Here is a 55,393-nt window from a genome sequence, read left to right as displayed (position 1 = left end):
GCCCGCCCGCTGTCCAGGTCGACCTTCACCAGGAGCGAGCCCCCGAGCAGGGAGAACTCGGGCTGCACGGCAGCCATCGCGCGGTGCCGGCCGTTGGTGGTGGCGATGTCGAAGCCGTTGGTCCTGCCGATGTCGATGCCGAGCTTGCCGACGGTGAACAGCTGTCCGGTGTTCGGGGACACGACCGGCGTCACGCCGGCGACGGTGCCCTGGGTGACGAGCGTGTCCGTGCGGCTGTCGACGTCGTAGAGCGTGGTCGACGTCGCCCCGGCGACGCTGTTCGTGTAGCCGGCGCCCGAGACCTGAGGTGTGCGGCCCGCGGCGCGATCTCCTGGGGCGTAGGCGAGCGGGGTGTCGACGGCCGCCACGGCGCCGGTGTCGGGCACCAGGCGCAGGTTCTGGCCGGTCGTGGTGACCAGGCGGATCCGGTCGACCGCCGGGTTGAAGTCGATCCCCGCCGCGGTCCCCTCGATCGCGGCGGGCGTCCCCACGGCCGTGGCGCGACCGGTGCGCGGGTCGAGGACGTAGAGCTGGCCGGACGCGGCGATCGCGTACAGCGCGCCGGTGGCGGGCCGCACGTCCATGCCGATGAGCCGGTCGCGGGCCTTGAGACCGGTGACGCGGACGCGGTGCTGGGACTGCGACGGCGACGACCAGCTCCTGGTGCTCAGCACTCCGTCCGAGGTGAGCAGGTGGACTCGCGGCTGGTCGGTCGTCGCCGAGGCCGGCGTGGCGGCCAGTGCGGTCATGAGCAGTGCCGCCGCGCCTACGAGTGCGGTCGTGCGAGCGATACGCATGTTCTCTCCCGATGTCTGGTCGTGGAACACAGGTGTGTACGACCGAACCGACCGCCGCGTTGAAATCAGGACGAAACTGGCCCATCCGCTACCCGACCGGTCTCGAATCCCGTGCAGGACCGGCGACGGGGAGCTCATGGCGCACATCGGCACACGACGGAGATCCGGCCTGGGTGGCGACGCGGGCTTCGAGGAGCTCTACTCCCTGCACGCACCAGAGCTGCATCGCTTCGCGCTGCGGCAGCTCGGCGACGACTGCGCGGCGGAAGAGGTCGTGCAGGAGGTGTTCCTGCGGGCGTGGAGGTCGGCGGACGGCTTCAGGCCCGAGCTGGCCACCGTGCGCGTCTGGCTCTTCGCGATCGCCCGCAACGTCGTCATCGACGAGGTCCGGTCACGGCTGCGCGACGACAAGCGGATGGCCGCCGCACGGGCGGCCGCCGCCGAAGCCGGCGAGGTGAGCAAGGACTTCGTCCGCACCACGATCGACGGACGACTGGTGCGGATGGGACTGTCGCGGATCAACGCGGACCAGCGCGCCGCCGTCGTGGAGACCCACCTGCGCGGCCGGTCGTACCGCGATGTGGCAGCGGAACTCGAGGTGCCCCAGGCGACTTTGCGCAGCCGGGTCCACTTCGGACTCAAGGCGTTGCGATCGGTCATGGCCGACATGGGTGTACGAACCGCGGCCTGAGGCAATCCGCTCACCGAACGGCTTCGAAGTAGACGTGTGAAACCGGGAATGACGCGTGCGATCAACCCGCACCTGCTGACCGGTGCCCACGCACTCGGCGCGGTGCCCGACGCCGAGCGAGCCGAGTTCGAAGCGCACCTGGGCAGGTGTCGGAGCTGCGCGGACGAACTGGCCGGACTGAGGCAGACCGCGGCCTGGCTCGGCAACGCCGTCGACCACGTTCATCCGATCGCCCTGCGGTCACGGGTGCTGGACGCGGTCCGGCACGTGCGGCAGGTGCCACCGATCTCGGAGAGCGTGGCGGTTTTCTCCCGGCGTCAAGGTTTCCGGCGCGCCGCGGCGCTCATCTCGGCTGCCTGCGTGGCCGCCGCGGCGGTTGCCGGTGCGCACGGCGCGCTGAGCACCTCGAGGATCGTCCCCGCGGCCGCTTCTCCGCAGACTCACATCGGTGATCTGCTGGCGGCACCGGATCTGCGACTCGTCACCGCGGCAGGTCCGGCGGGTGCTGCGGCGATCTCCCGCAGCCGCGCCGAGATGCTCTTCCTCGCAGACGGTCTGCCCGCGTTGCCGCGTGACCGCGTCTACCAGCTGTGGCTGGTGGACGACCACGGCCCGCGATCGGCGGGAACCGTCCGTCCGGCGGGCGGCGTGACGTCGCTGCTGGTGAGCGAGATCCAGGGGGTGGGCGAAGTCGTGCTGACCGTCGAGCCCTCGCGTGGATCACCGGGCCCGACCGGGGCTCCGGTCCTCACCATCGCCCTTCGCTGAACCGGACGCGATCCGGTTCGGCGGCAGACGTGAAAACTCCGGAAACCGCACGCACAGCGCGGTTCCCGGAGTCGCGGTACTGCTGCCCTGGAGATGTCAGGCGGGCATCAGGACCGAGTCGATGAGGTAGACGGTGGCGTTGGCGGTCTTCACGCCGCCGCAGATCACGTTGGCGTCGTTGACCTTGATCGCGTTGCCCGAACCGGAGACCTTGACGGTGCCGGTCTGGACGGACTTCTGGTCGCCGGCGATCTTGTCCGGGGAGATCTGGCCGGGAACGACGTGGTACGTCAGGATCTTGGTCAGCAGCGCGTCGTCGGTCTTGAGCTTCTCGATCGTCGCGGCGTCGATCTTCGCGAACGCGGAGTCGACCGGCGCGAACACGGTGAACTCAGCGCCGTTGAGCGTCGAGACCAAGTTGACCTTCGGGTTCAGCTTGCCCGACACCGCGCTGACGAGCGTGGTGAGCAACGGGTTGTTGCTGGCGGCGACGGCGACCGGGTCAGCGGCCATGCCCGACACCGAGCCGGAACCGGACGGAACCTGCTTGGCGTAGTCGGCACAGCCCGGACCGACGAGGTCCTTGGCCGGGTCGGCCATCGCGGCCGAGGACTGGGTGGTCGTGGTGGGCGCGGCGGTAGATGTGTTGCCGCTGCTGGCCATGTCACCCGAGCCGCACGCCGCGCCGAACAGGGCGAGCGAGGCGGCGCCGATGGCCAGGACGGTGTTGCGGACGGTCTTGTTCATGGCGGACATCTCCAAGGAGTGAACGGGGAGGTTGCTACTCGTGATTCGCCGCCCCTCGGAGCACGGATGGGTCCGGTTGTCGATTCGTTACCGACGAGGCCGCGGCTCGTGCGTGACCAGGACAGATCGCGCACCGGCAGCCCCCAGTCCACAGGCGACGATCAACTTGGCGCACTCCCCCACACACCAGGCACTTCTGCCGAATGAGCAATCCGAGATGCGATCAGCCGCGAACCACAGGCATCACGCACTTCCGCCAATCCGAGTAGGGCTGCCTCATGTTGACCCTCGCACTGATCGGTCTGATCGGCGGCCTGGTCACCGGCATCTCGCCGTGCATCCTGCCCGTCCTTCCCGTCATCTTCTTCTCCGGCGGCACGCAGAGCGCCCGTGCGGCGTCCGGGTCGGGAGCAGTGGCGCTGGCGACCAAGCCGGCGTCCCGCACCCGGCCCTACCTCGTCATCGCGGGCCTCGTCGTCAGCTTCAGCCTGGTCACGCTGTTCGGGTCGCTGCTGCTCACCATCCTCGACCTGCCGCAGGACGTACTGCGCTGGGCCGGCATCGTCGTGCTCGTCCTGATCGGCATCGGCCTGATCGTGCCGCGCTTCGAGCAGCTGCTGGAAAAGCCGTTCACCTGGATCCCCCAGCGCAACCCGGACGCGAACCGCGGCGGGTTCACACTCGGCCTGGCCCTCGGCGCGGTCTACGTGCCGTGCGCCGGTCCCGTGCTGGCGGCCATCACCGTCGCCGGCTCGACCGGCAGGATCGGCACCGAGACGGTCGTTCTCACACTCACGTTCGCCGTCGGCGCCGCCATTCCGCTGCTGATCTTCGCGCTCGCGGGCCGCCGGGTCGCCGAACGCGTGCGGTCCTTCCGCAAACGTCAGCGCGGCATCCGCATCACCGCGGGCCTCGTGATGATCGCACTCGCGTTCGGCCTGGTGTTCAACCTGCCGCAGCTGCTGCAGCGCGTGGTCCCGGACTACACGAGCTCGTTGCAGGACAAGGTGAACAACTCCGAGCAGGTGCGCAGGGCGCTCAACCTCGGCGGGCTGGTCAACGACCAGAACAGGGATCTCGACAAGTGCTCCGACGGCGCACCCGAGCTGGAGAGCTGCGGCACCGCACCGGACATCACCGGGATCAAGCAGTGGCTCAACACCCCCGACGGCCAGTCGCTGGACCTGAAGTCGTTGCGCGGCAAAGTCGTCATGCTGGACTTCTGGGCGTATTCCTGCATCAACTGCCAGCGCTCGATCCCGCACATCACCGCGTGGGACAAGGCCTACCGCGACGCCGGACTCCAGGTCATCGGCATCCACTCACCCGAGTACGCCTTCGAGAAGGAAGCGGACAACGTCGCGTCCGCCGCGAAGAACTTCGACATCACGTACCCGGTCGCCCTGGACAACAACCTGGACACCTGGACCAACTACCGCAACCGCTACTGGCCCGCCCACTACCTGATCGACGCCCAGGGCACGGTGCGGCACATCAAGTTCGGTGAAGGCGACTACAAGGTCACCGAGAAGCTGATCCGTCAACTTCTCGACGACGCCAAGCCCGGTGTGCGACTGCCTGCCGCCACCGAGCTGACCGACGGCACCCCGGTCGTAGGCGACATCACCCGCGAGACCTACCTGGGCTCGACCAAGCGCGTGAACTTCGCCGGTACGGAGACCTACACCAGCGGCGAGAAGCCGTTCCAGTTCCCCGACAACCAGGGCACCGACAGCTTCGCACTCGCGGGCGCCTGGAAGCTGGACACCCAATCCATCACTCCTGCTGGCGAGTCCGGGCAGATCAAGCTCAACTACCGCGCCAAGGAAGTCCGGATGGTCCTGTCCGGCAAGAAAACCGTCACGATCCAGGACAACGGGCAGACCAGGACCGTCGAGGTCGACGGCACTCCGAACTCCTACCAGCTCGTCGCCACGCCGACGATCCAGGGCGGCTCGCTCACCGCAACCGTCGGACCCGGCGTCCAGGCCTTCTCCTTCACCTTCGGATGATCAGGAACTGCTGCCATGCAACTCACCGACGTGACCACCGACTCCTTCGACGACACCGTTCTCGGCTCCGGCAAGCCCGTGCTGGTCGACTTCTGGGCGCCCTGGTGCGGCCCCTGCAAGCAACTGAGCCCGGTCGTCACCAGCATCGCCGAGGAGCACCACGACACGATCTCGGTGGTGAAGGCCGACATCGACGCCCACCCCGGCATCGCCGTCCGCTATCAGGTGCTCAGCATTCCCACGCTGATCCTGTTCTCCGGCGGACGGCCCGTCGCCACCCTCACCGCACCACGCAAGCGCGCCGACGTCCTCAAGGCGCTCTCCGCCTGGCTGTGACCACATCGGTCCGATCCGGAACAGCCACTGGTTGACCTTCCAGTGGCTGCAAGGTCGACGATTGGTCCATGGACGAAAGCACGGACCTGCTCACCATCGGCCAGCTCGCACGCCGTACGGGCATCTCGGCACGCACCTTGCGCTTCTGGTCGAACGAGGGCGTCATCACGCCGGCCGGCCGCACGGCAAGCGACTACCGGCTCTACGACGCCGCGTGCGTAGCCCGCGTCGAGCTCATCCGGACCCTGCGGGAGCTGGGTCTCGGACTCGACGACGTGCGCCGGGTGCTCGAACGCAAGGCGACGGTCGCCGAGGTCGCCGCGGCGCACGTGGCCGCGATCGACACGCAGATCCGCGCCCTGAAGGTGAGCCGCGCCGTGTTGTCCACCGTGTCGAAACGTCGATCCACCCCCGAGGAGACAGCACTGATGAACCGGTTGGCACGGCTTTCAGCCACCGAACGCGCGCAGATCATCGACGACTTCAAGGCCGACGTGTTCGGTCGCCTCGACATCGCACCGGAACTGCGTGAGCGGGTGCGCGAACTCAGCATCGACCTGCCGGAGGATCCCACGCCCGACCAGGTCGACGCCTGGATCGAGCTGGCAGAACTCGTGCAGGACCCGGACTTCCGCGCCCGGCTGGGACGATTCCTGGAACTGAACACCCCCGCCCCCGGGCAGAAGGCACCACCCGGCGCGAACATCTGGTGGGCCCGGCAGGTGGTGAACGAAGTCGCGCGCGCCAGGGAAGAAGGCATCGCCCCCGACGATCCCGCCGCGGCGGAGCTGATCTCGGCCATGTTCGGCGACGCCGATCCGCGCGCGGTGCTGGTGTCGCTGGAAGCGGGGATCGAGGCGGGCGCGGAACGATATCGCGGGCTTGTCGGCCGGGTGCGGGGGCAGCGAACCGCGCCGGACGCCACTGAAGAACTGCGTTGGCTGGCAACAGCTCTGCGGATGGTCTCGGAAGGACGAACTGCGCGGCGATGAGATTTGGCCCCTTGGGCCGTCACCCCGCACAGCACGACACTGCTGACATGGATGACAAGCGAAGATCAGTGGTGTCCGCTGTTCTCGTCACAGCGGGTCTGGTGCTCTGTCCGACCGGGATCGCGACGGCTCAGCCACCGCAGACGTGCAACGGACAGACAGCGACGCAGATCGGCACGAACGGCAACGACGTGCTGTTCGGCACGAACGGTGCGGACGTGTTCATCACCCACGGCGGCGACGACGTCGTGTTCGGTCTCAACGGGAACGACATCGCCTGCCTGGGAGCGGGCGCCGACGAGTTCTTCGGCGGCAACGGAAACGACTGGGCCGCTGGAGAAGCGGGCGCTGACTCCCTCAACGGCGAAGCGGGCGCCGACACGCTCCTCGGCGGCGAGGGTCCCGGCCGTCTCGACGGCGGCGCCGGAAACGACACGCTCAACGGCGGCGCGGCGGCGGACAACGTCGAAGCCGGCGCGGGCGACGACACCGTCAACGCGGGAGCGGGCGCGGACTCCGTCAGCGGTGGCGACGGTGCCGACACGCTCAACGGGCAGAACGGCGCGGACCGGATGGACGGCGGCAACGGCAACGACCGCCTCAACGGTGGTGCGGGCGTCGACGACCTCGACGGTGGCGCGGGAAACGACATCGTCAACGGCGACGCGGGCAACGACACGCTCACCGATCCGGCCGGTCTGGACGTCGGCGACGGCGGCGCCGGTCCGGCCGACCGCTGCGACTCGCGCTTCGAGTCACTGTCCAACTGCGAGATCATCTTCTGACAGGCGCGCACGAAGCCGAGGGTGCGCCGCGACGGAACGCACCCCCGGCACGGAGCCGCCAGGAAGATCGCGGTCAGTGGCCGAGGCGGTCGAGGCGGTCGAAGTCCTCATCGGACAGATCGACGTCCACCGCGCCGGCGTTGATCGACCACGCCCGTGCTCCGTCGCGCCGACATCATGCCCGTGCTTCGTGGCGGTCAGGGCGGCGACGCGCTCACTGCTGCTCCCGGGCAGGCCGCTCAGGTTGCCCGGTGGGCAGTCCGTCCGGGGGCTCGACGCTCAACGCCTTCGCCACGGGCACGTCCGTCGACGAGTGCAGGACGATCGACAACGCGATGGTGATCGCGACCAGGTCGAACACGTGCTCGCCGGCGGGTATCCCGGCTTGCAGCACGAGGAGCCCGTAGACCACGGACGCGAAACCCTTGGGACCGAACCACGCGGCGACGGACCGTTCCCGTGCGGGCAGCGGTGTGCGCAGCAGCGACAGCATCATCGCCGCCGGGCGCACGAGCAGGATCGCGATGATCGCGACGGCCCAGTCCCCCACGCTCAGGTGCGAGATGCGCTCGGGCGTGATCAGCGCGCCGAAGACGAGCAGAGCGGCGAACTTGGTGATCTCGGAGAGCAGGTCGCCGAAGTGCTCGAAGTGTTCCGCCGCAACGCGGTCCAGCGTCGCGATGGTCGATCCCGCGGCGAACGCGGCGAGGTAGGGGTTGGCGTGCGTGAGGTGGCAGGTCGCGTACAGCATCACCGCGATCGCCAACGGGCCGAGCGCCTGCAGCCGGGGTTCGGCGGTGAAGATCCGCAGCCGCCAGGCCAGCACCACGACCGCGGGGATCACGACGCCCAGAGCGAGCCCGGCGGCCAATTCGATGCCGATGGTGAGGAAGTCGGTGTCCCTGTTCGCCGCGGTGGCCAGGAAGATCAGCACGAACGGCAGGGCCAGACCGTCGTTGAGCCCGGACTCGACGTTGAGCAGGCGCCGCAACCGCATCGGCACGTCGGCGCGGCCGACGATGGCGGAGGCGAACACCGGGTCGGTCGGCGAGAGGATCGCGCCGACCAGGAACGACGTCGTCCAGTCCAGGCCGGTCAGGAAGTGCGTCGGAACGGCGATGCCGACCATGGTCAGCGGCATGGCCAGGCCCAGCGCCCTGCCCGAGAGCCGCCATCCCTGTTTCAGGTCGGCCAGGCCCGCGCGCTGACCGTCGGTGAAGAGGACCGTGAACAGCGCGAGATCAGCCAGAACGGTGACGAACCCGCTGTTGGACGGAATGTCGACGAGCCCGAGACCGCCCTGCCCGATCAGGGCTCCGGCGACCAGGAACATCAACGCCGTCGACAGGATCGTGCGAGCGGCGAGACCGGACAGCGAGACGCTGACCAGCAGGACCAGACCGAATGCGAGCACCAGCGCCATCGACGAACCCCGTCCACGTCAGCCGAGCCCACCACTGTTCGCGATGGGCGTTGCCGACCAGACTTCCCGGCGCTCCGCGGGCAAAGATGCCGCAAAGACCGACTCGAAGCAAACCGACGGGCTCGACAGGAACTGAACATCTGTTCAATACTCTGTACATGCGTTCAGTCTCCGATCTGACGGCGCGGGCCCGAATCCGCGATGCGGCGCTCGCCCGGTTCGGCACCGACGGCATCGCCGGGACCTCGGTCCGTGCGGTGGCCGCGGATGCCGGGGTCTCACCTGCCCTGGTCGTGCACCACTTCGGTTCCAAGGAAGGACTGCGGCAGGCGTGCGACGACTACGTCCTCGACTCCATCCGCAGCGGCGGCGAAGCCGCGACCGAGGCCTTGGGCGAGGTTCTGCACGCGGCGACGCCGGTTCGGCGTTACCTGGCGCGGGCGTTGCTCGATGACACGCCCGCGGCCCGCGCTTTGTTCACCGAGATCGTCGAACGCACCGAGGCGTGGCTCGCGGCAGGCGAGGAGGAAGGCTGGGTGCGCGCTTCAGCGGACGCCAAGGCACGGGCGGTCACCTACGTGTCGTGGTTGCTGGCGCCGCTGGTCCTGGGTGACCAGGTGGGCCGCTTGCTGGGCGGTGACCCCGCCGAGACAGCGACGGCGGTGCGCGGAGCCCGTGCGGGCCTGGAGATGCTGACCCACGGCCTGTTCACCGACGACCGCTGGCTGACGGCGTTCACCGGCGTCGAGGAGAGGACGAGGCCGTGAAGGCACTGCTGGTCGCCCACGGCACACGCGGAGACGTGCAACCGTTGCTGGCGTTGGCGGTGGCGCTCGGGAAAGCGGGTCATGAGGCGTTGCTGGCCGCACCGGAGTCGTTCGCTTCCAGCGTGCTGCAGCAGGACGTCGCATTCGCGCCCCTGGACAACGGCCCCAACAGGTTGCTCGAAGATCCGCTGACGGCGGAGGCGATCGAGGGCGGTTACCGCGGTGTCCGCGGCAAGATCACCGCACTGTCGACCATCAGGCGCATCAAGCCGTTGATGGCCGACGTGCTGCGCGATGTCGGCGCGGTCGCGCGCTCCAGCGGCGCGGACGTCGTGGTGCACACGCCGAGCGTGCCCGCACAGCACGCGGCGGAGATGCTCGGCGTGCCCGCGGTGCTCGCCGCGCTGCAACCCGGCTGGGTGCCGACCTCGGCGTTCCCGTGTCCGATGGTGCCTCTCCCCCGGCTGCCCCGGTTCCTCAACCGGGCGACCTACCTGACCGTGTCGGCGACCCTGCGCGCCTACGCCGGCATCGTCAACACCTGGCGCACCGACGAGCTCGGCCTCTCGCGTGGTCAAGGCCCTCGTCAGGCGCACGTTCTGCAGGCCTTCAGCTCCCTCGTCACGCCGGTCGATCCCGCGTGGCCGGACTCGGTGCGCACCACCGGTTTCTGGTACCTGCCCCGTCCAGCGAACTGGTCACCGGACCCGAACCTGCCGGCGTTCCTGGACGCTGGACCGGCACCGGTCTACCTCGGTTTCGGCAGCATGGCGGGGCGCGATGCCCAGCGCACCGGTGACATCGTCGCCGAAGCGGCGCGGGCAGCCGGAGTGCGCGCGATCGTCGCGACCGGGTGGGGCGGGCTCGCCGCGCGCTCGTCGGACGATCTCCTGGTGATCGACCAGGTGCCGCACGACTGGTTGTTCGGCCGGGTGCGGGCGGTGGTGCACCACGGCGGCGGAGGCACGACCGCGGCAGCACTCGCCGCGGGTGTACCGCAGGTCGTGTGCCCGTTCGTCGCGGACCAGCCGCATTGGGCTCTGCGGATGCATGCCGTCGGTGTCGCACCAGAACCCGTGCCGTACAGGAAACTCGCCGTCGCCACGCTGGCCGAAGCGATCACTCGTGCCGCAGGTGACCCGGCGCTGCGGCAGCGCGCCGGAGAGGTCGGCGAGCAGGTACGAGCCGAGAACGGCGTCGACGCCGCCGTGCACGAGCTGGAGAGGATCCACAACGGACGCGGCTGACCGCGTCAGCAAGCCGTTCCGCACCACCGGCGAGGCGCGGCAGTGCGGACGGATCACTGGTCTGCGACCTTGACACACCGCACGGTGCGCTCGATCTCCGACACGGGCGACGAACGGCCTGACGGCACGACGTAGCGCTCGGTGAACTCAGGTGGGCCCAGCTGTTCGACCTCGGCCCACCCGTAGGACGCGAGGAACCCGGCGACTTCCCCGGGAAGGAGCCCGAACTTCCACATCGGGCGCTTCACGACGAACTCGCGGTAGGCGGCTTCGCCTCCGAACAGCGCGGTGCCGTCGAGGAAGTCCTTGCGCACGAACGTGAACACCAGCTCGCTGCCCGCCGGCGCGTGGGCGAGGAACCCGAACGTCGCCCGCACCGCCTCCTCGGTGAGGTACTGGGTGACCGCTTCCCAGATGAAGAGCGTCCGCACGCCGGCGTGGTAGCCGTGCTCGGTGAGCACCTCGCCGAGGTGCTCACCTTCGAAGTCGATCGGAACGAGGCTGAGGTTCGGCGGCACCTCACCGAAGATCGCGCGCAACCGGGAGCGCTTGCTCTCGACGTTGGCGGGCAGGTCGACCTCGAACACCCGCTTGGCGCGGAGCCGGCAGCCGCGTGTGTCGAACCCGGCGCCGAGGACGACCACCGCCTCGGCATCGGTGGCGGCGAGACGGTCGTCGACGTACCGCTTGCGGCACAACATGCCGGCCCACAGACCCGGGATCTTCTTGTCCGTCGCCGCGACCAGTGCGCTTCGCACCGGCCGCCAGCGAGCCGCGGCCGCGACCAGACGCCCGGAGGCGGGAAGCATGCGTGCCGCCAGGTCGTCCCGAACGATCGGATGAGCGTCGTACTGGTCCGCCGCGGCGATGACCATCGGGCCGATCGCCGTGCTTGCGACTGCCGTGTCCATGGAGGCTCCTGCGTCTGGACGTCGTTGAACGACGCCGACCAGGCTTCCCGGCACACCTGTGAGCACTGTACAGCCAGGCCACCACCGGAATCGGCACACCGCGGCAGCAGGTCTCAGCCGGCCGCTGTTGGCTCAAGCGCGAGACATCTCCCGGCCCTGGCCAAGCCGGTCGAGGCGGTCGAAGTCCTCGTCGGGCAGGTCGACGTCCACTGCGGCGGCGTTCTCCTCCAGGTGACGCAGGGAGGACGTGCCCGGGATGGGCACCATGACCGTCGACCTGCGCAGCAGCCACGCCAGCGCGACCTGCGCCGGAGTGGCCCCGAGCCGGCGGGCCACCTCCGTCACCGGCGAGTCCGGCCGGACGCTCGGCGCGATCGGCAGCCAGGGCAGGAACGCGATGCCGTGCCGTTCGCAGTGCTCCAGCACGTTCTCCGAGCGCCGGTCGCCGAGGTTGTACCGGTTCTGCACGCTCACGATCGGCGTGATCCGCCCCGCTTCGACGATCTGTTCCGCGGAGACCTCGGACAGCCCGACGTGCCGCACCTTTCCCTCGTCCTGCAACTGCCGCAAGGCGCCGATCTGGTCCGCCAGCGCGACCGTCGGGTCGATCCGGTGCAGCTGGAACAGGTCGATGCGCTCGACCCGCAGCCGGCGCAGGCTCAGTTCGGCCTGCTGGCGCAGGTACTCCGGACGACCGAGCGGGATCCACTCGTCGCCGGGGTGGCACTGGCCTGCCTTGGTGGCCAGCACGACGCCGTCGGGGTACGGGTGCAGTGCCTCGGCCAGCAGCTCCTCGTTGCGGCCGAGGTCGTAGGAGTCGGCGGTGTCGATGAAGGTGACGCCGAGTTCGACCGCGCGGCGAGCCAGGGCGTGCGCGGCAGCCGGGTCGTCCGCGGGCAGCCGCATGGCGCCGAAACCCAGCCGGTGGACCGGAAGGTCGCCGCCGAGGACGAGGTGATGACGATCGGGGTGCACGGAGTCTCCTTGCGAATGTCGGTTCCTGCGGCACCGACATTGCCGCCACACCGTTGCTAAGGCAATCGAAACATTCTTGGGACAACCGCGTAGCATCGCTTATGTGTTGAACCTGGAACGCCTGCGGACACTCCACGCGGTGTCCACCACGGGGTCGGTTCGCGGGGCCGCCGAGGCGCTGCACGTGACCACCTCGGCGGTGTCGCAGCAACTGTCCAGGTTGGAGCGCGAGGTCGGCCAGCGCCTGCTCGAGAAGCACGGGCGGGGCATCCGGCTCACCGACGCCGGCGACCTGCTCGCCGCACACGCGGGCAGGCTGCTGCAGCAGGTCGAACAAGTCGAGACCGACCTCGCCGGCCACCGCGGCGCGGTGGCCGGATCACTCACGGTGGCCGCGTTCGCCACGGCCGCCCGCGGTCTGCTGCCGGCGGTGCTGCACACGTTGCGGCAGCGGCACGCGGACCTGTCGGCGCGGCTCGCGGAACTGGAGCCCACCGAGTCGATCGCCCAGCTCCGTCACGGCGACATCGACATCGCGGTGGTGCAGGACTGGCCGGAGGAACCGCTCGCGGTGCCCGACGGGGTCTCGTGCGCCCCGCTGCTGGAAGACGTTCTCGACGTGGCGCTGCCCGCCCACCATCCGTCGGCCGACCGGGCCACCGTCACCCTGGAAGAGCTGCACGACGAGGACTGGGTGGGCTGGCCCAGCGACGAGATCTGCCACGGCTGGCTCGAGAACACCCTGCGCCGCAACGGAATCGAGCGCCGGATCAGGCACACCGCCTCGGAGCACTCCACCCAGCTGGCGGTGGTGGCGGCGGGGCTCGGCGCCGCGATCATTCCCCGGCTCGGGCGCGGCCCGACACCGGCCGGCGTCCGGTTCGTGCCGCTGCTACCGGCACCCCGGCGACGGGTGTTCGCGTTGTGGCGCGACAGCACCACGAACCGCCCCGCATGCCGGGCGGCGCTGCGCGCCCTGCAGGACGCCGCTCAGCAGTGCGACATCGGCGGTGCGGCGGAGCCGGCTAGTTCTGGCAGCCGCAACCCGACGCGGTCTTCGCCTCCACGACGGTGACGCCGGGGTCGGCGGACTGCTCGTCCGAGGTGCAGCAGGCGCTGACACCGCAGCACGACCCTTCGGCCTGAACCGGAGCCGTCGCGCCGGCGGCGAGGGGCTTCACCGCGCGAACGATGGTCCCGTGCATGCCGTCGGCCGCCTCGAACGCCGGCGTGATCTCGATGCCGGTGAACCCGGCGGCTTCGAGGCCCTCGCGGTACTCGGTGAAGGTGAGGGCTCCGGCGATGCAGCTGACGTAGGAGCCGCGTTCGGCCCGCTCGGCGGGCGTGAGGTGGTCGTCGGCCACCACGTCGGAGATGCCGATCCGGCCGCCGGGACGCAGAACGCGGAACGTCTCGGCGAACACGGCGGGCTTGTCGACGGAGAGGTTGATGACGCAGTTGGAGATCACGACGTCGATCGTGTTGCCGGGCAACGGGATGGCCTCGATGTCGCCCTTCAGGAACTCGACGTTGGTGGCGCCCGCCTTCTCGGCGTTGGACATCGCCAACGCGAGCATCTCGTCGGTCATGTCCAGGCCGTAGGCCTTGCCGGTCGCCCCGACTCGGCGCGCGGAGAGCAGGACGTCGATGCCGCCGCCCGAGCCCAGGTCCAGCACCCGCTCGCCCTCGCGGAGCTCGGCGACGGCGATCGGGTTGCCGCAGCCGAGTGAGGCGGCCACGGCCTCCGCGGGCAGTTCGTCCCGCTGGGCCGCGGGGTACAGCGTGGCGCCGAACGTCTCGTCGACCTCCACAGCTCCTGGGCCGCAGCACCCGCCTCCGCCCTGGGTGACGGCGGTCGCGGCGGCCGCGTAGCGGGCACGGACGGTCTCTCGCAGCTCGGTCTGCTCGCTCATGAGACGCGCTCCTCCAGGTTGTATCGAAGTTTTTCGATGCCATGTTTGCACTGGACGCGGAGACGCGTCAATATTGAAGTATGTCGAATCAAGGTGGGGGCTGCTGCGAGCCGCTGTCGGAGGAACCGCTCGCCGAGGAGCAGGCCGCGGAACTGGCGACGGTCTTCAAGGCGCTGGGCGATCCGGTGCGCCTGCGGCTGCTGTCGCTGATCGCGTCACGCCCCAGCGGCGAGGTCTGCGTCTGCGAGCTCACGCCCGCGTTCGACCTCTCGCAGCCGACGATCTCCCATCACCTCAAGCTGTTGCGGCAGGCCGGCCTGGTCGACTCGGAGCGCCGGGGCACGTGGGTCTACTACCGGGTGCGGCCGGAGACCACCGACAGGATGGCCGCCCTGCTGTCCAGCGTCAGCGGAGACCGCGCCGCGGTGTAGGCGAAACCCGCCCGATCGCTCGCTGCCCGTGGTCACGGTCCGCAGGAACGATCGGCTCAGGCGACTGTCAGATCTGACCAGCCCCGCGAGAGCGTGAGACGACCGGCTCGGAGCGCATCGCGCTGCTGAGTCACCCACTGCTCGACCTGATCCGCGGATTCCGCGACGAGCCGGTCCGTGGTGTCGAGCAGGTGGGTGCGCCATCGCTGGTCGTCGGCGGTCCACCCGGTCCAGCGGTGCCAGGCCATGGGAGGCCAGCTGTCGTCGACGACGACGTCAGGCCGGTGCCGGGGATCCCTGGCGTGCTCGCGGTGCCAGGCGGCCCAGCCGAGGAAGGCGTCCACCGCCGGCGCGTCCCACCGGCCGGCGTCGCGCGTGGTGAGCCTGCTGCGCCGGACCTCGTCGGACACGTCGACCAGGCACACCGCGATCCCGTCCATCAACGGGGCACTGGGAGCGGCCAGGACCTCTCCCAGCGGGGATTGGCCGGTCAGCAGGAGGTCGACTCCGCGGTCCTGGTACTTCAGAGCCCGGCGCACCCACATCTCGGTCATGCGCTGACGCCACCGGCGGTCGGCGCCTTCGGGTACGCCGACCTCGTCGAAGTCGTGCACGGCGAGCCGCTCCAGCCGGTCGCTCACGGAGAAGGCGAGCGTGGTCTTGCCTGAACAGCTGGAGCCGGTCAGTGCGAGCAGCATCACGCCAGGGTGGCAGCTCGGAGTGGTGTCCTCGACAGGTTTTCCAGGACGGTCATCGGCCGAGTGAGGCGGCGATCTTCGCCGCGGTGACCTTCGCGGTGGGCCCGACGCCGATCAGGGTCGCGGACGCGGCTCCCGTCCAGCCGCCGTACCCGAGCAGGTGCAGGCGCGGCTCCCCCACCGCCCTCGTGCCGTCCACCGCGACGCGGCCGCGTTCGTCGCGCAGGTGCAGCGGCGCGAGGTGCCCGAGCGCGGGCCGGAATCCGGTGGACCAGATCACGACGCCGGCTTCGGCCAGCAAGCCGGTGTCCATCGGCGTGGCCACGAGCAGCCCGCTGTCCCGAGCCTCCCGGACCGGCGGCACGGCCACGATGTCACCCAGCTCCCCCACCCCACCCGCCCGGCGGCCGGCGATGTCGAAGAGCGCCTTGCCGTCGATCTCGTCGGGCAGGTACCGCGGCGGGCGACGGGTCATCCACGTCAGCGACGTGTGCGAAGCCAGGTCGGCCGCGATCTGCGCGCCGGAGTTCCCTCCGCCGACCACGACGACCTTCCGCCCCGCGAACTCGAGCGGGTCCCGGTAGTCGACGGTGTGCAGCTGGCGGCCCGGCAGCTCCACCAGCGGACGGAACGGCCGCCACCACGTACCGGTAGCGCTGATCACGTGCCGCGCGGTCCAGGTGCCGGCATCGGTGTGCACCAGCAGTCCGTCATCGGCGCGGCCCACCGACGACACCCGGACGGACCGGTGCACGGGAACGTCGTAGCGCTTCTCGTAGGCCGTCAGGTAGTCGACCACGTGCTGCGCGGTCGGACAACCGTCCGAAAAGGACGGCATCGGCCAGCCCGGCAGGGAGCTGTGGCGTGCGACGGAGAACAGGCGCAGCGAGTTCCACCCGTGCGGCCAGGCGCCGCCCGGTGAGACCTGCGCGTCGAGCACCACGTGGTCGATGCCCGCGCGGCGCAGGTAGTAGGCGGCGGCCAGACCCGCCTGGCCGCCGCCGATCACCACGACATCAGACCTCAGCGCGAGCCGCCCAGCGACGACGCAGCCACAGGCTCACGTAGACCAGCCCCACGAGCACGGGCACCTCGATCAGCGGGCCGACCACACCGGCCAGCGCCTGCCCGGAGGTCACGCCGAACACGCCGATCGCGACGGCGATGGCGAGCTCGAAGTTGTTGCCCGCCGCGGTGAACGCCAGCGTCGTCGTGCGCTCGTAGGAGAGCCCGGACGCCTTGCCCAGCGCGTACGAACCAGCCCACATGATCGCGAAGTAGACGAGCAGCGGCAGCGCGATCCGGGCGACGTCCAGCGGGCGGTCGGTGATGGTCTCGCCCTGCAGCGCGAACAGGATGACGATGGTGAACAGCAAGCCGTACAGGGCGATCGGGCCGACGCGAGGAAGATACTTCGACTCGTACCACTCCCGGCCCTTCGACCGCTCCCCCAGCCTGCGGCTGAGGTAGCCGGCGAGCAACGGGATGCCGAGGAAGATCAGCACGGACTTGGCGATCTCCCACGCCGAGAAGTCCACCGACGCGGTGCCCAGGCCCAGCCAGCCCGGCAGCAGGTCGAGGTAGAACCAACCGAGCACACCGAACATGACCACCTGGAACACCGAGTTCAACGCCACCAGCACCGCGGCCGCCTCGCGGTCACCGCACGCGAGGTCGTTCCAGATGATGACCATGGCGATGCACCGGGCGAGCCCGACGATGATCAGGCCGGTGCGGTACTCCGGCAGGTCGGCCAGGAAGATCCACGCCAGCGCGAACATCAGCGCCGGGCCGAGCACCCAGTTCAGCACCAGCGAGAGCACCATCGTCCGCTTGTCGCGGGTGACGGTGTCGAGCTTGTCGTAGCGGACCTTGGCCAGCACCGGGTACATCATCAGCAGCAGGCCGAGGGCGATCGGCAGCGACACCCCGTCGATCTTCACCGCCTCGAGCACGCCCTGCAGGCCGGGCACGAACCGGCCGAGCCCGATGCCCGCCACCATGGCGAGGCCGATCCACGCCGGCAGCCACCGGTCCAGAAAGGACAGCCGGTGCAGGACGTCCTGCTCCGCCGTCGGGGTGGTGGTGCTCAACAGGGCCTCCTGGCATCGGAGTCGGCCCGGTCGGCCAGCTCGTTCAGACTGTCGGCGATCCGACGCAGCGCGTCGGGCCGCAGGCGGTAGTACGTGAAGCGCCCGCACGGCTCGGTGTCGACGAACCCGGCCTCGCGCAGCACCTTCAGGTGGTTCGACACGTTGGCCTGCTTCGCACCGGTCTCCTCGACGAGGTGACACGTGCACAGGGCCTCACCGGCCAGCAGCTCCAGGATCTGGGCGCGCAGCGGGTCGGCGAGAACCTTCACCACATCAGCATCGAGTGACATCAGCCGGGAATGTTACATCAGCCTAGCCTGATGAGACACCGATCGTGCATCATCCAACCAACGAACGCCCGCCACGAGGAGATCGCCGTGACCAAGACCCCCGAAGTGCTGTTCGTCTGCGTGCACAACGCCGGCCGCTCCCAGATGGCCGCGGCGCTGCTGCAGCACTACGGCATGGGCAGGATCGCGGTCCGCTCCGCAGGGTCGGCACCGGCCGAGAAGGTCAACCCGGCCGCCGCCGAGGCGCTCGCCGAGTGGGGCCTGGACATCACCGCCGAGGTGCCGTCGAAGCTCACGACCGAGGACGTCGAGGCGTCCGACGTGGTGATCACGATGGGCTGTGGTGACACGTGCCCGGTGTTCCCGGGCAAGCGCTACCTCGACTGGGAGCTCGAGGACCCGGCGGGCCAGGGCGTCGACTCCGTCCGCCCGATCCGCGACGACATCGACCGCCGGGTGCGCGGCCTGGTCGCCGAACTGCTCGACCAGCGAGCCTGAGACCCTCCGAAGCGACGGTGTGCCGCCTGCCGTGGCGAGGCGGGCGGCACACCGAGGTGGATGGTCAGACGCTGGACGGCTCGCGCTGGGTGTCCGGGGCGGCTGCACGGCTGCCGCGCAACGTCCCGGCCGCGACCAGCGCTCCCACGATCGCGATGCCCGCGGCACCCGTGAACGCGGCGGACACACCGCTGGTCAGAGCGTCCACGTCACCGAGCCGGCCGGCATCGTACGAGGCGGCCAGCGCGGTCATCGCGGCCAGGCCGAGTGCGGACCCGATCTGGTAGCTGGTGTTCACGATGCCCGACGCGAGGCCGCCTTCCTCCGGGCGAGCGCTGGAGATGGCGGTGCCGAGCGAGGGGATGAACGCCAGGGCCATGCCGGTGGCGGCCACGAGCGACGCGGGCAGCACGTCGACCCAGTAGTCGCCGTCCGGTCGCACCAGTGCGAGCCATCCCAGACCGGCGGCGAGCACGACGAGACCGGTGACCACCATGGGCTTGACGCCGAACCGCGCCGTGAGACGAGGTGCGACGACCACCATCAGCACCATGATCGCGGTGGTCATCGGCAGCAGCGCCGAGCCACTGGCGAACGCACCCAGACCGAGCACCTGCTGCAGGTAGAGGTTGAGGAAGAACCACATCGGGATCCACGCGCCGCCGAGCAGCAACTGGGCGATGTTCGCCGCCCCGAGCTGGGGCGTGCGGAAGATGCCGAGCCGCACGAGCGGCGTCTTCCGCTTGGCCTGGACGAGCAGGAACGCACCCAGCAGCACGACGGCCACGATCAAGCCGACGATCGTCTCGGCCGAGGCCCACCCCGCTTCCGGAGCGCGTACGACAGCGTAGACCGCCACCGCCAGGCCGGCCGTCACGGTGATCGCGCCGAGCACGTCGGTGGAGCCGCGTTGAGCGGTGCCCGCGGGCATCAGGGCCGGAACGGCGATCAGGGCGATCACCGCGATCGGCACGTTCACGTAGAAGACCCACGGCCAGCTCAGGTACTCGGTGATCACACCGCCGAGGAAGACACCGGCGGTGCCACCGGCCGGAGCCGCGGCGCCGTAGACGGCGAGCGCCTTGCCGAGCTGCGCCGGTTCGCTGCCGAACAGCATCATCAGCAACGTGAGCGCCGACGGGGCGATCAGGGCGGCACCGGCGCCCTGCACCGCGCGGCCGGCCAGCTCGACCCAGATCTCCCCCGCCGCACCGGCGACCACGGAGCCCGCGAGGAGCACCAGCCAGCCGGCGGCGAACATGCGACGGGCACCGAGCAGATCGGACAGTCTGCCGCCGAGCAGCAGCAGCCCGCCGAACGCGACGACGTAGGCGTTGAAGACCCAGGAGAGGTTCTCCGGGGAGAAGCCGAGATCCGCCTGGATCCTCGGCAGGGCCACCCCGATGATCGAGGTGTCCATGATGACCACGAACTGAGCGGCGGCGATGAGGGCGAGTGCCCACCACCTGCGCCGGTTCACCTGCTCCACACTGGACATTCTGGTACTCCATACCGGTAGGGGGTATCGGCAGGACACACTTGTGCCCCGCCCGCGCGATGCGCTCACCCCGGCACAACGGAAGATCTGGAAGGTGCGTGGCCGCGAGGTCCTCGCGGCCACGGTTCACTCAGTGCTGGTGATGACCGTCGTGGCCACCGTGGTACTGGTGCACCACCGCGTGCCCCTTGCCGCGGGAGATCAGCCAGCGGTTGACCGGGACCGTCACGACGAACGCCACGGCCAGCGCGAAGGCAAGGCTGACCCAGAACAGCCAGCTCGCCAGGCCCGCCTCCATCGCACCGGGCACGAGCAGCATCACGGCGTTGTCGACGATCTCCATGACGGCGATCGACACGGTGTCGGCGGCGAAGGCCACACCGATCGCGGCGCGCAGCGGCAGGCCCGACCTCAGCACCGGGCGGATGGTGAGCGCGTAGCCGAACACGAAGGCCAGCGCGACCGCGAGCGCGATGGTCGACAGGGCGGACCAGCCCAGCGCGGTGCCGATCACCATGCCGAGCACCTCGCCGATCGCACAGCCGGTGAGGCAGTGCAGCGTCGCCGATACGGCCAGTTTGGTCAGACTTTGCTGCGGGCTGCCGTGCTCCATGACTTTCCCCTTCAAGTTCTTATACCCCTAGGGGGTATCCTGGGAAGGAAGTTACTCCCATACCCCCCAGGGGTGTCAACCCCAGATCTAGATGAACCGGGCACCACGGAGACCCGTAAGCGTCGGTGATGGAAGCTACTAGGTACGGTAGTGGCATGACCGGCAGCGCGCAGCGAACCATGGCCCAGTGGGCCCTGCTTTGCCTGCTCGTTCTCGGTGTCATCGGGATGCACCACGTCAACGCGAGCGCAACAGGCACGCACATCGGCATCGCCGCCACCGCAGGCACCCATGGCGACCACCACGAACCGGAGCCCGCACCGGCACACGACATGTCGCACATGTGCATGGCGATCCTGTGCGCCGCGGTGTCACTGCTCCTGCTCGGCTGGCTGCTCCTGCGCCTGAGCCGCCCGTCGGGCGACCCGGCGACTTCCGCTCCCGCCTGGCCCCGTGCGCCCGCAAGGCCTCCCCCACTCGGCGGCCGAGGGGTGCTGACCTCCTTGTGCGTGTTGAGGTTGTGATCGACACCGGTTCCTCGGACGGTCACATTCCCAGCAGAGAAAGTTGCACATGATGAGGAAGTCCCTGATCGGTTTCGGTGTCGCCGGCGTGACCGCGGTCGCGTTCCTGGCGGGCTGCGGAAGCGGCGGTGACATGGCGGGTATGCAGCACAGCTCGACCACCACCGCGCCGTCCGCCGCGGGCCAGCAGGACGGCCACAACGAGCAGGACGTCAAGTTCGCGCAGGACATGATCGGTCACCACCAGCAGGCGCTGGACATGGCGGCCATGGTGCCGTCCAAGAGCACGAATCCGCAGGTCATCGACCTCGGCAAGCGCATCGCCGCGGCGCAGGAACCCGAGATCAAGAAGATGACCGAGTGGCTCACGAAGTGGGGTGCCGCTCCGGCCTCGACGTCGATGCCGGGCATGGATCACGGCTCCGGCCACGGCTCGATGCCGGGCATGATGACGGCCGAGGAGATGGCGAAGCTCAACGGCGCCACCGGTGCGGAGTTCGACCGCATGTGGCTCGACATGATGATCAAGCATCACCAGGGTGCCGTCGAGATGGCCGAGGCGGAGCAGGAGAAGGGTTCCAGCGCCGACGCCAAGAAGCTCGCGCAGCACATCATCGCCGCCCAGCGGGCGGAGATCGCCGAGATGCAGGCACTCCTGAAGTAACGCCGACGCGGTGAACGCCGGGCGGAACGCACACAGCGGTCCGTCCGGCGTTCTTGCTCGCCGAGGCCGGGCACATCCCGCCGAGCACTGAGCGCCACCTCACAGCAGATACCCCTACCCCGTACCGCCGGAGTCCTTGCACACCCATACCCCCCATAGGTATAAAGGTGGCAAGCGCCCGCCGTTCCCCCGGTCATCCACGACCGGCCGCGCGGTGGACCGATCGACAGGAGCGGTAGATGCACGGCTACACCGACAACAAGGAAGACCACCTGCGGCGTCTGCGGCGCATCGAGGGTCAGGTGCGCGGGCTGCAGCGGATGATCGAGAACGACGACTACTGCATCGACGTCCTCACCCAGATCTCCGCCGCGACCAGGGCGTTGCAGTCGGTGTCGCTCAACCTGCTCGACGAGCACCTCAAGCACTGCGTCAGCCAGGCCATCACCGAGGGCGGCACGACCGCGGACGAGAAGATCGCCGAGGCCAGCAACGCCATCGCCCGCCTGGTCCGCTCCTGACTCCGGCGTTTTCGAACCACTTCTGAGGAGCACCCCATGTCCGAGTCCGTCTTCACCGTCAGCGGCATGACCTGCGGGCACTGCGTCAGCTCGGTGACCGAGGAGATCAGCCAGATCGGCGGCGTGCGGAACGTGGCCGTCGAGCTCGACGCCGGCTTGGTCACCGTCACCAGCGACCAGCCCGTCGCCGAGGACGACGTCCGGGCCGCCGTCACCGAGGCCGGCTACACGCTGGTCAGCAGCTGAGGGAGAGCCAGATGAACACCGCCACCAAGGTGGCCGCCTACGCCGGTGTGCTGGCGATCGTCTTCGGCGGCGCATGGGCCGCCGGCGCGGCCGCCGAGCCGTTCGGCGCTCCGTCCACGCCGAACGCCACCGAGCGCGGCGCCGAGCAGCCCGCCCCGGCCCAGGGCGCGGCGGAGGGCAAGCTCCCACCAGGACTTTCCGTCGCGGACAACGGCTACGTGCTCACCCTCGCGCAGAACACCCTGCCCGCCCAGACGCAGCAGACCTTCAGCTTCAGGATCGGAACGAGCAGCGGCGCCACCGTCACCAGGTTCGACGTGGAGCACGAGAAGAAGCTCCACCTGGTGCTGGTGCGCCGGGACGGCTCCGGCTTCCAGCACGTGCATCCGGAGATGTTCGAGGACGGCACCTGGTCGGTCCCGCTCACCCTCCCCGCGGCCGGGAGCTACCGCGTCTTCGCGGACTTCAAGCCGGAGAACGGCGCGAAGACCACGCTCGGCGCCGACATCCAGGTCGGCGGCGCGTACGAGCCGCAGCAGTTCGCCGAGGACTTCCGCGAGTCCGCGGTGGACGGTTACGTCGTCCGGCTGACCGGCGACCTCACCGCGGGCGCCGAGTCCACCGTGACCACCACCGTCACGAAGGACGGCAAGCCCGTGACGGACCTGCAGCCCTACCTGGGCGCCAACGGCCACCTGGTCGCGTTGCGCGCGGCCGATCTCGCCTACCTGCACGTGCATCCGCAGGACGCCCCCGGCGCCGGCCCCGACGTGAAGTTCGCGGTCGAGGTGCCGACGTCCGGCCGGTACCGGCTGTTCCTGGACTTCCAGCACGAGGGCAAGGTCCGCACGGCGAGCTTCACGCTCCACACCAGCGGCTCCGCACCCGCGCCCGCACCGACGACCGCCACGCCCACGCCGACCGACGACCACGGTGGTCACGGTGGCTGAGCACGACACCCTCGAAGAGGAGGCGCGTTCCATGAGCTCACCGGCAAGTGAGATCGAACTGTCCATCGGCGGCATGACCTGCGCCTCCTGCGCCGCCAGGATCGAGCGCAAGCTCAACAAGCTCGACGGCGTCCAGGCGACGGTCAACTACGCCACCGAGAAGGCGCGCGTCAGCTTCCCCGAGTCGCTGACCGCGCAGGACCTGGTCAAGGTCGTCGAGAACACCGGCTACACCGCCGAACTCCCCACTCCCCCGCAGACCGACGTGGCGGTCGCGGAGGAAGACCCCACCAGGCCACTGCGCCGGCGGTTGATCACGTCCGTGGTGCTGAGCGTGCCGGTGATCGCGCTGGCGATGATCCCCGCGCTGCAGTTCACCTACTGGCAGTGGCTCTCGCTCACGCTGGCCGCACCCGTCGTGGTGTGGGCCGCGTGGCCGTTCCACAAGGCCGCGTGGACCAACCTGCGGCACGGTGCCGCCACCATGGACACGCTGATCTCACTCGGCGTGGGTGCGGCGTTCCTGTGGTCGCTGTACGCGCTGTTCTTCGGCACCGCGGGCGTTCCGGGCATGACGCACGGCTTCGACCTGACCGTGCAGCGCATGTCGGGCGCGGGCAACATCTATCTCGAGGTCGCGGCGGGCGTGACGACGTTCATCCTCGCCGGCCGCTACTTCGAGGCGCGGTCCAAGCGCCGCGCCGGTGCCGCGCTGCGCGCCCTGCTCGAACTCGGCGCCAAGGACGTCGCCGTCCTGCGGGACGGCCGCGAGGAGCGCGTCAGCGTCGACCAGCTGCGAGCCGGCGACCGGTTCGTCGTCCGGCCGGGCGAGAAGATCGCCACCGACGGCGTGGTCGAGGAGGGCAGCTCGGCCGTCGACCTCAGCATGATCACCGGCGAGTCCGTGCCGGTCGAGGTCACCACCGGTGACGCCGTGGTCGGTGCCACGGTCAACGCGGGCGGACGGCTGGTCGTGCGGGCCACGAGGGTCGGCACGGACACGCAGCTCGCGCAGATGGCCAAGCTCGTCGAGGACGCGCAGAACGGCAAGGCCGAGGCCCAGCGCCTCGCCGACCGGATCTCCGCGGTGTTCGTCCCGATCGTCATCGCGCTGTCCGTCGGCACGCTGGCGTTCTGGCTGGGCGCGGGGACGGGTGCCTCCGCGGCGTTCACCGCGGCCGTGGCGGTGCTGATCATCGCGTGCCCGTGTGCGCTCGGCCTGGCCACGCCGACGGCGTTGCTGGTCGGCACCGGTCGTGGTGCGCAGCTGGGCATCCTGATCAAGGGTCCCGAGGTGCTGGAGTCCACGCGCCGCGTCGACACGGTCGTGCTCGACAAGACCGGCACGGTCACGAGCGGGCAGATGAGCCTGGTCGAGGTGCACGCGGCGGACGGCGCCGACGAGGAGCAGGTGCTGCGTCTGGCCGGTGCTCTGGAGCACGCGTCCGAGCACCCGATCGCCAGGGCGATCGCCACCGGCGCCGTCGCAAGGATCGGCGAGCTGCCCGAAGTCGAGGGCTTCCAGAACTTGGAAGGACTCGGTGTCCAGGGTGTCGTCGGCGGGCACGCCGTCCTGGTCGGCCGGGCCCGGCTGCTCGAGGAGTGGAGCGTCCGGCTCGGCGAGGACCTCGCGACCGCGAAGAAGGAGGCGGAGGACAAGGGCCGCACCGCCGTGCTGGTGGCCTGGGACGGCGAGGCGCGCGGTCTGCTGGTCGTGGCCGACACGGTCAAGCCCACCTCGGCCGAGGCGATCGCCGGACTGCGCCGGCTCGGCCTCCGGCCGGTGCTGCTGACCGGCGACAACGAGGCCGTGGCCAAGGCCGTGGCCGCCGAGGTCGGCATCGACGAGGTGATCGCCGAGGTCCTGCCGAAGGACAAGGTCGAGGTGGTCAAGCGGCTGCAGGCGGAGGGCCGCGTGGTCGCCATGGTCGGCGACGGCGTGAACGACGCCGCCGCGCTCGCCCAGGCCGACCTCGGACTCGCGATGGGCACCGGCACGGACGTCGCCATCGAGGCCAGCGACCTCACGCTCGTGCGGGGCGACCTGCGCGCGGCGGTCGACGCCATCCGGTTGTCACGACGCACGCTCGGCACCATCAAGGGCAACCTGTTCTGGGCCTTCGCCTACAACGTGGCCGCCCTGCCGCTGGCCGCGCTCGGGCTGCTCAACCCGATGATCGCCGGGGCCGCGATGGCGTTCTCCTCGGTCTTCGTGGTGAGCAACAGCCTGCGGCTGCGCGGGTTCCGCAGCGCGAACAGGCAGACCGTCTGATCCGTGTTCCGGCTCGCACACCCGCGAGCCGGAACACCGTCACGCCGAGAGGCCGGCGAACGGCAGACCCGGAAGTACCTGGAGTTCAGGGACGCCTACGTCCGGCAGGCATACTTCTGGCTCTGCGGAAAGGGTGTGAGGGATGCGCGGGCTCGGTGAGCTGGAGGCGGCGGTGATGGACGTGCTGTGGCACGCCCGGGAGCCGCTCAAGGTGCGCCAGGTGCTGGAACGGCTGGACACCGGCAAACAACTCGCCTACACCACCGTCCTCACGGTGCTCGACAACCTGCACCGCAAGGACTGGGTGACGCGCGAGCTCGAAGGCAACGCCTACCGGTACCAGCCCACGATCACCCGCGCCGAAGCGGCTGCGAACGCCGTGCGGGACGTGCTCGTCGCCTCGGGCGACCCGGAGGCCGCGCTGTTGCACTTCGCCCAGTCCGCGACCGCGGAGGAGTCAGCCGTGCTTCGCCGCGCGTTGCGCAGGAAGTCCTCGGGACGATGACGGTCGCGCTGACGTTGCTGCTCGGGTGCGCCGCGATGGGCTGGCTGGCGCCGCGCGTGCTGGGGCGGATCAGCGATCCCGTGGTGGCGCTGGTCGCGTGGATCGCCTCGGTGGTGGCGGTCGTGATCACCTCGACCGCGGCCGTGGTGCTGCTCGTGCTCCCCGAACACGGCCTCGGCGCTCTCGACACCCTGCACCACTGCTGGGAGTCGGTGTCCCACGGCACCACGCCGACGGTCGAGGTCATCAGCGGTCTCACCGGCGGCACGCTGCTGACCGCTCTGCTCGTCCGGCTGGCGTTCGTCGGGGCTCGCAGCACCCGGCAACGAGCCCGCGCCCGCGAGGAACACCTCGCGGTGCTTCGCCTGGCCGGACGACGGGAGGCCGGTGCGCATCCGACGGTGTGGCTCGACCACGACCGTCCGCTGGCGTTCAGCCTCGCGGGCAGGCCCGGCGTCGTCGTGGCCACCGAGGGACTGCACCGCCACCTGACCCCCAGCCAGGTCGACGCCGTGCTCGACCACGAACGAGCGCACCTCGCCGGCCGCCATCACCTGCTGGTCGCCGCCGCGGACGCCGTAGCCGCCACGCTGCCGGTCCTGCCGCTGTTCAAGCGCGCGGCCACGACGATCCGCGAACTCGTCGAAATGGCCGCCGACCTGGCCTCGGCACGCACCCACGGCGTCGAGACCGTCCGTGCCGCGCTGATGCGGGTGTCGTGCCACGGTGCTCCGAACTCCGCGCTCGCGATGAGCAGGGACGCGCTCGGAACGCGCCTGGACCGCCTGCAACGCCGCCGCCGGATGCCGAACCACACCCGCAGACTGCTGTCCTGCGGGATCGCCGGAGTCACGGCGTTGACGCTGCCCGCCATCACAGCGGCCGCGGCGTTGATCGCCACGATGCTGCTGACCTGTTCGCCGAGCTGATCCTCGCCGGCGGAGCTCAGGACTTCGCGGCCAGCGGGAAGGTCACCCCGGTGAGCCGCTCCGACGCCTCCCACAGCCGCCGCGCCAGCACCGGGTCGCTGGCCGCCGCCGACCGGCCGACCAGCGCGGGATGGCCGTGCAGCTCGAACCGCCCGTCCGGGCCGACGTAGCCGGCGCCCGGCAGGTCCTGGGTCGCCGCGTACAACGACGGCAGCGCGCCCTGTGCTTCGGTCTGCGCGAGGTGACGCCCGACCAGGTGCACGACCTTGACCAGGTGCGGGTTGCGCCCCTTGGTACCCAGGTTGGACGCCGTGTAGCCGGGATGCGCGGCCAGCGCGCGCACGGACGACCCGGCCTCGCGGCAGCGCCGCTCCAGTTCCAGGGTGAACAGCAGGTTCGCCAGCTTCGACCGGCCGTAGGCCTTCACCGGGGTGTAGCCGGAGCGGGCGAAGTCGAGGTCGTCGAGATCGAGCACGCCCGCCTTGTGCGCGCCGGAGGCCACGGTCACCACGCGGTCGGTGATCGAGGGCAGCAGCAGGTTGGTCAGCGCGAAGTGGCCGAGGTGGTTGGTGCCGAACTGCAGCTCGAACCCGTCCGCCGTGCGGCCGTGCGGGGTCATCGCCACCCCGGCGTTGTTGACCAGCACGTCGAGCCCGCCCTGCCAGCCCTCGGCGAACGCGCGCACCGACGCCAGGTTCGCCAGGTCCAGTTCACGGACCTCGGTGGTACCGGGCATGGCGGCCGCTGCCCGCTCACCGGCGGCGACGTCGCGCACCGCGAGCACTGTGCGCGCACCCGCCGCGGCGAAGGCGGTCGCCGTGCCCCGGCCCACCCCGCTGGCCGCGCCGGTCACCACGACGGTGCGGCCGGTCAGGTCGGGAAGGTCGTCGGCGGTCCACTGGCGCTTCGTCATGATCGCCACCTTAGGCGGCCACTGGACGGCCGGTGGTCCGCAGGAAAGCCTGACGCGGTTCTACGCCTGCTCCTGAGCTGAGCACCCGGTGCGGCGCGAGTGGAGGCCCTTCCCCCTCGCGCCCGCGCTCAGGCACCGAGCTCTGCCCAGCCGGCACTGAGCCGCCAGGCCTGGGCACGCGCAGCCGGGTCGTAGGAGACGCTGGGCGACCGCTCTTCCTTGTCCCGCAAGTAGTAGCGACCCGTCACGGTCGAGAGGCCGGGGTCCGTGGCCAGGCGCAGGGCGGCCGCCGCGCCTTCTTCCGGTGTCAGCAGACGACTGTGGATCAAGGACCGGAACGGCTTGAGCACGGCGGGCGTGATGTCGTCGACGATGCTCGTGCTCACGAGCCCGGGATGCACGGCGTTCACCGTCACTCCCTCGTCGTGCCACCGGTCGGCGAAGACGTAGCCGCACATCGTGCTCAGCAACTTGGCCCTCGCGTAGGCGGTGAACGGCGCGAAGCCCTCAGCGGGATTGAGCTCGCGCAGATCGTTGACGCCGACCAGGTCGAGCGGGACAGGCCGTGGCCTGCCGAGCAGCGGCACGGCGCGGGTGTCGGACATGGTCGCCGAGACGACGTTGACGACGCGGCTGGGCGCGGCGACCAGGAGACGGTCGTGCAGCAGGTAGGTGAGCGTGAACCCGGCCAGGTGGTTCACGGCCAGGTGCGCTTCCACGCCGTCGGCGGTCAGCCGCCGGTCGCGGTAGTGCGCCCCGGCGTTGTTGATCAGCAGGTGCAGCCGGTCGTGGCGTCGCGCGAACTCGGCGGCGAGCCGGTGCAGGTCGCGGCGGACGCCCAGGTCGCCGGTGAGCACCTCCACCCGGTCGGCACCGACCTCGCGCCGCAGGGCTTCGCCACGTTCCCGGTCGCGGCTCGTGATGACGACGCGGGCGCCGCCACGGACCAGTTCCGCCGTGATGACCCTGCCCATTCCGCCGGCGCCACCGGTCACCAGCGCGACCTGGCCGCTCAGGTCGGTCTGACCACTGTGGACGTTCATGCGGCAATCCCCGGGGTCTGGCGGACGAACGCCGGTCGCACGGCCTCGCGCACGAGGAAGTCGGCCAGGTCGGCGCGCGAGACCGAGGAGGTCACGGTGATGCGCAGATCGTTGCCCGCGCGGTAGCCGCCGGTCGCCGGGCTGTCCTTCAACGCGGGTGGCCGGACGATCGTCCAGTCCACATCGGACTGGCACATGAGCGCCTCCATCTTCTCCTTGTCCCGCATCTTGTGCTTGACCGACGCCCAGAGCAGCAGCGAGTACAGCGAGCGGTCACGGCTCTCTGCCGCGCCGTGTGCGCTGACGGCCACGAGGCGGCGCACGTTCGTCTCCTCCATCGCGAGCAACGCGGCGCGGATGCCGTCCGAGCAGACCGTGGACGGGCCGCGCTCGTGGGTGCCGAGCGCGCTGATGATCGCGTCGTGGCCCGCGACGACGCGGGCCAGATCGGTCAGCACCGGAAATACCGCCACGGTCAAGCCGGGCGCGGGAGGAATCGCATCGCCGCGGCGCACGACGGCCGTGACGACGTGCCCTGCTCGCAGCGCGACGTCGACCACAGCCCGCCCAGTGCCACCGCTCGCACCCAGGACCAGCAACCGAGAAGTTTTTGAGTCAACTTGTCTCACAAGTCCCACTCTGCTGCCCCGCGTGCTTCTGAGTCAAGTTGTCTCATAAGATGTCGCCATGGCCGACTCCACCGACCCGCGCGTCACCCGCAGCCGCGAGGCGATCCTCTCCGCCGCGCGGGAGCTGCTCCGCGAGGACGGCCCGGCCGCGGTCACCCACCAGAACGTCGCCAAGCGCGCGGGAGTCGGACGCGCGACGGTGTACCGCCATTGGCCACAGCCGAGCATGCTGCTCGACGACACGATGGCCGGCGTCCGGATGCCGTTCTTCCGGGACCCCGTCCCACCCGTCCGCCCGTGGCTGGCGCGGCAGATGCGCGCACTCGCCGACGAACTGGCCCTGCCCGAGGTGCAGGCGGTGACCGCGGCGCTGTTCCACGGAGCACCGGAGGAGCCCGGCGCGACCGCTCGGCGAGAGCAGCTCATCGCCACGATCAGCGGCCAGCTCGGCACAGCCCTGGACTCGGCGACACGGACCGGCGAACTCCAGGCGTCAGCCGACCTCCTGGACGCCCCGGCGATCCTCATCGGTCCCCTGGTCTTCCGGAGCATGTTCGAGCGCCGCCCGGTCACCGACGCGATGATCGATCACCTGCTCGACACGATCGGGACCTGGACGACGCCGGTCAGCTGATGTGCCGCGCCGCAAGTTCGCCGCTGGACGTCGCTCCACCAGTCGCACGCCACCTCATCCGCGTCGTGCTTCAACCGCACGCGGGGCGCTTTCGTGCGGCATGACAGTACGAAAGCGCCCCGCGTGCGGCGCGAGACAGCAGGGAATTCAGCGGCTAGTTTGCGGCGCAGGGCACCAGGGCGGGTCCGACGACCAGGCAGGGTTCAAGCGGACGAACAAGTGCACCGGCCGAGCCCGCGGACGGCGACCCCGTCGGGGCGAGGCGGTTCGACGGAGGCCGGGAATGGCCGCGACGCGGACTCGCGATGAGGGCTACAGGCCGAGATTCCGGCACCGGCATGCGGGTGGGGGCAGGATGTCGCGACCCGAAACCGTTGGCCGGATCCTCAGGGCGTGTCCGGCAAGGTCGAGCGTTCGAGCCGCCTGATCACGGGATCGGCCGCGAGGCCGTCATCCCCCACCCCCGCAACCGCCTGGATCCGCGCTTCGTCAGACACGCCACAGGTGCGGCCGCCCGCCGGAGCGGGCGGCCGCGGACACTCAGCGCGTCGAGTACTCGGCGATCACCGCCTGCACCCGGAGCGGGCTCGTGCCGGGCACGTCCGCGGCGCCCACCGCGATCAACCGGTTCGTGCCGGGCACGGCGGCGATGGCGTTGTAGCTCGTGCCGAACAGGCCTGACGGAGACGGTGCCGGGGTGGTGGTCCACCCGGCCGGGCCGTAGGAGCTGAACGACGCCGCCGGGAAGCGGCCGATGACCCACGGAACGCCGTTCACCACCGCGACTCCAGGAGTGGCCGGGGTGTTCAGCCCGCCGACGGTCTGCCAGGTGGTGCCGTCTCCCCGCACGACCACGTTGGCCGACCCCATGCCGCCGCCGTCGGCCACCGCCCAGATGTCGCGGGAGGACGCGCCGTCCAGCGACTGCACGGTGACCTGTTGCTGGTTCAGTCCTATGTCGACGACCCGCCAGGCCGTGCCGTTCCAGTGGAACAGCAGCGGGCCCGAGAAGCCGTTCCACATGCCGTTCCCGGCCGCCCACACGTCGTCGGGCGCGAACGCCTTGACGGTGTTGATGGTGCAGAAGTTCAGGAATCCGCCACCTGTCACGCATTCGGCGGGCGGCTGGTGTTCCTGCCAGGAGGTTCCCGTCCACTCGTGGAACACCGGGGCGTTGCCGCGGTGACCGACCAGCCAGGCATGTCCGTCCACAACGGACATGTCACGGATCGACAGCGTGCCCGGGGTCGCGCCCGGTGGGTACGGCACCTCGGTCCACGTCCTGCCGTTGTAGCGCCACACCAGCGTGACGTTGCCGTCCTGCGACCGCGGAGCCCCCGTGACCCAGACGTCCTTCGCGGACGACGCCGCGACGCGCTGGAAGTACGCCGGCCCTTCGACGACGGGGAGCGACATCCGGGACCACCGGAAACCGTTCCACCGCAGCATCATCGGGGTGCCGGTCGCGTCCGGCTGATCCGGGTGGTAGCCCTCGAAGCCGACCGCCCAGGCGTTCCTGCCGTCGACGGCGGCGACGTCCCGGAGATTGCTCGTCACCTTGTTCTGCGGGATCGAGGCCAGGCGCCACGCCGTCTCCGGCGCGGCGGCCGCGGCGGGCACGGCGGCGCCGGCGACCATCGCGACCGAGAAGGCCAACGCCAGACATCTGCGAACTCTCATAAGTCCCCCAAGCTCGTGAACCTGAACAGGACTGCGCGCGGCCGATCATTCCTGACGCGCCGCCTCCGGGCAGGGGTCCGCACCACCTTGACCGAGTTGAGCGGTGATCGTGACACAGCCGCCGCGACCAGGTAACCCGAATGGGATTCAGGTATGCCCTTGTGATCTAGCTCACGGACCGGGTAGAACAGAACGCACGGTTACCGGAAATCACGCCTCACGGAACACCCTCCCTGCCAACCGAATACTTGTGAGGACCTGTGCGAACCGCAGTAGTCGCCGCCCTGCTCGGGCTCGGCGCCTTCGCAGTGGCGGCCGGACTGGTGCTGCAGCTGCACGCCTATCCCCTGCTCGCCAAGCTGCAGCACGACATCGACACGGTCTCGGTCTCCGAGGGAGAAGGAGTCACCGCCGTCGTGTACCCGCCCGGCGGAGCACCGGAAGTACGCCACAACCTCCGCCTCACGGCGACGACGCACGTCGAGGGTGATCTCGCCGCGCCAGAGGTCAAGGAGAACGGCGACGTCACCGTGTGGAAGCGGGCGACGATCGTCAAGGAGGACGCCGACAAGCTCGTGCTCAGCGCCGAGGTCCGCAAGATCTGCCTCGACCGCCGCACCGGCGAGGCGGTCGCACCCTGCCTCGGCGAGTTCTACGAGACCGAACAGGGCAAGCGGGTCACCGCCGAAGGGCGGCAGCTACTGCAACCCGGCCTCAACTTCGTGTTCCCGTTCGACACCGAGCAACGTGACCACCGTTGGTACGACACGGTTCTCAATCGCCCGGTCGACATCCACTTCGCCGGAGAGCAGCTGTTGCAGGGACTCGACGTGTACCGGTTCACGCACACGATCCCGCAGACGGAGCTCGACCGGTTCGCGGTACCCGGTTCGCTGGTCGGCAGCCCGGAGCCGTCCGTGGACGTCACCCGGTACTACGGCGTCACCCGCACGTTGCTGGTCGAGCCCACGACCGGTGCGGTGCTCTCGGTCCGGGAGGACATCCGGCAGGAGTTGCGCACCGACACGCAGGACGAGGGCGAGGGAACCCCCGTGTTCGCCGGAGAACTGCGGCTGACGAACGCCTCGGTCACCGAGAACGTGGACCAGGTCAAGCAGAACCTGCCGAAGCTGTTCGTCATCACCGCCCTTCCCACGATCCTGTGGGTGGCCGGCGCGGTGCTGGTCGCGATGGGGCTGGTCCTGCTGCTCGTGTGGCGGCGCGGTCTCATCACCGGGTCGCTGGCGCTGGTGATCGGTGCGTGCCTGGCGGGCGCGATCACCTACGGCGTCGCCAGCGCCAACGACCCGGACGACTCGCTCGACCTCAAGAACGTGGTGTCGTCCTCGAACGTCGACTACGGGCTCCGATGAGCGCCGTGTTCCTCCTCGATGATCCCGGCGACCCGGAGCAGTTCGCCCTCCGCCTCGGGCACCGCGATCAGGGTCACCGGCAACGGGTTCCCGTCGGCGTCCGAACCGGCGGGCACGGACACGGCCGGGTAGCCGCTGACCTTCCAGAGCGGCGAGAACGGAGAGGTGGCGCCGTTGCGCACCAACACCCCGCCGGGCAACGACATCGTCTCGGCCGGCCCGGTGTGTCCCGGCGTCACGAGCACGTCGACACCGGTGAACATGTGGTTCAGCATCACCCGCTCCGCCGCCCGCATCGACCGGCAGATGCCCCGCAGCGGCCAGGGCACGAAGCGACCGAGCACGTCCAGCTCACGAGGACCGGCGGCCAAATGCGGCGCCAGCAGGATCCTGGACTCGCTGGCGAGGTGCGGGTCGTGATCGACGACCTCGTCGACGTGCAACGACAGCAGCGCGGCGACGTCTTCGACGACCCGGCGCATGCGCGGGCGGGTGCGGGTGGTCATCGCGAGGCCGCGCAACGACACACCGATCCTCAGTGGACGGTCCGAGGGCTCGGCCGCCCAGCCGATCGCCCGCACGACGTGCGCCACGTCGGCCACGGTCCTCGCCACCACGCCGCGTCCGCCGGAGGTCTCGAAGCCGACCACGCCCGCACCTCCCGCAGGCACCCCGCCGGCACCGGGAGCGCGGCGGGCCAGCACCGCGAACACCACACCGGTGGCGACGGCGACGGCCGTGCCCGACACCTTGGGATCGAGCGCCGTGGCGGGGATGCCCGTCGTGGGGTTGCGATGGATCTCGGCGCCCGACGTTCTCCCGACCACGACGGCTCCCGCCGCCGTCAGTGCGTCGAAAGCCGAACGTGGCAAGGAGTCCTCGACGGCCACGGGCAGTCCGAGCAGGCCGCCGCTCTCGCCGCCCGCCAACCGCCGATCGGCCTCCTCGGCACTGCGCCGGGCGGTGGCCAAATCGACATCTGTGAAAACGTGCCGCGACGAGTTCAGCCGATGTTCGGCAGTCGCAAGGAGTTCTGCTGCGGTCGTCGCACCGCGGGCGAGCAGCCGGGCCTGCTCGACTGCTCCCGGGTAGCACACAGGGGTTTCTTCCACGTGTCTCTTCCTCCGGCCTCGTCGCCGATGAGTAAGGAGCTGCTTCCTTCAGTCGCTACCCGTTGGAGAGCAGGGGTTCCGCCGAACGGCTCTGCGCAGCGGCGGCCGAGTAGCTTCTTTCTCCACGCGGACCGATCAAGATGACTTGAGTCACCCCGGTCGAGGGGTTGCGCAGAGGTTACTGTCGGGTAGGTTCCACGCCACTGTGACGTCCCTCTCATATGCCGAACACACCCAGAAGGAGGACGAGTGCGACGTGTTGCGAGCCTCGTGCTGGTAGGACTGGGCATCTTCTCGCTGGCGCTCGGAGCAGTCCTGCGCTTCTACGTGTACCCCGAGCTCGCAGTCGTGCCGCTCGACCAGAAGACGGAATCCGTCGCGGAAGGCGCCGCGAAGGTCTTCTACCCCAAGGAACTCGTCGTCAAGGACGCGCGGCTGACGGCCACCCGCAAGGTCGAGAGCAACCTGACCGTGCCGGAGGCCAAGGTCGACGGTGACGTGATGGTGTGGGACCAGGGCCTGGTGGTCACCGACTCGGAGAACCAGCTCGTCTCCGCGCTGAAGCACCGCGTGTGCCTCGACCGGCGGACGAACATGGCTCTCCAGCAGTGCACCCAGCAGTACGTGACCGATGCCGAGGGCGACCCCACCGCCGCCGACAAGGCCGTGCGGCAGGAGGGCCTGAACTACAAGTTCCCCTTCGACACCCAGCCCCAGGACTACGAGTACTTCGACACCACCCTGCGCAAGGCGACGACCGCGCGGTACGAGGGCACCGACGAGGTCGGCGGGCTCGAGGTCTACAAGTTCGTCCAGAAGATCCCGTCGACCAAGTTCCGCGACCAGGAGGTGCCCGGTTCGCTGGTGAACAGCACCGAGGCCTCGGTCAAGGCGGAGCGCCGCTACCAGAACACCCGCACCATGTGGGTCGAGCCGGTCAGCGGCATCATCGTCAAGGGTTCCGAGCAGCAGCGGCAGGCATTGTTCGGACCCGACGGAAAAGAAGGAACGGTGCTTCTCGACGCCACCTTGACCTTCAACGAGAAAACCGTCAAAGAATCGGTTGAACGAGCCTCCGAGGCGCGCGACAAATTGACTCTGATCAGCAGCACCGGACCGATCGTCCTGCTTTCCGTCGGCCTGGTCCTGCTGCTCGCGGGAATTCTTCTCGGAGTGCTCGGACGACGGGCTAGGCACGTCGCCTGAGCACGATCACGAAGTTCCACGAGGCGATCTCCCGGACCCCCGGGACGCGGGTGATCCACTTCGCCCACCACGGGTGGTACCGGGGGAACGTCTCGACCACGTCGGCGACGGTCTGGCGGTGAGCCCACCGCTGGACCGCCCCGACGCTCACCGGGAACAGCGAGGTGCCGAACGAGTTCTTCGGCGGCTTGCCGTTGCGGCGCTCGTAACGGCGTCGCGCGTAGTGGCCGCCGAGGAAGTGCCACGGCGCGGTCTCGTGGCCGCCCCACGGCGAGTACCACGGCGTGTACGACATGAAGACAGTGCCTCCAGGCCTGGTCACACGCACCATCTCGGCCAGCATCAGCCACGGGTCGTCGACGTGCTCCAGGACGTTGGACGAGTAGCAGACGTCCACCGAGCCGTCGCGGAACGGCAGCGCCGTGCCGCTCGCGCGGATCATGCCGGGATCGGGTTCACCGCGGGCGGACAGCTCGCCGACGTCCGGGTCCAGCCCCACGTACCGGGCGCCGGCGCCGCGGAACGCCTCCGCGAAGTAGCCGGGACCACCGCCGACGTCGAGCACGACGGAGCCGCTCAGCGACACGTACGACGACACCTGGGCGACCGAGTCGTCCGCCAGGATCCGGTAGAAGTGGTCCGGGTCGGACTGCTCTTTCAGAAATGCGCGAAAAAGGCGAACAGAACGCCCGAAAGTTGGCTTTCGCAACTTTTCCCGGGCCGCAACTGAACCGATCTCGACCATTGCCATCTCCCGTATTCCGTCTACCATGGCTACCTGGCAGTAACCTAGCATCGGGAGAGGCAGATGTCGCGTAGCCCTGATTACCGGCCGAGCATTCTGCTGGTGAATTGGCGCGACACCAGACACCCCGAGGGCGGCGGTTCCGAACGGTACGTCGAGCGCATCGCCGAGGGCCTCGCCGGACTCGGCTACCGGGTCTCGATCCAGTGCGCCGACCACGACCGCGCGCCGTCCGGCGACTGGGTGGCGGGCGTCCGCTTCCGCAGGCGCGGCAACAAGTTCACGGTCTACCTGTACGCCCTCCTGGCGATCCTGCGCTCCGACGCGGACGTCATCGTGGACGTGCAGAACGGCATGCCCTTCTTCAGCCGCCTGGTGGCGCGCTGCCCCGTCCTGGTGCTGGTGCACCACGTGCACCGCGAGCAGTGGCACAGCGCGCTGGGCCCGTTCCTCGGCCGGATCGGCTGGTGGATCGAGTCGTGGCTCGCGCCGAGGCTGTACCGCAAATGCCGCTACATCACGGTCTCCAACGTGACGCGGGACGAACTGGGCCGGCTCGGTGTCGAGCTGCGCCGCACGGTGGTCGTGCCGAACGGGCTGGACGCGCCTCCCGCCGTCACCGCGCGCCGCACCGACGCCCCCGTCCTCGTCGCGGTGTCCCGGCTGGTCCCGCACAAGCGGCTGGAGCACGCGATCGACCTCGTCGCGCAGCTCCGTCCGAAGTGGCCGGACCTGCGCCTGGAACTCGTCGGCGAGGGCCCGTGGAAGGACGTGCTGCGGCAGCACGCCATCGACCGCGGCGTCCAGGACAGCGTCGTCATCCACGGCTGGGTCGACGAGCAGACCAAGCACGAGATCCTCGCCGGGGCGTGGGTGCACGTGTGCCCGTCGGTCAAGGAGGGCTGGGGCATCGTGATCATGGAGGCCGCCTCCCACGGCGTGCCCACGGTCGCCTACCGCTCGGCGGGCGGCGTGGCCGAGGCGATCGTGGAGCACCGGACGGGTCTGCTCGCCGAGGACTTCGACGACTTCGTCCGGCACACGGAGACGTTGCTGCGGGACCAGCCGCTGCGCAAGGCGATGGGCGCGGCCGGCAGGCAACGTGCCCAGCAGTTCAGCTGGGAGGAAAGCCTCGGCGCGTTCGAAAGCGCCGTGCACAGCGCCCTGCGGCTACCTCCGCGCCTCGCGGCCGGTGAGCACCGCGTCGCACAGCAGGTCGAGTAGCGCCGCGTCGAACTCCTTGCGCCGCAAGCGCAACCGGCGGCGTGGTGACCTCCCCTGTCGTCGCCACGCCGGACGCGACGCCCGACCGGCCGAGCAGACGCGTGCTAACTCAGGCTGATGATGACGCCGGTGTGCCCTTCAGGAACCGGTCCGAAGAAGGAGATCCGTTCCCCCGGCGAATATGTCTCGATGGTCAGCATGGGCAAGTCGGGCTGACCGTAGAAGGAGCAGCTTCGCGCCTTGCCGCAGGGAGGTTGGGGCGGTCGGGTGTATCCCGCGGAGACGGCGGCATCGATCTGCGCCTGGGCGACCTCGTCCTCGAAGCCGGGGCGGAGGGTGACGATCACCAGGCTGACCGGCGAGTTCCCGATCCCGGCCCCGCCGGTGTGCTCCTCCTTGAGCACCACCCCACGCCTTGCGCCGACGCTGTCCGCCACCTCCGAAAGACGCAATCGCCGGGCCTTGACTCTACGACGTTCGCGGAACCACATCATTCGCCGCCGGTCTTCCATCTTCTTGACACCGGACAAGACCTCCACCGTCGTTCGAGAGCGCCGTGCACAGCGCCCTGCCGCTACCTCCGCGCCTCGCGGCCGGCGAGCACCGCATCGCACAGCAGGTCCAGCAGCTCCGCGGCGGCGGCCGCGTCGAAGTCCTTGCGCCGCACGCGCACCGTCGCCGTGGTGACCTCCCCTGTCGTCACCACGCCGAACGCGACGCCCGACCGGCCGCTCGCCGCGGGGAAGAAGCGCAGGGCGCTGACGTTCCCCTTGACGACGCCGAGGTTCGACACGAGGAAGGTGCTGCCGAGCCGGGACGCCAGCAGCCGCATCCCACACTGCGCCAACGGGTTGCGCGCACTCGGGAAGCCCGCCTCCGGCGCGGCCGCCGTCAGCAGCGCGCGCACGTCGTCCTCGGTGGCCCCGGCCGGCAGGCGCAGTCTCAGCAACGCGCTGTCGGCCTCGGGACGCGGATCCGCCCCACCGCGCCAGGAAGCTCCTACGGCGGCGACGACGCGGCCGTGCGCGGCGCCTCGGGCGGCGTTCCACTGCCGCGTCGCGTCCAGGGCGGCGGCGGTGAGCCTGGCGCTGCCGAGCTTCACGGCGGGCAACGCGCGGAACACCAGGTGGTCGCCGGACTCGGTGCCCCGCAACGAGGGCTGGATGCGCGTGGGAGGCGTCCACACGGCTTCGCGCACGCGGTCGAGCGCGTTCAGGAGGTAAGGCCGGTCGGCGCTGCGCAACGCCACCCCGGTCGCGGAGCTGTGCACGGACTCACCGAGCGCGATGCCCAGCAACGCCAGCAGGCCGAGGCCGTCGACCGCACCGTGGTGGGCGGCGATCATCAGCGAGTCATCGGCGAGCGCGACCCGGACCAGCGGGTCGCCCGCGCGGTAGTGACCGTCGGCGAACCCGGTCCGCACACCGTCCCAATCGGACGGACGGAGCACGACCGCGGCCGGACCGAGGTTCGGGAACTCCGCGCAGGCACGGGACATCCGCGCGGCCACCACCGAGGGATCCGGCGCCTCGCGCAGGCTCGCCTCGAGCAGGATGCTCCAGGAGGCCGCCGGGTCCCCGGAGAAGGCCACGGTCACCCGGTCAGCGAGAGCCGTAGTCGAGGACCTCGGGCTCCACGGCCTTCTGGCCTTGCTCGATCCGCTGCTCGACGACCTTGTCGGGGTTGTTCTGCTCGACGACGATCACGCCGACCCCTCCGGCGAGCGCGGCTCCGGCAACGATCGCGACCAGCACCGAAACCAGTTCCACGTCTTACTCCTCATGTCGGGGTGTCGCGAATCTACCGACCGGTAACCGTCTCCACAACAGGCTCGCACCGATCAGTGACCCAGCCGCGACCCACGCGAGCACAACGGGCGCAATTGGTGGGCCGAACGGGTCATCGGGCACTGCTCCAGGTACGCGGTAGAGCGCCAGCTCGGGCCCGTCGTGGACTTTCTCGAGCCGTGCCAGCAGGTTCTCGTCCACCCGCCCCGGCGTCCCGCGTTCGACCAGCACCCAGCCGATGCCGCTCAGGTCACCGCCGCGCAGCCGTGCCGCCCGCGGGTCCTCCCCCGCCACCACCTTCCCGCCGACCGACAACGAGTCGTCCACGACGGTCGTGCCGGGCAGGTAGCGCGGCGCGGGGTCGAGCTGGGTGCGCCGGTCGTTCCAGTCGAACCTGCGGAACGCCGACAGCGGGTACACCGCCACGTCGCCGGGCTGGTCGACGAGCTTCTCCCGCACCGCCGCCCAGTCCGCCGGGTACTGGACCGGTTCGAGGCGTCCGAACCCGCCCCAGGCGAGGTCCGGCAGCAACCCGAGCAGCAGCACGGCCACGAGCAGCCGCGCGCGGAGCCGTTCCACCGCGACCGCGAGCCCGATCGCGAACGGCAGCGCGAGCCACGCCACCCACTTCTGGCCGTCGCGCAGCAACCCGGCACCGGGCACGTGCTCGATCACCGTCCCCAGCAGCGCCACGCCACCCGGCAGCACCGCGAGCAGGGCCAGCACCGCACCGAGCACGCCCAGCCCCGCCAGCGGCCACACGGGCAGGCGTTTCGCAAGTTCCCGCAGACCGAGGACCGCCGCTCCCAGGAGCAGCACCGTGAGCACCGGAAGCACCGGGTTGGCCCGGCTCACCGGAACGACCTCGGCGTTCCAGATCCCGCCGAGCCCCAGCACGCTGAGCACCGGCCCGCCCCAGTTCTCCCCGCGCGCACTGAACGCCTCGACACCGGCCGGGTCGGACAGCCCGTCGTGCAGCACCGAGGGCACCCACCACGGCGCGTTCAGGACGACACCGATCGCCACGACCTGCCACGCCTTGCGCCGTCCGGCGGTGGCCAACGCCGTGCCCAGTGCGAGCACACCGCCCGGCGCGGAGAGCACGGCGGGCAGGCTCGCGAGCACGAGCCGGGTCCACGCGTGCGGTTCGCCGTCGCGCATCTTCAACCCGGCCATCGCGACCCACGGCAGGGCCGCGTAGCCCAGCAGCAGCGTCCAGTGGCCGATGAAGAGCCGTTCGGCGACGTAGGCGTTCCACGAGTACGCCACCGCGGCGACGATCCGCACGCCCGTCCTGTCCGTCGGCACCAGCAGCCCGGCGCCCAGGGCGCCGGCGAAGACGATCGCGAGCAGCGCGAGCTTCTGCACCAGCTGACCGGGGACCACCTGGGTCGCCAGCGCCACCACGGCGTCGACCGGAACCGCCCGCGGCAACGCGTCTCCGAGCCCGAACGCCGCCGCGTTCACCGGTTGCTCCGGGGTGAACACCATGTCGTAGACGAGGACGTAGCCCGGCCACAGCACCGGCGCGAGGGCGGCCAGCGCCAGCATCCCGCACGTGGCGTAGAGCTTCAGTCCGTTCGGCCTCACTTGCTCCCTCTCCGGTCGCGCCGGGGCTACAGTCGCCGAAACTACCGGCCAGTAGTACTCGCGGGTAGTTCCGCGGCAGACCCGGCCACCGGAAGGATCCCGCGTGTCCGCTCCGGCGACGACCACCACCCGCCTGGACGCCCTGCTGATCACGGGCGCGCTGCTCGGCGCCAACGCCGCGAGCTACGTGCTGACCATCGCGGCGGCGCGAGCCCTGGCTCCCGCGATCTTCGGCGAGCTGAGCGCGCTGCTCGCGCTCGTGGTCATCGGTGTGGTGCCGGCGATGAGTCTGCAGACCGTCGCCGTCCTGAGGGTGACGAGTCTCGGCCCGCGCCCCCTGTTCGGACTGGGCCTGAGCGTGAGCGCGGGCATGACCGTGCTGACCCTTGCCCTCGTGCCGCTGCTCGCCCGCCTGCTGCACCTCGACGGCCCGTGGCCGGTCGTGTGGCTGGCGCTGTCCCTGACGCCGCTCACGGTTCTCGGTGTCCTGCACGGGCTTCTGCAGGGGACGCACCGGTTCGGCGCGCTGGCGTTGCTGGTGACGCTCGAAGGGCTCGGCAAGGTCGGCGGCGGGGTGATCGGGCTGTGGATCTCCCCCTCCTCGGTCTCGGTGCTGGCGGGGACGGCCATCGGCTCGTTCCTGGTCGTGCTGACCGGGTGGCGGCTGTGCGGCTCACCCCGCCCGGCACGGCCGGCCGGCGGGTCCGAGGTGATGCACGCGTCCCAGGCCATGCTGGCGCTGGTCCTGCTGGTGAACCTCGACCTCGTGCTCGCCCGGCACCAGCTCGCCGGCCAGGCGGGCGGCTACGCCGTGGGAGCGGTCGTCACGAAGATCGCGTACTGGCTGCCGCAGGCGGTCGGCGTGCTCGTGCTGCCCCGCATGGCCGACGCGGACGATCGCCGCCGGATGCTGCCGAAGGCCCTGGCGGTGTGCGCGGGCCTCGACGTGTTCGTGATCGTGGGTTGCGCCCTGTTCGGGCCGCTGGGCGTGTCGCTGATCGGTGGCGCGAACTACCACGGTGACGCGATTCCGTTGTGGCAGTTCGCTCTCGTCGGTTCGTGCCTCGCGCTGGTGCAGCTGCTGCTGTTCTCCCGGATCGCGAGCGGCGACCGGCGGTCCACCGTCGCGGTGTGGATCGCGGTCGTCGCCGAGGTCGCGCTGATCACCTCGTGGCTCAACGGCTCCGTCGGTCAGGTCGTGACCGGTGCGCTGCTCGCGACGGCGGGACTGGTGATCGCGGGCACCGTCATCGAGGTCCGCGGCACCAGGCAGGCCTGATCACCGCTCGACGGGATCGGGGCGCGGACCGAACGGGCCGAACGCGGCCGCGACCACCGCCGAGACCGCCACCAGCAGAGCGGCCTGGACCAGCGGGACGTAGGCCCACTCCTGACCGTGGCCGAGGATCCGGCCCAGCACCGCGACACCCGATCCCAGTGCGATCCCGCTCATCGCGATCACCTTCGGCGCCGCCGCCCAGAACTCGCGCGCCAGCAGGCACGCGATCACCGCCACGATCGGCAGCATGCCGCCGAGCACGGCCAGCAGCACGAGCATCGCGACCATCAGCCACCGGCTCTGCGACGGTGCCACGAACTCCACCCGCCGCCGCACGGGGACCGCGGCGAGCAGCAGGACCGCCAGCACGCCCAGCGCGCCTGCCAGCAGGCCCGCCCGGTACCGGGCGTCCGGGCCGAACTCCAGCGCGACCACGCCGCCGTCGCCCTCGGGCAGGACGTACGCCTGCCGCCAGCCGTCGACCCGGACCTTCTCCAGCACCTGCCCGTTCAGCGTCGCCGTCCAGCCGTCGTTGACGTTCTCGGACACCACCAGCAGCGCCCGGGCTCCCGGCGCGACGGTGACCTCCCGTTCGGTGGCGTCCCAGGCGCCGATGGTGACTTCTCGGTGCGTGGCACCGGGTTTCGGGAGTTCGACGTGGGTCACGGAGACGTCCTGCACCACGAACGAGTCGGATCGCGTCGTGGTCAGCACGTGGTCGCCGGCCGGCAGCTCCAGCGCGGTCGCCAGGTCGTCGTCGCACAACACCGCCTTCAACGGGCGGTTGGCCACGACGTCGCCGAGCACACCGGACACCGAGCTGTTGATCTTCTTCCCGTCGACGTCGATGACCGGGCCGCGGCCGCACGGCACGGTGAACGGGGTCGTCGCGGGCACCGGCCTCAGCACGCCGTCGAGCGCGGGCACCCGGAGTTCACCGATCTCGGCCGGTCCCACACCGCTCGACTCGCGCACGACGAGTTCGAGCTTCTCGGTGTCCGCCGGTCTGATCGTGACGAGGCCGTCCGCGCCGACGCGCACCACCTCGGTGCCGGCGTCGGTGCGCACCTCCAGCTCGACGGGTGTTCTCGCTCCTTGCGCCCCTTCGAACCTGAACTCCGAGAGGGTGCGCTTTCCCTTCCAGGTCACCGTCAACGTCGGCCGCAGGTCCGTCACGTCCGGCACCCAGGACGTGCCGGGGTCACCGTCCACAGCGGACAGCGGGCTCGCCGCGACGTCGCCCGCGAGCGAGGTCGACCCCGTGATCGTCAGGCCCTCCGGCGTCACCGGGTTCTTCGCGCCGGCGGAGGGCACGACGGTGGCGTTCACCGCGAACTTCCCGTCGGCCGAGGTGCGGAACAGCCGCGTGAGCCCGTTGACCTCCTCGCCGAAGCGAGACAGCGACGAGTCGCACCGCACCGTGCCGTCGGTCCGGTAGCAGGCCGGGCGCGACTGGCTGCCGCGGGTGAACGAGAAACCCGGCTTGGCCGCGTCCTGGTCGCGGGGCACGCGCAGCGCTCGCTGCGCCGTCATGCCCGGCACGCTCAGTTCCTTGATGCCGACGTTGCCGTCCTGCCTGTCGGCGGCGACTCCCAGGACCGTGACGCGCACGCTGCCGGTGAGACCGGCGCGGACGGGGTAGGCGTGCCGGCCGCCGCCGGGCGGGACGTCGTGCTCGCTGTCCCCCGCGTCCGTGGTGAACCTGATCCGCGTGACCGCCCAGCCCACCCGCAGGTCGTCGACCAGGTCGAGCGTCACCTCCCCGACCGAGCGCGGGGTGTCGAGGTCGATCTCCAGCCACTGCCCGACGGGCCCGGTGAAGCTCGACGAGTGCCACGCGGACCCGCCGTCGCCGTCCACCGCCGCGAACGGCGAGTTCGCCGGGTCGATCGCCCCCGCCGCGTCGGCGTACGCGGTCGACGTGGACGCCCGCACGGCCCGGATGCCGCGGTACTCCGCGACGGTCTGGTGCGAGGTGTCCTGGAACGGCGACACGTCCAGCGCGACGCGGCCCTGTCTGGACGCCTCGTCCGCGGACATCGTCTGGCTGAGGTTGTCGGACACCCTGCCGACGTTGCGTTCCTTGCGCCTGAGGCCGTCGGTGACGAGCAGCTGCCCGGCCCGGCCCTCGGCGTCGCCCGCGAGGACGACGGGCTGGTCCGCCTTGACGAGTCCCTGGGACAGCAACGGCAGCAACGACTCCGGTCCCCCGCTCACCGTCGGCACGTCCGCCTCGGCGACCGCGGTGACGACCGGGACCGCCCGCTTCACCTCGAAGACCTCCAGCGCGCTCCCGGTCGCGGTGGCGTCGACCGAGCTGACGAGCCGCTGGTCGCTCATCCGCACCTCGGGCCCGAACTGGGCGACGCGCTCGATGCCGGGTGATCCCTGGAGCGCCTGACGCAGCACGGTGAGCGGCGGCGAGCCCGTCGGTTCACGCACGATGTCGTTGCGCAGCAACAGGAACCGGTATCCTCCGCGCGCGAGGAAGTCCGCCAGCCCGGCCGAGCCGCGCCCGTCCGCGAGCGCGTCGTAGACGGCGTCCATGTACCGGGTGTTGCCCTCGGACCCGAGCGGTACCTGGTTGCGCACCGCCCACGGGGCCTCCGCGAGCGCCTGCATCGGCTCGTCCACGGTCCTGCCCCAGGTGTACTGGCCGAAACCGGTGGCGGGCAACAACAACGTCCTCGCCCGGCCGTCCTGCTCCGCGAGCCATCCCGCCGCCTCGCGCCAGTGGCCCGGCACGTCGGCCCAGCCCTGGCCCGGCCGCAGGGTCAGCAGCCACACGGGTGCCGCGACGACGGCGATCAGCACCAGGGCCACACCGGTGCGGGCCCGCCGCCGCCAGTGCTCGGGAGCGGCCCTCAGGCCGGTCGGCCGGGACAGGTGCAGGCCGTGGACGAACCCGAGGACCAGGCACAACCGCAGCACCGGCTCGAACTTGTGCACGTTGCGCAGGGGCGCGAGCGGCCCGTCCAGGAGTCCGCGCACCACCTCGGCGAGCGGCGAGTCGAGCGATCCGACGTACCCGACGGTCAGCAGCGTCAGCCCCGCCAGCGTGCCCAGCACCAGGAACCGGCGTTCCGGCAGCCCCAGCCGGGCCAGCCCGACGACGCCGATCAGCGCCACCAGCGCGGTACCGGCCATCAGCACCGGGTTGTCGACCAGGAGGAAACCGTTGGGCCACCACGGTTCGCCCTGGAGGACGTAGGCGACCCACTGGTTCGTCCCGCGCAGCACCTGGAACAACGACATGGGCGCGGTGGTGTTCGCCGCCGACTCGATGTAGTCGAGGAACGGCAGGCTGTACCGGCCGAGCAGCAGCAGCGGGAAGATCCACCACAGCGCGACCGCGATGACGCAGCCGGACCACCACAGCACCAGCTTCACGTGCGCGCGGTTCCACGTGCGCGTCAGCAGCCAGATCCCCGGCAGGACCAGCGCCATCACGACCATCGCGCCGTTGACGCCGCCCATCCCCAGCACCGCGAGCGCGGACAGCGCCGCCGCCCGGCGCGGCGACCCGATCCGGTCCGCCAGCACCAGCGGCAGCAGCACCCACGGCAGCATGACGGCGGGCAGCATCTCCGCGGACAGCGGCCCGATCTCGGTCAGCACCCGAGGGGCCAGCGCGTAGGCCAGCGCACCGGCGTACCTCGTCGGCTCCTGGCCGATGCCGAGCGCGCGGGCCAGCCGCAGCACCCCGTAGAACGCGAGGCAGAGCAGGAGCGCGCACCAGAGCCGTTGGGTGATCCACGCGGGTACGCCCAGGATCTGACCGGCCGCGAAGAACGGCCCCATCGGGAAGAAGTAGCCGTACGCCTGGTTCTGCAACTCGCCGGCCGTGGCGGCGGGATTCCACAGGTGCAGCGCTCTGCCCAGGAAGCCGACCGGGTTGACGGCCAGGTCGAGCTTGGTGTCGAACGTGGCCGTTCCGAAGCGTTGCGCGAACGACAGCACCGTGAGTGCGAGGAGCACCCACGTCGTCGGGTTGCGATGTGCGATCTTCAGGCTTCTGATGGCGCAGGAAGTTACCACCGGGTAGTGCTCGGGGGCGACTGTCGCTATCTTGGGCCACCACGACCGTTCTGGGGCCGGTACCAGGCAGGTGGCGATGACTTCTCCGACCACGTTCGAGCAGGCGTGGGAACTGGGCGACCAAGTTCCCGGATGGTTGACAGTTGACCAGGCGACCATGTTGTGGAGAGCCGCCCTGCGGCTCGGTCCCGGCGCGCGGATCGTGGAGATCGGCAGTCACCAGGGCCGATCCACCACCGTGCTGGGCATCGCGGCGCGCTCCGTCGGGGCGACGGTGGTCGCCGTCGACCCGTTCGTCGAGGGCAGGCTGTTCGGCGGCACCCCCACCCGCATCCGGTTCGAGAAGAACCTCGCCCGCGCGGGCCTGACCGACGTCGTGCGGCTCGAAGCCGAGTACAGCACCCGGTTGCGCCGGGAGTGGGACGAGCGCATCGACCTGCTGTACATCGACGGCAAGCACGACTACTGGACCTACACCGACGACATGCTGTGGTCGGAGAACCTCGTTCCCAACGGGGAGATCCTGGTCCACGACGCGTTCTCGTCCATCGGGGTCACCACCGGCATCCTGGTGAAGGTGCTGTGCGGCAACCGATACGTCTACGTGGACCGGGCGGGCTCCCTCGCGCGCTTCCGTTTGACGCAGCCGAGCTGGGCCGATCGCAGGCGGGTGCTCGCCGAGATGCCCTGGTTCTTCCGCAACGTGGGGATCAAGGTCCTGCTCCGCCTGCGGCTGCGGCCGGTCGCGCGGCTGTTCGGCCACGACGGCCCGTACGACCCGTACTGACGCTCTCCGCTACTGAAGGCGGCAGGCGGGCGGCTGGCAGAGCATCGTGCTCAGCGCCTGCGCGAAGATGTCGCTGATGCCGGCGGGATCGGCGGTGGTGAAGGCCCGGCCGCCGGTCGCGTCGGCGATCCTCGTCAGCTCGTCGACGTCGACGTCCGGGCCCATGCCGATCGCGATGACGGGCAACGGCCTGCGCTTGTCCTGCAGCTTGCCCAGTTCGTCCAGCAACTCACGCTGGCTGATCGAGTCGGCGTCCTCGTTGCGGCCGTCGGTCATGATCGCGACGATGTTGATGCGGCCGAGCTCCCAGTTCTTCCGCGCCTCCTTGTACGCGGCCAGCGTGGTGTCGTAGAGGCCCGTGGCCCCGTTCGCGGTCGCCCGGGTCGCCCGGACCGCGGCGACGGCCCGGCCGCTCGCGAGGTGCTCCTTGACGGACGCGAAGGGGATGATCTCCTTGTAGTCCTTGTCGCCGTCCAGCCTGGTGGAGAACTTCCACAGACCGATCTGCGTGCCGGGCTTGAACATGCCCAGGCCGCGTTCGGCCGCGCCGACGGCCAGCGCCATCCGCGTGGTCCCCGTCCTGGGCACGGGCTGGTTCATCGAGCCCGACACGTCCAGGACGCCCAGCACCCGCGCGGTCAGCGTGAGTCCGCTCCAGAGGCGCAACGTCTCGTCCACGAAACCCTGGTCCAGGCCGGCGGCCTTGTCGTCGGGCGCGCGCAGGCCGAACCTGTCGAGGTCGGTGGCGGACCGCAGCCGCGCCAGGAACCTCTCCGCCCCTGCCCGCTGCGCCTCGTTCGCATCGGGCAGCACGACGTAGGGGAAGTCCAGCGGTGGCAACGGGTTCTCCGACGCGACCGCCGTCAGCCGGGTCGCGCCGGGGGTGGAGTTGTGCCGTTCGAGAGCCTGTTCGGACGTGGGGAACACGTCCAGCGGCCGGGCGAACAGATCCTCGGCCCGCTCGGAGTAGTCACCGGACACGGGCCTGATGGCGGCGACCGTCGCCGCCGCGGGGTCCTTCTCCGCCGACGCGAACCCGCGCAGCGCCAGCAACGCCGACAGGCTGGCCGGATCCTTGGCCGGGTCGGCGATGCCCGCGACCGCGGTGGCACCGGGCCCGATCAGTTCCCGCCAGCTCCTGCCCTTCACGGACTCCTTGGCGGCGAGCACGACCGGCGACAGCGCCACGGAGATGCCCGCCTCGGGCACCCGCCACGCACCGGAGTCCCGCGCCTGCCGCAACCACATCGTCGACTCGGGCACCCAGACCGAGGGCGACGCCTGCCCGGCGACGAGCCGCGTCATCGTCTCGCGCGCGGGCTCGGCCTTGACCTCGACGCGGTAGCAGTCGTCGTCGGCCGCGACCACCTTTTCCGCGACCTCGCTCAGGGCCGGTGCGACCGCGGGGGCCGCGGTGACGAGAACCGTCGCCGGATCCGTGCAGCGGGCCGCGTTGAGCCGGTCGAGGACGGCGTCACCACCGATCCAGGCGACGACGGACAACACGAGCAGCACCGAGAGCCCGACGACGGGCGCTGTCACCCGCCGTGGTCTCACCATGGCGGACACCTTAGACAACCGGTCCACGCACCACCAGAACTCGCCGGTTCCGATTCCGGCCTGGTCTGTGTTCCTGGCCCGGGAGGCGGAGAATCGGAGACGCAGACCCCTCGATCGAGCGGAGATGGCGGCCGATGGCAGACGACTGGGTGTTCGGCTTCGGGTCCCGTTCGTTCGAGGACCTGGTCGGCAAGCTGTTCGGCGGGTTCGTGGAGCCGCAGTCCGCGACGCGGCGCACCGACCGCTTCGGCCGTGACCTCACGGCCGCGGCGCGGGACGGCCTGCTCGATCCGGTGATCGGCCGGGAGGACGTGATCGACGAGGTGCTCGAGGTGCTGTCGCGGCGCACCAAGAACAACCCCGTCCTGATCGGCGATCCCGGCGTGGGCAAGACCGCCGTCGTCGAAGGCATCGCGGCACGGATCGCGAGCGGCGACGTACCCGCCACGTTGAGCGGCCGGCGGCTGATCTCGCTGGACCTCGCGGGCATGGTCGCCGGGGCGAAGTACCGCGGCGAGTTCGAGGAACGGCTCGAAGGCGTCATCGCCGAAGTGGCCGCCACGGACCGGATGGTGGTCCTGTTCATCGACGAGCTGCACGTCGTGGTGGGCGCCGGCAGTGCGGAAGGCGCGCCGATGGACGCCGCGACCATGCTCAAGCCCGTGCTCACGACCGGACGGGTGCAGGTCATCGGGGCCACCACGGCCGAGGACTACCGGCGGTACATCGCGAAGGACGCCGCGCTGGAGCGGCGGTTCCAGCCGATCCAGGTCGCCGAGCCGTCGGTGGACGAGGCGATCGCCATCCTCCGCGGACTGCGCAGCCGGTACGAGATGCACCACGGCGTGCGGATCACCGACGAGGCGATCGTGTCCGCCGTGGAGCTGTCGGCCCGCTACGTCACCGATCGGTTCCTGCCGGACAAGGCCGTGGACCTGGTGGACCGCGCGGGTGCGCGCGTCCGGTTGCGGGAGAAGTCCGCGATGCCACCGGATCCGGTGCGGCTGGAGCAGCGGGTGCGGCGGCTGGAGCGGGAGAAGGACGCCGCACAGGGAGAGGACGCGGTGTTCCTCGCCGGCGAGCTCGACCGGGCGGTCGCCGAACTGGAGTCCGCCCGCGCCGCACTGGCCGACGCACCCCAGGTCGCGGCGAACGACGTCGCCGAGGTCGTGTCCCGCAGCACGGGCATCCCGGTCGCCCAGCTCACCGAGGCGGAACGGCACCGGTTGCTGCATTTGGAAGACCACCTGCACCAGCGGATCGTCGGGCAGGACGAGGCGGTGGAGGCGGTCGCCGACGCGGTCCGCCAGGGCCGCGCGGGCCTCAAGCACCCGCACCGGCCCGTCGGCTCGTTCCTGTTCCTCGGCCCCACCGGCGTGGGCAAGACCGAGGTCGCACGAGCGCTGGCCGAAGCGCTGTTCGGCTCGGAGGACCGGCTGATCCGGTTCGACATGAGCGAGTTCTCGCAGCAGCACGCGGTCGCGCGGCTGATCGGCGTGCCACCCGGATACGCGGGCTACGAGGAAGCCGGTCAGCTCACCGGCGCGGTCCGGCGCGCCCCGTACTCGGTCCTGCTGCTGGACGAGATCGAGAAGGCGCACAGCGACGTCTTCAACACCCTGCTGCAGGTCCTCGACGCGGGCAGGCTCACCGACGCCGGGGGACGTACCGCCGACTTCGCCAACACCGTGATCATCATGACCAGCAACATCGGCGCCGACCAGCTCCTCGCCGCGGCCACCTCGGGTGTTCCGGTCGAGCAGTTGAGAGAACCGCTGATGTCGGCGGTCCGCCGCAGTTTCCGCCCGGAGTTCCTCAACCGCCTCGACGAGATCATCCTGTTCCGCGGCCTGAACGCGGGCCAGCTGCGGCAGATCACCTCCCTGCTGCTCGACCGCACCCGCCAACGCCTGCGCGAGCAGAACATCACGCTGGAGGTGGACGAGCAGGCCGTCGACTGGCTCGCCGCCCGCGGTTACGTGCCCGAGTACGGCGCACGACCGTTGCGCCGGACCATCGGCAGGGAGCTCGACCGGCGGCTGTCCCGCGCACTGCTCGCGGGAGAGCTGCGCGGCGGGCAGCACGTCGTCGTGACGGTCACCGACGCGGACCTGACGCTGAGCATCACCCCGGACTGAGCGCGGTGCCTGCGCCGCCGGGGTTTCCATTCGTCCAAGACCGGGGCGCCCGGCGGCTGCCAGGATGCCGCGCATGGCGACGTGGGACGACGTGGTGGAGATGGCATCGCAGCTGCCCGGGACCGAGGTGGCGACCTGGTACCGGACGCCGTCGTTGAAGGTGGCGGGCAAGGGCTTCGCGCGGCTGCGGACCGAAGCCGAGGGCGGGCTCGTGCTGATGTGCGGCCTGGACGAGAAGGCGGCGCTGCTCGCGTCCGGCGATCCGGCCTTCTACACGACACCGCACTACGACGGGCACGGGTCGATCCTCGTCGACCTGGCGAAGGTCGCGCAGGACCAGCTGGGCGAACTGGTCGAGCAGGCGTGGCGGCTCAAGGCCCCCGCGAAGCTCCGCAAGGCGTTCGAACGCGACTGAGACGTTGACGGCCGGTTTGTGCGAGAGCGAATGCTCCCTTGCCGAGAACGCACTTGTCGTCGTATCGGGACGTGCCTAGTTTCGAAGTGACGGCGCTCGTCCTCGACGACGTCACAAGAGCGAGAAGTTCTTGTCGTGCAAGACGTTCATGAGTACACCCATGCCACGGGAGTGCTTTGCCGCGCCTTGATGCTGCTCGCGAGCCCGAACGACCGGTCGGGACAGGTCCCGAGGTCGGTGCCGTCGGCGTGCGACCAGGGGCCGACGATCAAGCTGGTCGAGCTGGCACGCGGAACCCTCGAAGGCTTCGACAGCACCCATCACGCCGCGTCCGGCCCGCTGGTGCGGCTGTCGGGTGGCGAAGCCGAGTGCCGTGTGCACGTGATCGCCTACCACCACGTTCCCGCGGCTCCGGGCGTCGTCGACTTCTGCACGATCTGCCCGTGGGAGGGGTCTCCGGACGTCTACGCGCTCGCCGCCGAACGGATCGCACCCCAGTCCTGACAGCCGCCCAGGAGGAGCACCGATGTTCTACGAGATCCGCACGGAACACGCCCGCGCCGGCTTCGGCGCGGAACTGGCCCGGTACATGGACGACACCGTCATCCCGCTGCACCAGGAGAGGGGGATGACGGTGGTCGGATCCTTCACCGCGATCGACGACGAGGACGGCTTCGTCTGGATCCGGCGCTTCGAGGACGACGCGGACCCCGCACGCGTCCTGGGGTCCGTCCACGGCCATCCCCGGTGCGCGGCCGTGGCCGGCACCGTGTCCGCACTGGTGAGCGGGACCGAGACCACGGTCCGGCTGGAGCCGACCTCTCGATCCGGGCTCCGCTGAGGTCACGTGGCACCGAATGCCACAATGGACGAATGGCACTGGGATACGTACTCGCTGTTTTGGCGACCCTGGCCTCAGGCAGTGGCTCGATCCTGGCGTCCACGGGTGTCCGGCGAGCGGGTGCGTTCGGCGGCTCGTCCCTCGATCTCATCGCACTCCGGCGTCAGTGGCTCTACTTCCTCGGTCTCGGCGTCGACCTGCTGGGATTCGCGGCCGCGGCCGTCGCCCTGCACCGGTTGCCGCTGTTCCTCGTGCAGTCGATGCTCGCGTTCAGCGTCGGCGTGACGGCCACGATCTCCGCCTTCATGGGCACCCGCCTCGGCACACCGGGATGGGGCGCGCTGGGTGTCGGCGCGACCGGCCTGATCCTGCTGAGCGTGTCCGCCGAGCCGGGCCCGGCGCAGGCCCTGCCACCGCAGTGGCGCTGGGTGCTGGTGTGCATGGCGATCCCGGTGGCGGCGATCGCGCTCTACGCCCGGCACCACAACGAGGTCTGGGCGACGGTGGCGCTGGCCTTCGGCGCCGGTGTCTCGTACAGCATCGTCGGCATCTCGGCGCGAGCGCTGGACTTCCCGGACGAGGCTTGGCGGCTCGTCCTGGAACCGGCGGCCTGGGCCATCGCCCTCAACGGTCTCGCCGCGGCGGTGGTGTTCGCGATGGCGCTGCAGAAGGGCGGTCCGACCTCGGTCACCGCGATCATGTTCACCACGAACACGGCGCTGTCGTCGGCCGTCGGCCTGATCTACCTCGACGACCGCGTCCGCGCCGGGTACACGACCGCGGCGGCCGCCGGATTCGTGCTGGCGATCACCGGAGCGATCGCCGTGGCGCACTACGCGGCCGACACCAGGCAGAAGGACCGCCCGAAGACACCGGCCGAAGTGCGGTCGTGAGTCTCCTGGCCTGAGGTTCAGGCCGTCTCGGCGGTGTTCTGCGGTGTGTCGGCCGGCTCGCGGAACAGGCCGGTGTAGGACCGCTGGTCCTCGTCGGGCGACGAGTGAGCTGCGGTGTCCTGGTGGTGCGTGTCCGGGTGGCTGAAAAGCCCGTTTTCTGGCTGCATGATCTCCGAGTTTCTCCGCGTCCTGTGCGTGCTCACGGCGAGTGTGCTGGAGCTGTCGCACGGCGCTAGGGGTCCGGGAAAACTGAGAAATCCAGTCCCGGCTCTCCCTAGGGTACAACCTCGGCCACCGGCGTGCGTCGCGGCTCGCCCTGTCCCTTGTGGACTTCCGGGCGTCCGCGGGGCGCCGGGATCAGATCCAGGGGGTGGTGGCCTGGAGCACCGCCTCGGTCAACGCCTCCGTGCGCAACCGCGTCACCTCGTGGTAGCCGGGATCGGCGACCATGCGGCTGAACGCGGTCCGGTCCGGATAGCGCACGACGATCACCGCGTCCCAGCTCTGCCCGTCCTCGGCCACCAGCGCGGTGGAGCCCGTTCCGGCGTAGAGGATCTCGCCGCCGTAGCGGGGCAGGAACGTCTCGCGCAGGTGACGCGCGTACTCCTGGTAGGACTCGGCACCGCCCTCGGCGAACCGCAGGAGGTTCAGCATCACCACCGGGCCGCCCGGGTCCTCGGCGAGCAGTCGTTTCAGGTCGGCACCACGGGGATCAACGGCCATGGGGCACAGCATGCCTCCCGGCCCCGCCGCCCGCATCGGTCGAACCGCCCGTCCGTGAACTCATCCGGGGCGTGCTGCGGACAACAGGGTGAAGACCCTTCGCCCGAAAGGCCACCATGACAGCAACCGACGCGGAGCTCATCGAGGCGTCGCTGCGCGTGCCGGAGAAGTTCGCCCTCATATTCGACCGGCACGCGCCGCACATCCAGCGCTACCTCGCGCGCCGTCTCGGCGGGCAGGCCGCCGACGACCTGCTGGCCGAAGCGTTCCTCGTGGCGTTCTCCAAGCGGGAGCGCTACGACATCTCCCGGCAGGACGCCCGGCCGTGGCTGTACGGCATCGCCACCAACCTGGTCGGCCAGCACCGCAGGGAGGAGGCGCGGCGCCACCGGATGCCCTCCCCCGGATCCGCCGTGGGCGATCACGCCGACCGGGTGGCCGCGGACGTCACCGCGCAGGCCATGCGGTCGATGCTCACCGGAGCGCTGGCGGCGTTGTCGGCCGAGGACCGGGACGTGCTGCTGCTGGTCGCGTGGGAGCAGCTCAGCTACCTCGAGATCGCCGAGGCGCTCGCGATTCCGGTCGGCACGGTGCGGTCCCGGCTGAACCGCGCCCGCCGCAAGGTCCGGGAGGCGTTGGGAACCGACAACCACACCGAGGTAGAGGAGCTGCTCAACAATGGATGACCTCCAGCTCGTCCGGGAACTGGACGAGACCCCGCTCAAGTCCGCCGATCAGCTGGCGGCCGCACGCGCGCGGCTCGTGGCGGGCATGAAGCCGCCCCGGCACCGCCGCGCCGGGATCATCGCCGTCGCCGCGCTCACCGCGGCGGCGACGGTCACGGCCGTGGCGATGGTGCTGCCGTCCACCTCGACGGACCCGGTCCGCCACGACGCCGCGCCCACCGAGTCCGCGGCCGAGGTGGACACCGCCGTGCAGCTGCTGAACCACGCCGCCGCGGCCGCCCGTTCGAAGCCCGACCAGGCGCCCCGGCCCGACCAGTTCTACTACGTCCGCGACGGCGGCTGGGAGGCCTGGTTCTCCGTCGACGGCACCCGTGACGGCCGGATCATCACCGCCGGGGACGCCGCACCCTCGACCACGCCCGGCTGCGTCGACGGCGTCAGGAAGGTGCTCGACAAGTACGACAAGCCCACGGGCGCGACGGAGAAGTGCACGCCGGTCCGCGCCTACCGCGACGACCTGCCCACCTCGGCGGACGAGATGCTGAGGTGGTTGAAGGGCGACAACAAGGACCGGCCGGTCAACTCGTACGGCAAGGACGTGCTGGGCACGTTCCGCTTCGCATACCTGCCGGGACCGCAGCGGGCCGCGTTGTTCGAGGCGGCGACGCAGGTGCCGGGGCTGACGGTGGTGCAGAAGGTGTCCGCCGGTCGTCCCGGGATCGGGATCAGCTGGCCGGTGCCGGAGGGCTCGGCGCCGTGGGCCGAGCCGGTGGTGATGGTGTTCGACGAGAAGACCTACGAGTACCTCGGCACGAAGAACGAGCCGCAGGACGCGTCGGGGTTCGTCGATCGGGTGGGTGACCGCCTCTAGCTTGCCGTTTTGGGGGGCCCACGGGTGGTGATTTTTAGAAGGGGGGGGGCAAAAAGAAGAGAGGGGGCCCGACCCCCCCCCCCCCCCGCGCCCCCCCCCAAGAACAGGGAGACACCCCCCCCCCCCCCCC

General features: G+C 70.4%; 58 protein-coding genes (1 of these 58 running past the window's edge). 32 read left to right on the top strand and 26 right to left on the bottom strand.

The window, feature by feature from the left end; all coding sequences use genetic code 11:
- Positions 1–797: the 5' portion of a DUF4394 domain-containing protein gene (locus AB0M48_RS24780; RefSeq protein ID WP_363846188.1), read on the bottom strand. Its footprint begins 52 nt before the window's first position; only the first 797 of its 849 coding nucleotides appear in the window; the start codon lies at positions 795–797; its stop codon lies off the left edge, out of view.
- 136 nt (positions 798–933) lie between these two features.
- On the opposite strand from AB0M48_RS24780, the gene AB0M48_RS24775 reads away from it, so the two are divergent.
- A complete protein-coding gene (locus AB0M48_RS24775) occupies positions 934–1,488 on the top strand; it encodes a sigma-70 family RNA polymerase sigma factor (protein ID WP_363846186.1) in 555 nt (184 codons plus the stop codon).
- A 48-nt stretch (positions 1,489–1,536) separates the two neighbouring features.
- On the top strand, positions 1,537–2,256 hold the full coding sequence (locus AB0M48_RS24770; RefSeq protein ID WP_363846184.1) for an anti-sigma factor: 720 nt from the start codon (positions 1,537–1,539) through the stop codon (positions 2,254–2,256).
- Between the two features lie 96 nt (positions 2,257–2,352).
- On the opposite strand, the gene AB0M48_RS24765 is transcribed toward AB0M48_RS24770, so the two are convergent.
- Positions 2,353–3,003 (bottom strand): fasciclin domain-containing protein, encoded by a 651-nt coding sequence (locus AB0M48_RS24765; RefSeq protein WP_363846182.1) that lies wholly within the window; start codon positions 3,001–3,003, stop codon positions 2,353–2,355.
- A gap of 278 nt (positions 3,004–3,281) precedes the next feature.
- Between AB0M48_RS24765 and AB0M48_RS24760 the strand changes: the two genes are divergently transcribed.
- From AB0M48_RS24760 to AB0M48_RS24745, 4 genes are all read left to right on the top strand, one after another.
- Positions 3,282–5,015 carry a cytochrome c biogenesis protein DipZ gene (locus tag AB0M48_RS24760; RefSeq protein WP_363846180.1) on the top strand — a complete coding sequence of 578 codons (1,734 nt, stop codon included), beginning with the start codon at positions 3,282–3,284 and terminating at the stop codon, positions 5,013–5,015.
- 15 nt (positions 5,016–5,030) lie between these two features.
- Positions 5,031–5,351 (top strand): thioredoxin, encoded by a 321-nt coding sequence (gene trxA, locus AB0M48_RS24755; RefSeq protein WP_363846178.1) that lies wholly within the window; start codon positions 5,031–5,033, stop codon positions 5,349–5,351.
- A 68-nt stretch (positions 5,352–5,419) separates the two neighbouring features.
- Positions 5,420–6,343: a MerR family transcriptional regulator gene (locus AB0M48_RS24750; protein WP_363846176.1), complete on the top strand. Its 924-nt coding sequence runs from the start codon at positions 5,420–5,422 to the stop codon at positions 6,341–6,343.
- Positions 6,344–6,390: 47 nt separating this feature from the next.
- A complete protein-coding gene (locus AB0M48_RS24745) occupies positions 6,391–7,128 on the top strand; it encodes a calcium-binding protein (protein ID WP_363846174.1) in 738 nt (245 codons plus the stop codon).
- Positions 7,129–7,342: 214 nt separating this feature from the next.
- On the opposite strand, the gene AB0M48_RS24740 is transcribed toward AB0M48_RS24745, so the two are convergent.
- Positions 7,343–8,551 carry a cation:proton antiporter gene (locus AB0M48_RS24740; RefSeq protein WP_363846172.1) on the bottom strand — a complete coding sequence of 403 codons (1,209 nt, stop codon included), beginning with the start codon at positions 8,549–8,551 and terminating at the stop codon, positions 7,343–7,345.
- Between the two features lie 158 nt (positions 8,552–8,709).
- Between AB0M48_RS24740 and AB0M48_RS24735 the strand changes: the two genes are divergently transcribed.
- Positions 8,710–9,318 carry a TetR family transcriptional regulator gene (locus tag AB0M48_RS24735; protein WP_363846170.1) on the top strand — a complete coding sequence of 203 codons (609 nt, stop codon included), beginning with the start codon at positions 8,710–8,712 and terminating at the stop codon, positions 9,316–9,318.
- Positions 9,315–10,565, top strand: a complete 1,251-nt coding sequence (locus tag AB0M48_RS24730) for a glycosyltransferase (protein WP_363846168.1) — start codon at positions 9,315–9,317, stop codon at positions 10,563–10,565. The genes AB0M48_RS24735 and AB0M48_RS24730 overlap by 4 nt, the downstream gene beginning before the upstream one ends.
- A gap of 53 nt (positions 10,566–10,618) precedes the next feature.
- Here AB0M48_RS24730 and AB0M48_RS24725 read toward each other — a convergent pair whose 3' ends face one another.
- Together AB0M48_RS24725 and AB0M48_RS24720 are read right to left on the bottom strand one after the other, a co-directional pair.
- Complete coding sequence (locus AB0M48_RS24725) at positions 10,619–11,476, bottom strand: SAM-dependent methyltransferase (protein WP_363846166.1); 858 nt, start codon at positions 11,474–11,476, stop codon at positions 10,619–10,621.
- A gap of 132 nt (positions 11,477–11,608) precedes the next feature.
- Positions 11,609–12,451: an aldo/keto reductase gene (locus tag AB0M48_RS24720; protein WP_363846165.1), complete on the bottom strand. Its 843-nt coding sequence runs from the start codon at positions 12,449–12,451 to the stop codon at positions 11,609–11,611.
- A 103-nt stretch (positions 12,452–12,554) separates the two neighbouring features.
- On the opposite strand from AB0M48_RS24720, the gene AB0M48_RS24715 reads away from it, so the two are divergent.
- Complete coding sequence (locus AB0M48_RS24715; RefSeq protein WP_363846163.1) at positions 12,555–13,526, top strand: LysR family transcriptional regulator; 972 nt, start codon at positions 12,555–12,557, stop codon at positions 13,524–13,526.
- On the opposite strand, the gene arsM is transcribed toward AB0M48_RS24715, so the two are convergent.
- Positions 13,477–14,364: an arsenite methyltransferase gene (arsM, locus tag AB0M48_RS24710; RefSeq protein WP_363846161.1), complete on the bottom strand. Its 888-nt coding sequence runs from the start codon at positions 14,362–14,364 to the stop codon at positions 13,477–13,479. The genes AB0M48_RS24715 and arsM overlap by 50 nt on opposite strands.
- Before the next feature lie 80 nt (positions 14,365–14,444).
- On the opposite strand from arsM, the gene AB0M48_RS24705 reads away from it, so the two are divergent.
- On the top strand, positions 14,445–14,795 hold the full coding sequence (locus AB0M48_RS24705) for a metalloregulator ArsR/SmtB family transcription factor (RefSeq protein WP_363846159.1): 351 nt from the start codon (positions 14,445–14,447) through the stop codon (positions 14,793–14,795).
- 56 nt (positions 14,796–14,851) lie between these two features.
- Here AB0M48_RS24705 and AB0M48_RS24700 read toward each other — a convergent pair whose 3' ends face one another.
- From AB0M48_RS24700 to AB0M48_RS24685, 4 genes are read right to left on the bottom strand one after another with little or no spacing between them, the layout of a single operon-like run.
- Positions 14,852–15,493: a hypothetical protein gene (locus AB0M48_RS24700; protein ID WP_363846157.1), complete on the bottom strand. Its 642-nt coding sequence runs from the start codon at positions 15,491–15,493 to the stop codon at positions 14,852–14,854.
- Positions 15,494–15,545: 52 nt separating this feature from the next.
- Positions 15,546–16,505, bottom strand: a complete 960-nt coding sequence (locus AB0M48_RS24695) for an ArsO family NAD(P)H-dependent flavin-containing monooxygenase (RefSeq protein WP_363846155.1) — start codon at positions 16,503–16,505, stop codon at positions 15,546–15,548.
- A 4-nt stretch (positions 16,506–16,509) separates the two neighbouring features.
- Positions 16,510–17,586 carry an ACR3 family arsenite efflux transporter gene (gene arsB, locus AB0M48_RS24690; RefSeq protein ID WP_363846153.1) on the bottom strand — a complete coding sequence of 359 codons (1,077 nt, stop codon included), beginning with the start codon at positions 17,584–17,586 and terminating at the stop codon, positions 16,510–16,512.
- Positions 17,583–17,876 (bottom strand): metalloregulator ArsR/SmtB family transcription factor, encoded by a 294-nt coding sequence (locus AB0M48_RS24685; RefSeq protein WP_363846151.1) that lies wholly within the window; start codon positions 17,874–17,876, stop codon positions 17,583–17,585. The genes arsB and AB0M48_RS24685 overlap by 4 nt, the downstream gene beginning before the upstream one ends.
- Before the next feature lie 87 nt (positions 17,877–17,963).
- On the opposite strand from AB0M48_RS24685, the gene AB0M48_RS24680 reads away from it, so the two are divergent.
- Positions 17,964–18,374: an arsenate reductase ArsC gene (locus AB0M48_RS24680; RefSeq protein WP_363846149.1), complete on the top strand. Its 411-nt coding sequence runs from the start codon at positions 17,964–17,966 to the stop codon at positions 18,372–18,374.
- Positions 18,375–18,438: 64 nt separating this feature from the next.
- On the opposite strand, the gene AB0M48_RS24675 is transcribed toward AB0M48_RS24680, so the two are convergent.
- Complete coding sequence (locus AB0M48_RS24675) at positions 18,439–19,872, bottom strand: MFS transporter (protein ID WP_363846147.1); 1,434 nt, start codon at positions 19,870–19,872, stop codon at positions 18,439–18,441.
- 130 nt (positions 19,873–20,002) lie between these two features.
- Entirely contained in the window at positions 20,003–20,485 is a 483-nt protein-coding gene (locus tag AB0M48_RS24670) for a DUF4396 domain-containing protein (protein WP_363846145.1), read from the bottom strand.
- Between the two features lie 155 nt (positions 20,486–20,640).
- Between AB0M48_RS24670 and AB0M48_RS24665 the strand changes: the two genes are divergently transcribed.
- The 8 genes from AB0M48_RS24665 to AB0M48_RS24630 all read left to right on the top strand — a co-directional run bounded on the left by AB0M48_RS24665 (position 20,641) and on the right by AB0M48_RS24630 (position 27,096).
- Positions 20,641–21,009: a hypothetical protein gene (locus tag AB0M48_RS24665; RefSeq protein ID WP_363846143.1), complete on the top strand. Its 369-nt coding sequence runs from the start codon at positions 20,641–20,643 to the stop codon at positions 21,007–21,009.
- A 52-nt stretch (positions 21,010–21,061) separates the two neighbouring features.
- Positions 21,062–21,673, top strand: coding sequence for a DUF305 domain-containing protein (locus tag AB0M48_RS24660; protein WP_363846141.1), 612 nt, complete (start codon positions 21,062–21,064; stop codon positions 21,671–21,673).
- A 239-nt stretch (positions 21,674–21,912) separates the two neighbouring features.
- The gene (locus tag AB0M48_RS24655) at positions 21,913–22,194 is read left to right on the top strand and encodes a metal-sensitive transcriptional regulator (RefSeq protein WP_319984628.1); all 282 of its coding nucleotides are present in this window, start codon (positions 21,913–21,915) and stop codon (positions 22,192–22,194) included.
- Between the two features lie 36 nt (positions 22,195–22,230).
- Complete coding sequence (locus tag AB0M48_RS24650) at positions 22,231–22,440, top strand: heavy-metal-associated domain-containing protein (protein ID WP_363846139.1); 210 nt, start codon at positions 22,231–22,233, stop codon at positions 22,438–22,440.
- Between the two features lie 11 nt (positions 22,441–22,451).
- Positions 22,452–23,390 (top strand): hypothetical protein, encoded by a 939-nt coding sequence (locus tag AB0M48_RS24645; RefSeq protein ID WP_363846137.1) that lies wholly within the window; start codon positions 22,452–22,454, stop codon positions 23,388–23,390.
- 31 nt (positions 23,391–23,421) lie between these two features.
- The gene (locus tag AB0M48_RS24640; RefSeq protein WP_363846579.1) at positions 23,422–25,662 is read left to right on the top strand and encodes a heavy metal translocating P-type ATPase; all 2,241 of its coding nucleotides are present in this window, start codon (positions 23,422–23,424) and stop codon (positions 25,660–25,662) included.
- A 142-nt stretch (positions 25,663–25,804) separates the two neighbouring features.
- Positions 25,805–26,167: a BlaI/MecI/CopY family transcriptional regulator gene (locus AB0M48_RS24635; RefSeq protein WP_319984632.1), complete on the top strand. Its 363-nt coding sequence runs from the start codon at positions 25,805–25,807 to the stop codon at positions 26,165–26,167.
- Positions 26,164–27,096 (top strand): M56 family metallopeptidase, encoded by a 933-nt coding sequence (locus AB0M48_RS24630; RefSeq protein WP_363846134.1) that lies wholly within the window; start codon positions 26,164–26,166, stop codon positions 27,094–27,096. Before AB0M48_RS24635 ends, AB0M48_RS24630 begins: the two co-directional genes overlap by 4 nt.
- 16 nt (positions 27,097–27,112) lie before the next feature.
- On the opposite strand, the gene AB0M48_RS24625 is transcribed toward AB0M48_RS24630, so the two are convergent.
- The 3 genes from AB0M48_RS24625 to AB0M48_RS24615 form a co-directional block, all read right to left on the bottom strand.
- On the bottom strand, positions 27,113–28,009 hold the full coding sequence (locus tag AB0M48_RS24625; RefSeq protein ID WP_363846132.1) for an oxidoreductase: 897 nt from the start codon (positions 28,007–28,009) through the stop codon (positions 27,113–27,115).
- A gap of 128 nt (positions 28,010–28,137) precedes the next feature.
- Positions 28,138–29,052, bottom strand: a complete 915-nt coding sequence (locus AB0M48_RS24620) for an SDR family NAD(P)-dependent oxidoreductase (protein ID WP_363846129.1) — start codon at positions 29,050–29,052, stop codon at positions 28,138–28,140.
- A complete protein-coding gene (locus AB0M48_RS24615) occupies positions 29,049–29,651 on the bottom strand; it encodes an NAD(P)H-binding protein (RefSeq protein ID WP_363846127.1) in 603 nt (200 codons plus the stop codon). Before AB0M48_RS24615 ends, AB0M48_RS24620 begins: the two co-directional genes overlap by 4 nt.
- An 88-nt stretch (positions 29,652–29,739) precedes the next feature.
- On the opposite strand from AB0M48_RS24615, the gene AB0M48_RS24610 reads away from it, so the two are divergent.
- The gene (locus AB0M48_RS24610; protein ID WP_363846125.1) at positions 29,740–30,315 is read left to right on the top strand and encodes a TetR/AcrR family transcriptional regulator; all 576 of its coding nucleotides are present in this window, start codon (positions 29,740–29,742) and stop codon (positions 30,313–30,315) included.
- 540 nt (positions 30,316–30,855) lie between these two features.
- On the opposite strand, the gene AB0M48_RS24605 is transcribed toward AB0M48_RS24610, so the two are convergent.
- The gene (locus tag AB0M48_RS24605; RefSeq protein ID WP_363846123.1) at positions 30,856–31,971 is read right to left on the bottom strand and encodes a hypothetical protein; all 1,116 of its coding nucleotides are present in this window, start codon (positions 31,969–31,971) and stop codon (positions 30,856–30,858) included.
- Between the two features lie 284 nt (positions 31,972–32,255).
- Between AB0M48_RS24605 and AB0M48_RS24600 the strand changes: the two genes are divergently transcribed.
- Positions 32,256–33,368: a DUF3068 domain-containing protein gene (locus AB0M48_RS24600; RefSeq protein ID WP_363846121.1), complete on the top strand. Its 1,113-nt coding sequence runs from the start codon at positions 32,256–32,258 to the stop codon at positions 33,366–33,368.
- Here the strand turns inward: AB0M48_RS24600 and AB0M48_RS24595 are convergent.
- Complete coding sequence (locus AB0M48_RS24595) at positions 33,353–34,339, bottom strand: hypothetical protein (RefSeq protein ID WP_363846119.1); 987 nt, start codon at positions 34,337–34,339, stop codon at positions 33,353–33,355. The genes AB0M48_RS24600 and AB0M48_RS24595 overlap by 16 nt on opposite strands.
- 390 nt (positions 34,340–34,729) lie before the next feature.
- On the opposite strand from AB0M48_RS24595, the gene AB0M48_RS24590 reads away from it, so the two are divergent.
- Positions 34,730–35,686 carry a DUF3068 domain-containing protein gene (locus AB0M48_RS24590; protein ID WP_363846117.1) on the top strand — a complete coding sequence of 319 codons (957 nt, stop codon included), beginning with the start codon at positions 34,730–34,732 and terminating at the stop codon, positions 35,684–35,686.
- On the opposite strand, the gene AB0M48_RS24585 is transcribed toward AB0M48_RS24590, so the two are convergent.
- Positions 35,670–36,395 (bottom strand): class I SAM-dependent methyltransferase, encoded by a 726-nt coding sequence (locus tag AB0M48_RS24585; protein ID WP_363846115.1) that lies wholly within the window; start codon positions 36,393–36,395, stop codon positions 35,670–35,672. The two genes, AB0M48_RS24590 and AB0M48_RS24585, sit on opposite strands and share 17 nt — an antisense overlap.
- A gap of 138 nt (positions 36,396–36,533) precedes the next feature.
- On the opposite strand from AB0M48_RS24585, the gene AB0M48_RS24580 reads away from it, so the two are divergent.
- Entirely contained in the window at positions 36,534–37,655 is a 1,122-nt protein-coding gene (locus tag AB0M48_RS24580; protein WP_363846113.1) for a glycosyltransferase family 4 protein, read from the top strand.
- A gap of 104 nt (positions 37,656–37,759) precedes the next feature.
- Here AB0M48_RS24580 and AB0M48_RS24575 read toward each other — a convergent pair whose 3' ends face one another.
- The 4 genes from AB0M48_RS24575 to AB0M48_RS24560 are packed head-to-tail and all read right to left on the bottom strand — an operon-like array spanning position 37,760 to position 41,032.
- Positions 37,760–38,185 (bottom strand): hypothetical protein, encoded by a 426-nt coding sequence (locus AB0M48_RS24575; protein WP_363846111.1) that lies wholly within the window; start codon positions 38,183–38,185, stop codon positions 37,760–37,762.
- Between the two features lie 44 nt (positions 38,186–38,229).
- Positions 38,230–39,252, bottom strand: a complete 1,023-nt coding sequence (locus AB0M48_RS24570; protein WP_363846109.1) for a hypothetical protein — start codon at positions 39,250–39,252, stop codon at positions 38,230–38,232.
- Between the two features lie 4 nt (positions 39,253–39,256).
- Positions 39,257–39,424, bottom strand: coding sequence for a hypothetical protein (locus tag AB0M48_RS24565; protein WP_170176092.1), 168 nt, complete (start codon positions 39,422–39,424; stop codon positions 39,257–39,259).
- Between the two features lie 3 nt (positions 39,425–39,427).
- Entirely contained in the window at positions 39,428–41,032 is a 1,605-nt protein-coding gene (locus AB0M48_RS24560; protein ID WP_363846106.1) for a hypothetical protein, read from the bottom strand.
- Positions 41,033–41,135: 103 nt separating this feature from the next.
- Between AB0M48_RS24560 and AB0M48_RS24555 the strand changes: the two genes are divergently transcribed.
- Entirely contained in the window at positions 41,136–42,311 is a 1,176-nt protein-coding gene (locus tag AB0M48_RS24555) for a polysaccharide biosynthesis protein (protein WP_363846104.1), read from the top strand.
- Here AB0M48_RS24555 and AB0M48_RS24550 read toward each other — a convergent pair whose 3' ends face one another.
- Positions 42,312–46,289: an alpha-(1->3)-arabinofuranosyltransferase gene (locus AB0M48_RS24550; protein ID WP_363846103.1), complete on the bottom strand. Its 3,978-nt coding sequence runs from the start codon at positions 46,287–46,289 to the stop codon at positions 42,312–42,314.
- A gap of 136 nt (positions 46,290–46,425) precedes the next feature.
- Here AB0M48_RS24550 and AB0M48_RS24545 point away from each other — a divergent pair, with 136 nt between their 5' ends.
- Positions 46,426–47,136, top strand: a complete 711-nt coding sequence (locus AB0M48_RS24545; protein ID WP_363846101.1) for a class I SAM-dependent methyltransferase — start codon at positions 46,426–46,428, stop codon at positions 47,134–47,136.
- Between the two features lie 9 nt (positions 47,137–47,145).
- Here the strand turns inward: AB0M48_RS24545 and AB0M48_RS24540 are convergent, their stop codons facing one another.
- A complete protein-coding gene (locus AB0M48_RS24540; RefSeq protein ID WP_363846099.1) occupies positions 47,146–48,696 on the bottom strand; it encodes a substrate-binding domain-containing protein in 1,551 nt (516 codons plus the stop codon).
- 134 nt (positions 48,697–48,830) lie between these two features.
- Between AB0M48_RS24540 and AB0M48_RS24535 the strand changes: the two genes are divergently transcribed.
- The 5 genes from AB0M48_RS24535 (at position 48,831) to AB0M48_RS24515 (ending at position 52,983) form a co-directional block, all read left to right on the top strand.
- Complete coding sequence (locus AB0M48_RS24535) at positions 48,831–50,834, top strand: ATP-dependent Clp protease ATP-binding subunit (protein ID WP_363846097.1); 2,004 nt, start codon at positions 48,831–48,833, stop codon at positions 50,832–50,834.
- Between the two features lie 73 nt (positions 50,835–50,907).
- On the top strand, positions 50,908–51,249 hold the full coding sequence (locus tag AB0M48_RS24530; RefSeq protein WP_363846096.1) for an MmcQ/YjbR family DNA-binding protein: 342 nt from the start codon (positions 50,908–50,910) through the stop codon (positions 51,247–51,249).
- A 135-nt stretch (positions 51,250–51,384) separates the two neighbouring features.
- Positions 51,385–51,753: a hypothetical protein gene (locus AB0M48_RS24525; protein WP_363846094.1), complete on the top strand. Its 369-nt coding sequence runs from the start codon at positions 51,385–51,387 to the stop codon at positions 51,751–51,753.
- A gap of 22 nt (positions 51,754–51,775) precedes the next feature.
- A complete protein-coding gene (locus AB0M48_RS24520; protein ID WP_363846092.1) occupies positions 51,776–52,090 on the top strand; it encodes an NIPSNAP family protein in 315 nt (104 codons plus the stop codon).
- Positions 52,091–52,122: 32 nt separating this feature from the next.
- Positions 52,123–52,983 carry a hypothetical protein gene (locus AB0M48_RS24515; protein WP_363846090.1) on the top strand — a complete coding sequence of 287 codons (861 nt, stop codon included), beginning with the start codon at positions 52,123–52,125 and terminating at the stop codon, positions 52,981–52,983.
- A gap of 17 nt (positions 52,984–53,000) precedes the next feature.
- On the opposite strand, the gene AB0M48_RS24510 is transcribed toward AB0M48_RS24515, so the two are convergent.
- Together AB0M48_RS24510 and AB0M48_RS24505 are read right to left on the bottom strand one after the other, a co-directional pair.
- Positions 53,001–53,150 carry a hypothetical protein gene (locus AB0M48_RS24510; RefSeq protein WP_363846088.1) on the bottom strand — a complete coding sequence of 50 codons (150 nt, stop codon included), beginning with the start codon at positions 53,148–53,150 and terminating at the stop codon, positions 53,001–53,003.
- Between the two features lie 190 nt (positions 53,151–53,340).
- Positions 53,341–53,706 (bottom strand): DUF1330 domain-containing protein, encoded by a 366-nt coding sequence (locus AB0M48_RS24505; RefSeq protein ID WP_363846086.1) that lies wholly within the window; start codon positions 53,704–53,706, stop codon positions 53,341–53,343.
- A 116-nt stretch (positions 53,707–53,822) separates the two neighbouring features.
- Here AB0M48_RS24505 and AB0M48_RS24500 point away from each other — a divergent pair, with 116 nt between their 5' ends.
- Both AB0M48_RS24500 and AB0M48_RS24495 read left to right on the top strand, forming a co-directional pair.
- A complete protein-coding gene (locus AB0M48_RS24500; RefSeq protein ID WP_363846084.1) occupies positions 53,823–54,392 on the top strand; it encodes an RNA polymerase sigma factor in 570 nt (189 codons plus the stop codon).
- Positions 54,385–55,263: a CU044_5270 family protein gene (locus AB0M48_RS24495; protein ID WP_363846082.1), complete on the top strand. Its 879-nt coding sequence runs from the start codon at positions 54,385–54,387 to the stop codon at positions 55,261–55,263. Before AB0M48_RS24500 ends, AB0M48_RS24495 begins: the two co-directional genes overlap by 8 nt.
- Positions 55,264–55,393 lie beyond the last annotated feature (130 nt).

Origin of the sequence: Lentzea sp. NPDC051208 (assembly GCF_040682435.1) — a bacterium.
In the GTDB taxonomy this organism is placed as follows: domain Bacteria; phylum Actinomycetota; class Actinomycetes; order Mycobacteriales; family Pseudonocardiaceae; genus Lentzea; species Lentzea kristufekii.
This window is presented reverse-complemented; position numbering and strand designations above follow the sequence as displayed.

Excerpts from the sequence above, each read along its gene's own strand:
- AB0M48_RS24545 (WP_363846101.1), top strand. The coding sequence starts at position 46,426 with ATGACTTCTCCGACCACGTTCGAGCAGGCGTGGGAACTGGGCGACCAA.
- AB0M48_RS24735 (WP_363846170.1), top strand. The coding sequence starts at position 8,710 with ATGCGTTCAGTCTCCGATCTGACGGCGCGGGCCCGAATCCGCGATGCG.
- AB0M48_RS24750 (WP_363846176.1), top strand. The coding sequence starts at position 5,420 with ATGGACGAAAGCACGGACCTGCTCACCATCGGCCAGCTCGCACGCCGT.
- AB0M48_RS24645 (WP_363846137.1), top strand. The coding sequence starts at position 22,452 with ATGAACACCGCCACCAAGGTGGCCGCCTACGCCGGTGTGCTGGCGATC.
- AB0M48_RS24620 (WP_363846129.1), bottom strand. The coding sequence starts at position 29,052 with ATGAACGTCCACAGTGGTCAGACCGACCTGAGCGGCCAGGTCGCGCTG.
- AB0M48_RS24635 (WP_319984632.1), top strand. The coding sequence starts at position 25,805 with ATGCGCGGGCTCGGTGAGCTGGAGGCGGCGGTGATGGACGTGCTGTGG.
- AB0M48_RS24740 (WP_363846172.1), bottom strand. The coding sequence starts at position 8,551 with ATGGCGCTGGTGCTCGCATTCGGTCTGGTCCTGCTGGTCAGCGTCTCG.
- AB0M48_RS24765 (WP_363846182.1), bottom strand. The coding sequence starts at position 3,003 with ATGAACAAGACCGTCCGCAACACCGTCCTGGCCATCGGCGCCGCCTCG.
- AB0M48_RS24745 (WP_363846174.1), top strand. The coding sequence starts at position 6,391 with ATGGATGACAAGCGAAGATCAGTGGTGTCCGCTGTTCTCGTCACAGCG.
- AB0M48_RS24630 (WP_363846134.1), top strand. The coding sequence starts at position 26,164 with ATGACGGTCGCGCTGACGTTGCTGCTCGGGTGCGCCGCGATGGGCTGG.
- AB0M48_RS24700 (WP_363846157.1), bottom strand. The coding sequence starts at position 15,493 with ATGCTGCTCGCACTGACCGGCTCCAGCTGTTCAGGCAAGACCACGCTC.
- AB0M48_RS24775 (WP_363846186.1), top strand. The coding sequence starts at position 934 with ATGGCGCACATCGGCACACGACGGAGATCCGGCCTGGGTGGCGACGCG.
- AB0M48_RS24665 (WP_363846143.1), top strand. The coding sequence starts at position 20,641 with ATGACCGGCAGCGCGCAGCGAACCATGGCCCAGTGGGCCCTGCTTTGC.
- AB0M48_RS24675 (WP_363846147.1), bottom strand. The coding sequence starts at position 19,872 with ATGTCCAGTGTGGAGCAGGTGAACCGGCGCAGGTGGTGGGCACTCGCC.
- AB0M48_RS24535 (WP_363846097.1), top strand. The coding sequence starts at position 48,831 with ATGGCAGACGACTGGGTGTTCGGCTTCGGGTCCCGTTCGTTCGAGGAC.
- arsM (WP_363846161.1), bottom strand. The coding sequence starts at position 14,364 with ATGAGCGAGCAGACCGAGCTGCGAGAGACCGTCCGTGCCCGCTACGCG.
- AB0M48_RS24540 (WP_363846099.1), bottom strand. The coding sequence starts at position 48,696 with ATGGTGAGACCACGGCGGGTGACAGCGCCCGTCGTCGGGCTCTCGGTG.
- AB0M48_RS24650 (WP_363846139.1), top strand. The coding sequence starts at position 22,231 with ATGTCCGAGTCCGTCTTCACCGTCAGCGGCATGACCTGCGGGCACTGC.
- AB0M48_RS24625 (WP_363846132.1), bottom strand. The coding sequence starts at position 28,009 with ATGACGAAGCGCCAGTGGACCGCCGACGACCTTCCCGACCTGACCGGC.
- AB0M48_RS24725 (WP_363846166.1), bottom strand. The coding sequence starts at position 11,476 with ATGGACACGGCAGTCGCAAGCACGGCGATCGGCCCGATGGTCATCGCC.
- AB0M48_RS24770 (WP_363846184.1), top strand. The coding sequence starts at position 1,537 with ATGACGCGTGCGATCAACCCGCACCTGCTGACCGGTGCCCACGCACTC.
- AB0M48_RS24510 (WP_363846088.1), bottom strand. The coding sequence starts at position 53,150 with ATGCAGCCAGAAAACGGGCTTTTCAGCCACCCGGACACGCACCACCAG.
- AB0M48_RS24655 (WP_319984628.1), top strand. The coding sequence starts at position 21,913 with ATGCACGGCTACACCGACAACAAGGAAGACCACCTGCGGCGTCTGCGG.
- AB0M48_RS24505 (WP_363846086.1), bottom strand. The coding sequence starts at position 53,706 with ATGGCCGTTGATCCCCGTGGTGCCGACCTGAAACGACTGCTCGCCGAG.
- AB0M48_RS24515 (WP_363846090.1), top strand. The coding sequence starts at position 52,123 with ATGGCACTGGGATACGTACTCGCTGTTTTGGCGACCCTGGCCTCAGGC.
- trxA (WP_363846178.1), top strand. The coding sequence starts at position 5,031 with ATGCAACTCACCGACGTGACCACCGACTCCTTCGACGACACCGTTCTC.
- AB0M48_RS24670 (WP_363846145.1), bottom strand. The coding sequence starts at position 20,485 with ATGGAGCACGGCAGCCCGCAGCAAAGTCTGACCAAACTGGCCGTATCG.
- AB0M48_RS24610 (WP_363846125.1), top strand. The coding sequence starts at position 29,740 with ATGGCCGACTCCACCGACCCGCGCGTCACCCGCAGCCGCGAGGCGATC.
- AB0M48_RS24660 (WP_363846141.1), top strand. The coding sequence starts at position 21,062 with ATGAGGAAGTCCCTGATCGGTTTCGGTGTCGCCGGCGTGACCGCGGTC.
- AB0M48_RS24640 (WP_363846579.1), top strand. The coding sequence starts at position 23,422 with ATGAGCTCACCGGCAAGTGAGATCGAACTGTCCATCGGCGGCATGACC.
- AB0M48_RS24530 (WP_363846096.1), top strand. The coding sequence starts at position 50,908 with ATGGCGACGTGGGACGACGTGGTGGAGATGGCATCGCAGCTGCCCGGG.
- AB0M48_RS24500 (WP_363846084.1), top strand. The coding sequence starts at position 53,823 with ATGACAGCAACCGACGCGGAGCTCATCGAGGCGTCGCTGCGCGTGCCG.
- AB0M48_RS24760 (WP_363846180.1), top strand. The coding sequence starts at position 3,282 with ATGTTGACCCTCGCACTGATCGGTCTGATCGGCGGCCTGGTCACCGGC.
- AB0M48_RS24685 (WP_363846151.1), bottom strand. The coding sequence starts at position 17,876 with ATGTCACTCGATGCTGATGTGGTGAAGGTTCTCGCCGACCCGCTGCGC.
- AB0M48_RS24495 (WP_363846082.1), top strand. The coding sequence starts at position 54,385 with ATGGATGACCTCCAGCTCGTCCGGGAACTGGACGAGACCCCGCTCAAG.
- AB0M48_RS24520 (WP_363846092.1), top strand. The coding sequence starts at position 51,776 with ATGTTCTACGAGATCCGCACGGAACACGCCCGCGCCGGCTTCGGCGCG.
- AB0M48_RS24705 (WP_363846159.1), top strand. The coding sequence starts at position 14,445 with ATGTCGAATCAAGGTGGGGGCTGCTGCGAGCCGCTGTCGGAGGAACCG.